Here is a 57671-nt window from a genome sequence, read left to right on the forward strand (position 1 = left end):
CTAAAAAAACCGTAGATGTAATGATTGAAAAAGCAGATGAATTAAACATCGCTGTAGAAACTTTAGGCAATGGCGCTACTGTTATTGACTGTGGTGTTAATGTAGATGGAAGTTTTAAAGCAGGAGAACTTTATACTAAAGTTTGTCTTGGTGGACTTGCAGATGTTGGAATTTCAATTCCTGGAGATTTATCTGAAAAATTCGCTCTTCCTTCAGTTAAAATTAAAACTGACTCACCTTCTATTTCAACCTTAGGTTCACAAAAAGCAGGTTGGTCTGTTTCTGTAGGAGATTTCTTTGCATTAGGTTCTGGTCCGGCTAGAGCAATTGCTTTAAAACCAGCAGAAACTTATGAAGAAATCGGATATGAAGACAAAGATGCTGATTTAGCAATCTTAACTTTAGAAGCTGATGTATTACCTGGTGATGAAGTTGCTCAATACATTGCTGATGAATGTGATGTTGATGTAAAAAATGTATACTTACTTGTAGCTCCTACTTCTTCTTTAGTCGGTTCTATTCAAATTTCCGGTAGGGTAGTTGAAAACGGAACCTACAAAATGTTAGAAGCTATTAAATTTGATGTAACTAAAGTAAAACATGCTGCAGGTATTGCTCCTATTGCACCTGTTGATCCGGATGGACTTAAAGCAATGGGTAAAACCAACGATGCAGTATTATTCGGTGGAAGAACCTACTACTATGTTGAATCTGATGAAGATGATGACATTGCGGATGTAGCTGCTAAATTACCATCTTCAGCAGCAGACGGATATGGTAAACCATTCTTTGATGTATTTAAAGAAGCTGAATTTGACTTCTATAAAATAGATAAAGGAATGTTTGCTCCTGCAGAAGTAGTAATCAATGATTTGACTACCGGTAAAATTTATAAAGAAGGATTTGTAAATGCAGATTTACTTAAAAAATCCTTTGGTGTAGATGAATAGATTTAATTCTATTCCTTTTTTTTCTATTTTTGAACTTATATTTAAATACTATGTAATATAAAATATAATATAACACAGTTAAATCGTGTTTTTATTTAAAAAAATATTACATAGGTGAAAATATGAGTTTGGGTGATGTATTATCAAAATCATTATCATATCCGCTTTCTGATTTAAAAAACTTTTTGATTGTCGGAATTTTTACAATGCTTGCAAGTTTAGCGACTGTTTGTGATGCAATATTTGGGCCTAACTCTGGAATTAGTTTTGTTGGAGCCATTATTGGTGTAATTTTTGCTTTAATTATTGCAGGTTATTCAATTACTGTTATCAAAAAAGCGATGAATCGTTCAAATGAAATTCCAAGTTTTGATTTTGTAAATAATTTTGTTGATGGTATCAAAGTATTAGTAATTGCTATTGTTTACTTATTTATTCCACTTATCATAACTTTTGCTCTTTTAATCATGTTTGGTCTTGTTGGGGCTGGATTCAATAACATTGCGGCTTCATTAGGAATTTGGTCATTTTTAGCAATAATTTTATTTATCCTATTTGGAATATTTGAAGTAATTGCTGAAGCAAGATTCGCTGAATCAGGCAGTATAGGTTATGCATTAAGCATTGGTCAAGTATTTGAAGATGTTAAAAGAATTGGAATAATAAAAATTATTTTATTCTTAATTATTTCAATTATTCTAATGTTTATTGTATCATTTATTATTGGATTATTAGCAATAATTCCAGTCATTGGTGTAATCATTGCTAATATTATTCTTGGTGGATACTTTACCTTATTCTATGGATATGCTATTGGTTTATTATATTTAGAATAGATACTTTCTATTCTTTTTCTTTATTTTTTTTAAATTTATATTTTCAAATTTTTTGTACATTTTAGTATTTATTAACTTTTTTTTAATAATCTTTTTAAATGATAATGGATATAATAATATTATTGGAGATGTATATTATGTCTGATTTAAAAGGTACAAAAACTGAGGCAAACTTACAAGCAGCTTTTGCTGGTGAGTCCCAAGCACATACTAAATATCAATACTTTGCTGCAAAAGCAAAAGAAGAAGGTTACGTTCAAATCCATGATATTTTCATGGAAACCTCTAAAAACGAAAGAGAACACGCTAAAATCTGGTATAAAATTTTACACGATGAAGAAATTCCAGATACAATAGCTAACCTTAATGCTGCAGCAGATGGTGAAAACGAAGAATGGACTTCAATGTATAAAGAATTCGCAGAAACAGCAAAAGAAGAAGGATTTGCAAAAATAGCATTCTTATTTGAAAAAGTTGGTGAAATCGAAAAAGAACATGAAGAAAGATACAGAACTTTACTCGCTAATGTAGAAGATGAATCTGTATTCAAAAAAGAAGATGAAATTGAATGGAAATGTGAAAACTGTGGATTCATTTTCAAAGGTTCACAAGCACCTGAAATGTGTCCAGTTTGCGGATATCCAAAAGCACACTTTGAAGAAAGAGCACAAAATTACAAATAATTTTACTCTTTTTACTTTTTTTAATTTTTTTATTTAATAATTTTTTTAAGGAGATTATATTATGGCAGATTTAAAAGGAACTAAAACTGAAGAAAATTTAAAAGCTGCACTTGCAGGTGAATCCCAAGCACGTGTAAAATATGAATTCTACGCATCTCAAGCTAAAAAAGACGGTTACGTTGAAATTAGAGATATTTTCCAGGAATCATCTGACAATGAAAAAGAACATGCAAAAATTTGGTTCAAATTATTGAATGGTGGAAAAGTACCTGATACTGAAACCAACCTTGCAGATGCAGCAGCAGGCGAACATGAAGAATGGACTTCAATGTACAAAGAGTTCGCTGAAACCGCTCGCGAAGAAGGTTTTGATGATATTGCAGATTTATTTGATGCAGCGGGTGCAACTGAAAAAGCACACGAAGACAGATACAATGCATTATCAGATAAAATCAAAGCGGGCAAAGTATTTAAAAAAGATGAAGAAATTGCATGGAAATGTAATAACTGCGGATACATCCATTATGGAACAGATGCTCCTGAAGTATGTCCGTTATGTGATCACCCACAGGCACACTTTAGAAAACAAGATACTAGTTACATCTAGATTCTTTTTTTTCTTTTTTTTGTTACCAAACACTCACCAAAACTTTTTATATCACAAAAAAGCCTTTTAATTTTACGGAGTTGATAAAATGACTAAATTAAAAGGTTCAAAAACTGAGAAAAATTTAATGACAGCACTTGAAGGCGAAGCATTTGCACATATGAAATATCAATATTATGCAAGCCAAGCCAAAAAGGACGGTTTTGTAGAAATTCAGGATATTTTTCTTGAAACTTCCGCTAATGAAAAGGAACATGGAAAAGTTTGGTTTAAACTGTTGCATGATGGTGTTCCGGACACATTGGCCAATCTGAAGGAATCTGTGGAAGTTGAAAAATATGAATGGTCAGACATGTACAAAAACTTTGCTGAAACCGCTCGAGAAGAAGGCTTTGCCGATATTGCTGAACTTTTTGAAAATACATCAACAATCGAAAAGACACATGAAGAGCGCTTTAAGACATTGGCAAAAAATATCCAAAAAGATAGGGTATTCAAAAAGTCAGGTGAGATTACATGGAAGTGTAACAACTGCGGATATCTGCATACTGCTAAAAATGCTCCTGAAGTTTGTCCGATGTGTGATCATCCTCAGGCACACTTCAGAAAACAGACAAAGGGTTATAAATAACCCTTTTATTTTTTTAGATAGCTATTTATTGTTCAAAAGTCAATATGTTATCAAGATGATATTATGATGGAAAATAACATATGTCTTTTAACTGATAGCTACAAAGTCACTCATCACTATTTTTATCCGAAGGGAACACAAAAGATTTATTCATACCTGGAAAGTAGAGTTGGTGCTGAATTTAACAGAACAATCTTTTATGGTCTGCAATATATCTTAAAGAAATATCTTGTTGGAAAGGTTGTCACTCAGGAAAAGATTGATGAAGCTGATGATTTGATTTCAAATCATATTGGTGAAGATATTTTCAATCGTGAGGGATGGCAGTACATTCTTGATGAACATGATGGAATGCTTCCAATTGAGATTAAAGCGGTCGCTGAAGGAACACCTGTAGATGTGAGCAATGTTCTGATGACTGTAGAAAATACTGATGATAAGTCATACTGGCTTCCAAATTATCTGGAATCATTATTGCTGCAGGTATGGTATCCGTCAACTGTTGCAACATTATCAGCTGAGGTCAGAAAGTTGGCCAATTTCTATCTGGATGTAACCGGATCTGCTAAGGATAATTTAGATTTCATGCTCCATGATTTCGGTTATAGGGGAGCAACTTCAACAGAATCCTCAATGTTGGCAGGTTCTGCTCATTTGCTTAATTTTTCAGGAACAGATACAATTCCTGCCTTAACAATCCCTGAAAACTATTATAATGATTCAAATTTATATGGATTTTCCGTTCAAGCCACTGAACATAGTGTAATGACTTCATTAGGTGAAGATGGTGAATTTAATCAAATCTTAAATGTTATAGATAATGCTAAAGAGGGAATATTGTCCATGGTCATTGATTCATACAATTACAGAAACTTTCTGACTGAAGCCGGCAAATCAGGCAGTGAATTGAATGAAGCCATTTTGAATTTCCTTGATTGTGAATCAAATAAGGTGGTGTTCAGGCCTGATAGTGGTGAACCGGTATCAACTACAATAGACTGTTTGAACCTGCTTTCAGAAGGTTTTGGAAGTCACTTAACAGATAAAGGATATAATGTATTTGACTTGAACATCGGTCTTTTATGGGGTGACGGCCTTGATTATCATAAAATCCGTGATATTCTTTTTGCAATGAAATCAAACGGTTGGGCGGCAGAAAACATAATATTCGGTATGGGTGGTGGACTTCACACTGCAGTCAATCGTGATACTCAAAGAAATGCTTTCAAATGTTCTGCACAGCTAAGGAATGGAGTCTGGCATGACATATTTAAGAATCCTCTTGATTCAAGTAAAAAATCCAAAACAGGAAGATTCAAGTTAATCAATGAAAATAACTCATTTAAGACAGTTCCTATAGATTGTGATGGAGAAAATTATCTGCAATGTGTATTTAAAAATGGTGAACTGTTGATTGATGAAAGTTTTGGAAATATTAAAGCCAGGGCTTTGAATTATTCCAATTCCTATAGATAAGTTACAGAGGTGCACGTCCAGTAATTACATGCTGGTGAGATTTTTGTTAAGTTGATTATTCCGATGATTTGCCATTGAGTCATCTTCATTGGATGTCTTCTGATGAAAAGCATACATTGTTGTTGAACATTTAAATGATGGCCTGAAATATATGACAGTTGTGTTAGAGTCTTAACAAATAATCTGTTATTTGATAAACAGCATTTTTATTTGAACAATTTCAGGAATTTGTCTATCAAAAGTAGTTTAAATAATTTTTCGATGATTTTAATTAGGATGAATGCTTAAAAGGGATGAATCAATTGGTTTGCCGTGTGATTTGTCCTATTCGTCAAGATTTGTAAAAGTTGCATTTATATGTACAAATTCACCATCACATATAGATGTAGTTGATAGTATTAGTCAGTTTTTTCATAACTTGTAATCAGTTGAACAGCAGAGGGTTGTACATATATTGAGAATCAGACTGTATGAATATGTGGATAAATTTCATAATATAATTAAAACTGTAAATTATATTATACAACTATAATAATTCTTAGATTTCTTGCATTGATTTGTTCAAGGAAAATCGTGTTTAAATGATTTGATTAATTTTAATTTGTTAAATGATGAACAAATCAATTAAATCAATTAATTTTTTTTAATTTTTTTAATATTTGATGAAATATAATATATCTCATTCATATATCAATTGTTATTTTATATGTCTGATTAATTTTTTTGTAATTTTTTATTACAAGTTGTTTAATAAATTATGGATATTTGCTTATTTTGTATTCATTTTGAAAATATATTTTTTAATAATGGTTATTTTTTACCCTTTTTCTTTAAAAAAAAGTAATATTTATATATTCTTAGAATTATAAATATATATGAATAATTTTATTATGCCTGTAATTTTATTCGATTTTATAAATTGACTGGACCAGGGGGTGAAAACGAAAAATGAAAGGCAAAAGGTTAATCGTGATAATGGCTATAGTTATTCTTATATTTACTATTCAGGCGTCTTGTGCGCTTGAAAATGATAATAACTTTAATTTAACACAAGCTACTGATGTAAAAAATATCAATGTTCAAACAGATGATGTAAAAGAAGAAATTACCCTCGCTAAGGATAACATTTCTAATGTGGCTAGCGTTAGCTCTCAAAAAGAAGTTTTAAGTGCTTCCAATGATAATAACAATCCACAGGATTCTAATTATACTGAAATTTTGGGAGTTTCTAACGATAATGATGTTTTAGGAAGGTATATTCATGTAACTGCTCCTACACTGAGTTCATTAAGATTAGCGATTTCTTCAGCTAATCCTGGGGACTGGATTTTCTTAGATGGTTTAACCTTTACTGGAGAAGTTGAACAAATTACTATTGATAAAAGACTTATTATTTGCGGAGGCAGTTCTCCGGATGATAATACAAGAGCTACATTAGATTTATCTCAAGTTCTTGTATCTGGTAAAAATAAGTTTCAAATTTCAAAGAATACTGTAGATTTCAGAGGTATTGACTTTGTAAATTTTTATTACCCTCCTAGTGGAAGTACAATCGGTAGAGCTCATTTAATGTCTGTTACAAGTTCAGTTACAATGACAAACTGTAATTTTATTAATAATACAGTATTCCAAAAATCCTATATTATTGAGTTTACAACTAATGCTTTTGGCAGTACTAGGATTGATAATTGTCAGTTTATAAATAATACTGCTTCTGTTATAGTTTCTGCCGGTAATTCCAGAATGACTTTCACTGCAAATAATAACAGGTTTATTAATAATTCCGGTACAATGAATAATGAAAATGAAACTAATTCATTAGGTTTATGTATTAAAGCTCAAATTGCGGGTTCAACTTTTGATAATAATATATTTATCAATAACACAAATGCTGTACACGGTGCGGCTTACTGTGTTAATGCTAGAAATGTTGTTATTACCAATAATCATATTGAAAACAATAAGGCATCTTATGGTGCGGGTATTGAATGTCATTTAGGTTATGTAACTGTAATAAATACAACTTTCATTAATAATGAAGCTTCAGGTTATCATATTCGTGATCCTCAAAGATCAGGTACTGGTGGTGCTATTGCATTTGTCGGACCTCGTAATTATTTGGAAAATTGTACATTCATTAATAACACTGCTGAAAATTATGGTGGTGCAATGGATATTCATTTTGGAAATGGTCAGGAGGCTCATTATACCACTGTTGTAAACAGTAAATTTGAAAATAATGTCGCTCAAAACCAGTTTGCAGGTGCAATTTATATTCAGGGTAATTACGCAACTATTGACAGATGTAACTTTACAAATAACTCAGCTCCAACCGGTGGTGCTATTCAGTTAATGGGTATGGGTGCCAATATAATTGATTCAAATTTCTATCAAAATGATGCAATTGTGGGTGGTGCATGTTATGTAGAAGGTAATCGTGCTACTGTTAGCAATTCTAAATTTGAAAATAACACTGCTACTCATGATTTAGGTAGTTTAATTAAAGATGATGCATCCAAAATCACTTCTGGTGGTGCAATGTATGTTAAAAGTAATGATGTTAGTATAATTGATAGTTCTTTTAATGATAATATTGCTTATGGTAATTTTTCCGATAATACTGGTTTAGGTGGTGCCTTATATATTCTAGGTCAAAATCCTTCATTCCATAACGATAACTTCACAAGCAATGATGCTATTCGTGGAGGTGCAGTTTATATTGAAGGTAGTAATATTGGCGCTAGTAAAATAAACCTTTATAACAATACCGCTATTGAAGGTGGTGCTGTTTATATTAATGGTAATAATATTGACCTTGATTATTTCAATGTAACCGGAAACAATGCTATTCAGGGTGGTGCTATTTATATTGAAGGTGAAAGGACAGATATAACAAATTCAATTTTTGAGGATAATCATGGTACTCGTAATATTGATTTAATTAAATCTGGTGCTGAAAGCCTACCTACTATGGGTGGTGCTATCTATATTGAAGGTAATTATGTAGATATTTATGATAATAATACCTTTAGACGTAATGTTGCTTTTGGTGCATATAATAATGGTGGTCTTGGTGGTGCTATTGCAGTAAATGGAAATAATACTAATATCTATGATGATAACTTTACTATGAATGAAGCTGTTAAAGGTGGTGCTATATATATTAGAGGTACTAATGCTACTGTTAAGGATATGTACTTCACCACAAATAATGCTATTCAAGGTGGTGCTGTATTCATTGAAGGTACTAATGCAAATATTACTAATAATACATTCTATGACAATAATGCTACACATAATTTAACATTCACTCTTACTGATGAACTATTGAAGTTATCTACTAAAGGTGGTGCAATTTCTGTTAGTGGGGATTATGCTAATATAGTTAACAATAACTTCACATATAATGCTGCTATAGGTCGAAATCCTACTGGTGGTCTTGGTGGTGCTATCGCTATTGATGGTTATCATACAACTATTTATGATAATATGTTTGATGATAATGAGGCTATTATAGGTGGTGCATTATATATCACAGGTACTAATACTACTATTGATTTAGTTAACTTTACTAATAATAATGCTATTCAGGGCGGTGCAGTATATGTTAAAGGACTTAATACAAATATTGTAAGATCTGAATTTAAGTGCAATAATGCAACACATAATTTAACTTATAGTTTAACTCCTGAGTTATTTTCATTACCAACTATTGGTGGTGCTATATCTATTGAAGGTAATAACACATTATTAAAAGATATTAATTTTAATAACAATACTGCTATCGGTATTCATTTAGATGGTGGTTATGGAGGTGCTGCTGCATTAAACGGTTATGATACTGAAATTATTAACGTAACTTTCGATGCAAACCAGGCAATTCGCGGTGGTGCTGTTTATGTTAATGGTACTGTTAACACTTTAAATGATACAGTCTTTACCAATAATGCTGCAATTCGCGGTGGTGCTGTATATAACAGTGCATCTCACACAACTATTCTGAATTCCAAATATGTAAATAATACTGCAACTCAAAACTTAAGATTCAACGTTAATGATGTATTATACAGTTTAACTACTATGGGTGGTGCTGTTGCAATTAGAGGATATTCAGTTAATGCAACAACATGTGAATTCATCAACAATACTGCTATTGGAATATTCGAAAATGGTGGTCTTGGTGGTGCGATTGCTGTTAATGGATCTGACAATTATATATTCAATTCCACATTTAAATTCAATGAAGCTGTTAAAGGTGGTGCTTTTTATCTGCTTGGTAATTCCACAACCATTTTAAATTCAAGCTTCTATGAAAATAATGCTATTAAAGGTGGAGCGGGATATATTGATGGAGAAAATAGCCACATTGAAAATTCAATATTCGATGACAACGATGCAAGACATGACTTAAGGTTTACATTATCAGATGTGTTAAAAGATACAGATACTGCTGGTGGTGCTATTTACATTATCGGAAACAATGTCAATGTGACTTCAAGTAATTTCACTGATAACGATGCAAAAGCATTTAATGAAAATGTAACTCGTGGAGGTGGAGCATTTTATATTGAAGGAAACAACGCAAACATTTCCAGTTCATACTTTGAAAATAACACTGCATTAAAAGGTGGAGCTGTATTCATCACAGGAAATCACACCCAATTCTACGATTCAAACTTCACTAAAAATTCTGTAACCAATTTCACAGTTATGGAAGGATTTGGAGGGGCAATCTATCTGGAAAATTCTCATAACAGTGATATTACCAGATGTATTTTTGACCAAAATACTGCTTCAATAAATGGTGGAGCTATCGACTGGCACGAAGGTGCTACTGACGGCCAAATTGTTGATTGTATCTTTACAAACAATACTGCGGGTGCAAATGCAGGTGCGGTATTCTGGTTTGGTGTTGGAGGGATTATTAAAGGTTCAAATTTCACAGAAAATAAAGCTAATGGTACTGTTAAATGTGTAATGGGCAACTTCGGAGACGGAGGAGCTATCATGTGGACAGGTTCCAACGGTACTGTGGATGACTGTAACTTTATTAATAATACTGCAAATCAACGTGGAGGTGCTGTATTCCTTAGAAGTGTAGAAGGTCGTGCACCATGTGATAACAATACATTTAAAAACTCTCACTTTGAAGATAACACAGCAGGAACCAATGGTGGTGCAATTGATTGGTATCAAGGAGCTACTAATGGAGCTATAGAAAATTCAACATTTGAACACAATGTTGCTAATAGATCTGCAGGTGCAGTATTCTGGAACGGTAATACTGGTAAAATTGTAAGTTCCAATTTCACCAATAACTATGTCACAGGTACAAATGTAAATCCTGATAACAATAATACTGGTAATGGTGGTGCAATCATGTGGTTAGGTTCTAACGGTCTTGTAGATGATTGTATCTTTGTAAATAATACTGCTCCTAGATTAGGAGGTGCAGTTTATTTGGAAGCTTCAAGTTTCGGAAGTGCTGAAAATACTACATTCAGTAATTCTTACTTCGAAAACAATGCTGCAGGTATTAACGGTGGTGCTATCAACTGGCATGAAGGTGCTAAAAACGGTAAAATTGTAGATTCAACATTTGTAAACAACACTGCAAAAGCTAATGGTGGTGCTGTGTTCTGGTTTGGTGATAATGGTAATATTACCGGTTCTGATTTCACTGATAACAAAGCGTTAGGATTAGTCAACGGAACTTACTTGGATTCCGGATGTGGTGGTGCTGTTATTTGGACTGGTTCCAATGGTACAGTTGATAACTGTAAGTTTATCAATAACTCTGCTGCTAAAAACGGAGGTGCAGTATACTTACGTAATTTAACTGAAAACGGTTGTGATAATACTACATTCAGTAATTCTCACTTTGAAAATAATACTGCTGGCCGTAACGGTGGTGCTATTGATTGGCATAATGGAGCTACCAACGGTAGAATTGAAAATTCCACTTTGGTCAACAATACTGCTCGTGCTAATGGTGGTGCTGTATACTGGTATGGTAATAATGGTAACATTATAGGTTCTAATTTCACTAATAATAAAGCGTTAGGTGAAGTCAACGGAACATTTAACATCAACACAGGTTGTGGTGGTGCTCTTATTTGGACTGGTTCCAATGGTACTGTAGATAATTGTAACTTTATCAACAATTCCGCTGCTCAAAACGGTGGTGCTGTATTTTTACGTGGAGTACTTTCAGACATTTGTGATAATACTACATTTAGTAATTCTCACTTTGAAAATAACACTGCAGGTATTAATGGTGGTGCTATTGATTGGCATGAAGGTGCTACTAACGGCAGAATTGACAATTCAACATTTGTAAACAATACTGCTCGTGCTAATGGTGGTGCTGTGTTCTGGTATGGTAATAATGGTACTATTGCAGGTTCCAATTTCACTGACAACAAAGCTTTAGGTACTGCAAAAGGTACTTATGGTCGTTCTGGTGATGGTGGTGCTGTTATTTGGACTGGTTCCAATGGTCTTGTAGATGACTGTAACTTTGCAAATAATAATGCTACAAATCGTGGTGGTGCTGTATTCCTAGATGCTATAAATAAAGGTGAGGGTGATAATACTACATTCAGTAATTCTCACTTTGAAAACAATGTAGCTGGAACAAATGGTGGTGCTATTGACTGGTATGAAGGTGCTACAAATGGTAAAATTGTAAATTCCACATTCGAAAACAACACTGCACACAGAGCGGGTGGTGCTGTATACTGGAATGGTTTAAATGGTACTATTGTAGGTTCTAACTTCACTAATAACAAAGCTACCGGTTTAAACAAAACTGCTGCCGGTAAAGGTGGTGCTGGTGGTGCTGTTATTTGGATTGGATCCAACGGTTTAGTGGATGATTGTATATTTGAAAACAACACTGCTGCTGAAAATGGTGGTGCTGTATTCTTACAAGAGTACAACAATCAATGTGATAATACCACATTCAAAAACTCTAAATTCATCAATAACACTGCTGCTAAGAATGGTGGTGCTATAGACTGGAATGAAGGAGCAACCAATGGATCAATTATCAATTCCACATTTGACAAAAATAATGCAACAAATGGAGGAGCTGTATCATGGTCAGGACATAATGGTAGAATTATAGATTCTAATTTCACCGACAATTATGCTTCTGAAAATGGTGGTGCTGTTCTTTGGTCAGGTATTAACGGTGAAATAGATAACTCAAGATTTGTTAACAACACAGCTAAAAACGGTGGTGCTATATATTTACAAAACTGTGAACATGGTGATAAGACTAATGTTACAATTAAAGATTCTTACTTTGAAAATAACTCAGCTGTTGATGGTGGTGCTATAAATTGGTATAAAGGTACTAACGCTACTATAGATAATACTGAATTTGTCGATAACTTTGCAAATCGTGGTGGAGCTGTATTTGTAAATGGTACAGATGGAACCATTAAAAATTCAAACTTCACAGCAAATGAAGCTATCTTAGGTGGTGCGGTATATGCTAATAATGAGAAATTGACCATTTCAGATTCCAATTTTGATGAAAATGCTGCTATTCAGGGTGGTGCTGCATTTATTGATGCTGCGAAAAATTTCATTAAATATTCAAACTTCACTATGAACAATGCTACATACACCTTAAGAAAAGTAAACACTACTGGAAACAATAATAAAACAAAAGGTGGAGCAGTATACATTAACGGAACTGGAACTGTTGTGGATAATTCAAAATTCTTAAATAACACTGCAGTTACTGAACGTGAATACAACAACGAAACCAATAATCCTTTATCTTCTGATGATGGATTTGGTGGTGCAATATATGTTGGTGCAGATAATGCACAAATAACCTCAAGTGAATTCAACGATAACAAAGCATGTAATGGATCAGCTTTATACAATGATGCAACTGGCACTCAATTAGATGGTGACAAATTCATCAAAAACCAAGCTTGGTCATATAATTTAGATGTAAACGCTACTCCAAACAGTACTTTCTATGGAAGTAACATTACTATTGAAATAGCAAACTACACTGGAGGAGATAACATCATAAACGGTATTTACAATGCTAAATCAGTTAATTCTATCACATTCAATAATGTGAATTATGTTATTAATGATGATGAAAGTAGTATAGGAATCACTGGTGAAACACATCCTGTTTCTGGTGTTGAAAACAGTAACAATGGTAAAGAATTATATCAAGATTCTCTTGAAAGATACCAGAATATTGTTTTGGAATTCATCAATAATGAAACTGGTAAAGTTGTACGTACTGTAACCATAAAAACTGATGCATATGGTAATTACACATTAAATGTAACCGGATTTGCACCAGGAAATTACACAGTTAAAGCATACCACCCAGAAGACAGGAACTATAAATATATTGGCGATGTAACTACATTTGAGATTTTACCTTATGTGGATATAAACATTACAAAAACAGTTGAAAGTTACTACACAATTGTTGGAAATAATGTGAAATTTACAGTTACTGTAAGTAATGCGGGTAATGCTTCAAATGCTTCTAACATAAAAGTCAAAGATATTATTCCTGCGGCTGCAAACTTGGAATTAGTAGAATCAACTGTAACAGATGGTACATTCAGTCAGGCAGATTGGTCATGGACTATAGATAAATTAGCTAACGGTACCAGTGAAACTTTAACTTTAGTATTTAAAACTACCACTTTAGGTAAATTTAATAATACTGTTAATGTAACTTGTGCTGAAGATGAATGGAATTATACCAATAACAATGCTTCTGTATTATTTGAAGTTGTAATGCTTAATTTAACCATTAACAAAACAGCTAATGTTGAAAGTATTTATGTGATGGAAAACGTTACATTCACAATCAATGTTACAAATAATGCAAAAGTAAATGCAACCAATGTTGTTGTAACTGACATTGTTCCAAAAGGTTTCGAATATGTCAAATCCAATGTGACTGGTTATAACAGTAAAACTGGTTTATTGATTATTGATGTTTTAAAACCTGGTGAGTCTTACCTGTTTACTATTACTCTTAAGGCTGTAACTAACGGTACCCTAACAAATTATGTCAATGTGACATGCAAGGAAAACAGTACTTTTAAAAAAGCAAATGCAAGTGTATATGTAATTCCTGTAGTTAATTTAACTGTTGTTAAAAACACTGACTTTGATGATTATATTGTAGGTGATACTGTCGTATTTACAATTACTGTAACCAACAATGGACCTTCAAATGCAACAAATATTCAAATTAAAGATATATTTGATAGTGAAGGTTTAGAATTGCTTGATGGTGATTTGGAACAAACTATTGCATTTTTAGAAAATGGTACATCCAAATCAGTTACTATTAAGGCAAATGTTACTAAACTCGGTGATTGGATTAATAAAGTTAATGTGACATGTGATCAAAATGACACAATCAAATCTGCAAATGTTACTGTACATGTTTACAATGTGGACCTTAGAATAAATAAGACAGCTAATGCAACTTATGTTCCTGTAAATGGTTTAATCAACTTCACAATAACTGTTAAAAATCACAGTGATAGGGATGCTCATAATGTTATTATTACAGATACATTAAATAGTGTATTCGAATTAATTCCGGGCAATTATAATGTCACTGGTTTAATAGAGGGTAATTTGGTTGTTGAAACCGTTGCTACATTGAAAGCTGGAGAATCTTATTCAATATGGTTTGTTGTAAGGGCAAAAACTAATGGAACCTATGTGAATACTGCTGGTGTTATCTGTAATGAGGAAAAAACACTTCAGCGTAATAGTGAAACAGTTGTCGTTTATCCTGTTGTTGACTTAAAAGTCAATAAGACTTCCAATGTCAAAGTAGGTGAAAACGTTACTGTAAGCAATGATGTTGTATTTACAATTAATGTAACAAATGATGGTATTTCAAGTGCTACTGGTGTTAAAATTACTGATGTTGTTCCTGAAGGATTTGAATTTGTAAGTTCAAGTGCTGATGATTATGATAACGAAACTGGTTTGTTAACTGTTGCTTTAATCAAACCTGGTGAATCATATGTATTTACAATTACATTAAAAGTCATTGCTAATGGTACTTTAACTAATACTGTTAATGTGACCTGCAATGAAAATAAAACACTCATAAGTAACAGTTCATCAATTAATGCTATTCCAGTCATATTAACTGTTAATAAAACTGCTAATGTAACTTTAGTTGGAAATAATACTCTTGTTAACTTTACAATTACTGTAAACAACACAGGTATTGCAAATGCAACTAATATAAATGTTACTGATGTTTTACCAAAAGGATTTGTATTTGTAAGTGCAAGTGCAGGTTACACAAATAAAACTCAAACAGTCAGTTGGATTATTGATAAGTTAAATGGCGGAAATGTAACTAAATTATGGATTGTTGCCAAATCAACTGCTGTAGGCAACTGGTCAAATGTTGTAAATGTAACTTGTAAAGAAAATAAAACTGTTGTCAGCGATAAATTCAATGTAACAATTGGATACACCAATATAACTGTTAATAAGACTGCTAATGTTACTGTGGTTGGTAATAATACTTTGGTTAAATTTACTATTATTGTAAACAACACAGGTATTGTGAATGCTACTGGTGTAACTGTTAAGGATGTATTGCCTAATGGATTTGTGTTTGTTAGTGCAAGTGCAGGTAATATTCCTGTTGGTCAGAAAGTTAGCTGGACTATTGATATGTTGGAAATTGGTAAACCTGTTGAATTCGTGATTGTTGCTAGGTCTAATGCTACTGGTAATTGGACTAATGTGGTGGATGTTAATTCTACTGAGAATGCGACAGTTGTTGATTCTAGTGTTACTGTTGATGTTCGTCCTGTTAGTTTAACTGTTAATAAGACTGCTAATGTTACTGTGGTTGGTAATAATACTTTGGTTAAATTTACTATTGTTGTAAATAATACGGGTGTTATGAACGCTACAAATGTTTCCATTAATGATGTATTGCCTGTTGGATTTGTGTTTGTTAGTGCAAGTGCTGGTAATACTACTGTTGGTCAGAAAGTTAGCTGGACTATTGATAAGTTAAATATAGGCGATGTTAAAGAATTCGTGATTGTTGCTAGGTCTAATGCTACTGGTAATTGGACTAATGTGGTGGATGTTAATTCTACTGAGAATGCGACAGTTGTTGATTCTAGTGTTACTGTTGATGTTCGTCCTGTTAGTTTAACTGTTAATAAGACTGCTAATGTTACTGTGGTTGGTAATAATACTTTGGTTAAATTTACTATTGTTGTAAATAATACGGGTGTTATGAACGCTACAAATGTTTCCATTAATGATGTATTGCCTGTTGGATTTGTGTTTGTTAGTGCAAGTGCTGGTAATACTACTGTTGGTCAGAAAGTTAGCTGGACTATTGATAAGTTCGATACAGGTGATGTTGAAACATTCTGGATAATCGCAAGAACTATTGCAACCAATACAACTACAAATGTTGTAACTGTAACATCTGCTGAAAATAAAACAAATGTGACAGGTAAAGCTGTTGTTGATATTGTTGAAATTAATGCAACACTCAATAAGACTGCTAATATTACTGTAATTGGTAATAATACTCTTGTCAACTTTACAATTGTTTTAAATCACACCAGCATTATAAATGCTACAAATGTAACAATTTGTGATGTTTTACCGAACGGATTTGTATTTGTCGATGCAATGGGTGATTATACTCAAACAGGCAAAGTAATCAAATGGCATTTCGACACAGTAAAATCAGGTCAGGTTATTAGACTTTGGATTACAGCAAGATCAAACTCTACTGGTAAATGGAATAATACAGTAAGCGTATCCAGTGATGAAAACATAAGCATTGCAACTACTAATGCTACTGTAAATGTTGTTTCAGTAAATGCAACTGTTAATAAGACTGCTAATGTTACTGTAATAGGTAATAATACTTTGGTTAAATTCACAATCAGTGTAAATTATACATCTATTGTAAATGCTACTAATGTGACAATTAAAGATGTTTTACCAAGTGGCTTCACATTTGTCGGAGCTTCAGACGGTCACACTCAAGTTGGTCAAAAAGTAGAATGGTATTTCGATACTTTAACTAAAGGATTCTACGAACTCTGGATTGTTGCAAGATCCAATGCTGTTGGTAAATGGAACAATACTGTTGTTGCATCATGCAATGAGAATAGTACATTTATTGGTGATAATGCTACCGTTGATGTATGTCCAGTAAACGCAACTATTAATAAGACTGCTAATGTTACTTTAATAGGTAACAATACTTTGGTTAAATTTACAATCAGTGTAAACTATACCTCTGTTGTAAACGCTACTAATGTAACAATCCGTGATGTTTTACCTAATGGATTTACATTTGTAAGTGCTACCGGAGATTATGACAGAAATGGTCAGGAAATTAAATGGCATTTCGATAATTTAACAAAAGGTTACTTCGAATTTGAAATTATCGCTAAATCTAATGCTACTGGTAATTGGAAAAATACTGTTACTGCATCATGTAATGAAAACAGTACAATAATTTGTGATAATGTCACTGTTGAAGTCGCTCCTGTAAATATAACAGTTATTAAAGATGTTGATGTCAAATCTGTTGATGTATTAGGTCTTGTTAACTTCACAATAACTGTAACTAACAATGGAAAAATAAATGTTACAAATGTATCATTTACTGATATAATGGACTTGTCTGTATTCGAAATTAAAGGTCATAACGGAACATTCAAACAAAATGGAAATGAACTTCTATTTGAAATCGGTTCCTTAAATGTTGGTGATACATACAAAGTTTGGATTCAAGCAAAAGCTTTAACAAACGGCACTTTCACCAATGTTGTTAACGTGACTTCTTTCGAAAATAAAACAGCGGGTTATGATAATGTTAGTGTAAAAGTGATTCCTATAGTTAATTTAACTGTTGTAAAAACTGTTAATGTTGAAAAAATAGGTTTAAATAATTATGTTGTATTTACAATCAATGTAACTAATAACGGACCATCAAATGCAACAAATGTTGAAATTAATGATGCTCTTCCAATCGGATTAGAATATTATGATTCCAATTTAACTGGTTATGTATACGGTGAAGAATATATCGTTCCATTAATATTGCCAGGTAAATCTTTCGCATTTACCATTACTGCATGGGCTATTGAAGAAGGTAACTTTACTAATAAAGTTTATGTTACCTGTGCTGAAAATGGCACTGTCAAGAAAGCTAATGCAAGTGTGGAAGTTGTTGTTGTCAATTTGACTGCCGTCAAATATCCGGATAATGCTGTTGTAGGAAATAACTCATTGGTAAACTTCACAATTGAAGTTAAAAACAATGATGTTCTTAATGCTACATACGTGTTTGTCTATGATATAATACCGGATGGTTTTGAATTTGTCAATGCAACTGAAGGTTACTATCATGTCGAAAACTTGGTATTCTGGGTGATTGAAAAATTAGTCAACGGATCAACTGATAAACTTTGGATTGTTTTAAAAACTACAAAAGTCGATAATTTAACTAACGAAGTGGAAATTTTCTATACTGAAAATTCCTATAAAGTTTATACAAACAGTACTCTAGAAGTAGTTCCTGTTAATTTAACAATCAATAAGACTGCTGGTGTAGATGAGATTTATTTAAATGATGAGATTACTTTCACAATAAACGTTACAAATAATGCTGTTGTTAATGCTACAAACGTAAATGTAATCGATGTTGTACCTTATGGATTTGAATTTGTCAAATCAAATGCAACAGGTTATGATAACAAAACTGGTTTATTGACAATTCCTGTCATTGAAGCGGGTAAATCATATCTATTCACAATTACTTTAAAAGCAATAACCAATGGTACTTTAACTAATTATGTTAATGTAACTTCCAGCGAAAACAATACTGTTGTAAATACTACAGCAAAAGTAAATGTCATTCCTGTGGTTAATTTGACTGTTGTTAAGACTGTTGATGTGGCTGAAGTTTATGTTAATGATGAGGTTACTTTTACTGTTAATGTGACTAATAATGGTCCGTCTAATGCTACTGGTGTTAAAATCACTGATGTTGTACCTGGTGGATTTGAGTTCGTTAGGGCTAGTGATAGTGGTTATGATAATGTTACTGGTTTGTTAACAGTTCCTGTTATTGAAGCTGGTGAATCTTTCGTATTTACTATTACTCTTAAAGCAATAACAAACGGTACTTTGACTAATGTGGTAAATGTAACATCTAAAGAGAACAGTACAGTTAAATGTAACAGCAGTTCAGTTAAAGTAATTCCTGTAGTTAATTTGACTGTTGAGAAAGTTGCTGATATGTATGATGCTTTAGTCGGTGATGAGATTACTTTCATTATTACTGTAACCAATAACGGTCCGTCTAATGCTACCAATATTAAAGTTATCGATATTCTCGATGAAGATGGATTTACTTTAGTAAGTGGTGATTTAGAAAGTGTTATTCCGTTCTTGGAAAGTGGTAAGTACGTAAGTATTGTCATTAAAGTTAATACAACTTCTAAAGGTTCATTCATGAATACTGTTAATGTAACATGTGATCAAAATGACACTATCAAGTCTGCAAACGCTACCGTGAATGTTTATATGACTGATATGAAGATTAATAAGTCTGCTGATGTTAATGTAACTGAAGTAAATGGTCTTGTAAACTTTACAATCGTTGTTAAAAATCATGGTACTACTGCGGCAACTAATGTTCACATTATTGATGATTTAGGTAGTGGATTTGAGTTTGTTAATGCTAGTGCAGGTTACACAAGAAATGGTCAAACTGTTGTTTGGAACGCTCCTAGTGTTGCCAGTGAAGGTTCATACTCTGTATGGATTGTAGCTCGTGCATTGACCAATGGTACATTAAGCAATATTGCTCATGTAAACTGCAGCGAAGAAAGTACTGTTAAAAACAGCACTTCAACTGTGGATGTAACTCCTGTGGTTAATTTGACTGTTGTTAAGACTGTTGATGTGGCTGAAGTTTATGTTAATGATGAGGTTACTTTTACTGTTAATGTGACTAATAATGGTCCGTCTAATGCTACTGGTGTTAAAATCACTGATGTTGTACCTGGTGGATTTGAGTTCGTTAGGGCTAGTGATAGTGGTTATGATAATGTTACTGGTTTGTTAACAGTTCCTGTTATTGAAGCTGGTGAATCTTTCGTATTTACTATTACTTTGAAAGCTGTAACTAATGGTACTTTATCCAATGTTGTTAATGTGACATCTGCTGAGAATGATACTGTTGTTAACTCTTCAATCAGTGTTAAAGTTGCTCCTGTGGTTAATTTGACTGTTGTTAAGACTGTTGATGTGGCTGAAGTTTATGTTAATGATGAGGTTACTTTTACTGTTAATGTGACTAATAATGGTCCGTCTAATGCTACTGGTGTTAAAATCACTGATGTTGTACCTGGTGGATTTGAGTTCGTTAGGGCTAGTGATAGTGGTTATGATAATGTTACTGGTTTGTTAACAGTTCCTGTTATTGAAGCTGGTGAATCTTTCGTATTTACTATTACTTTGAAAGCTGTAACTAATGGTACTTTATCCAATGTTGTTAATGTGACATCTGCTGAGAATGATACTGTTGTTAACTCTTCAATCAGTGTTAAAGTTGCTCCTGTGGTTAATTTGACTGTTGTTAAGACTGTTGATGTGGCTGAAGTTTATGTTAATGATGAGGTTACTTTTACTGTTAATGTGACTAATAATGGTCCGTCTAATGCTACTGGTGTTAAAATCACTGATGTTGTACCTGGTGGATTTGAGTTCGTTAGGGCTAGTGATAGTGGTTATGATAATGTTACTGGTTTGTTAACAGTTCCTGTTATTGAAGCTGGTGAATCTTTCGTATTTACTATTACTTTGAAAGCTGTAACTAATGGTACTTTATCCAATGTTGTTAATGTGACATCTGCTGAGAATGATACTGTTGTTAACTCTTCAATCAGTGTTAAAGTTGCTCCTGTCGTTAATTTGACAGTCGTTAAAGTTGCTGATATGGATGACGCTACTATAGGTGATGTGATTACATTCACTATTACAGTAACCAATAACGGTCCTTCTGATGCTACTAACATTAGAGTTATCGATATCTTGGATAAAGGTTTAACTTTAATCAGTGGTGATTTGGAAACTGTTATTCCGTTCCTGGCAAGTGGTAATTCTACTGCTGTTGTTGTTAAAGTTAGAACTACTGCTAAAGGAGATTACATGAACTGTGTAAATGTATCTTGTGATGAAAACGACACAATTAAATCTGCAAACGCTTCTGTCCATGTTTACAATACTGATATGAAGATTATTAAGACTGCTAACGTCACTTCCGTTGATGTAAATGGTCTCGTTAACTTCACAATCATTGTAAAAAATCATGGCCGATTCAATGCAACCAATATTCATGTTACTGATGAATTGAGTGGTGCATTTGAGTTTGTTAATGCTAGTGCAGGTTACACAAGAAATGGTCAAACTGTTGTTTGGAACGCTCCTAGTGTTGCCAGTGAAGGTTCATACTCTGTATGGATTGTAGCTCGTGCATTGACCAATGGTACATTAAGCAATATTGCTCATGTAAACTGCAGCGAAGAAAGTACTGTTAAAAACAGCACTTCAACTGTGGATGTAACTCCTGTGGTTAATTTGACTGTTGTTAAGACTGTTGATGTGGCTGAAGTTTATGTTAATGATGAGGTTACTTTTACTGTTAATGTGACTAATAATGGTCCGTCTAATGCTACTGGTGTTAAAATCACTGATGTTGTACCTGGTGGATTTGAGTTCGTTAGGGCTAGTGATAGTGGTTATGATAATGTTACTGGTTTGTTAACAGTTCCTGTTATTGAAGCTGGTGAATCTTTCGTATTTACTATTACTCTTAAAGCAATAACCAATGGTACTTTATCCAATGTTGTTAATGTGACATCTGCTGAGAACGATACTGCCGTAACTTCCACAATTAGTGTAAATGTAACTCCTGTGGTTAACTTGACTGTTGAGAAGGTTGCAAGCACTGATGATGCATTAGTTGGTGATGAAATTACTTTCACAATTACTGTAACCAATAACGGTCCTTCAAATGCTACAAATGTCAAAGTCATTGATATCTTAGATAAAGAAGGATTTGACTTGATTAGTGGTGATTTGGAAACTGTTATTCCAGTTCTTGAAAGTGGCAAGTCTGCAACTATTGTTGTAAAAGTTAAAACAATCGCTAAAGGTTCATTCATGAATGCTGTTAATGTAACATGTGATCAAAATGACACTGTCAAATCTGCAAACGCTACCGTGAATGTTTATATGACTGATATGAAGATTATTAAGACTGCTAATGTCACTTCCGTTGATGTAAATGGTCTTGTAAACTTTACAATCGTTGTTAAAAATCATGGTACTACTGCGGCAACTAATGTTCACATTATTGATGATTTAGGTAGTGGATTTGAGTTTGTTAATGCTAGTGCAGGTTACACAAGAAATGGTCAAACTGTTGTTTGGAACGCTCCTAGTGTTGCCAGTGAAGGTTCATACTCTGTATGGATTGTAGCTCGTGCATTGACCAATGGTACATTAAGCAATATTGCTCATGTAAACTGCAGCGAAGAAAGTACTGTTAAAAACAGCACTTCAACTGTAGATGTAACTCCTGTAGTAAACTTAACTGTTGAAAAAACTGCAAACGTTGAAAATATCACAATAGGTAGTGAAGTGACCTTCACAATTAATGTAACCAATCATGGTCCTTCCAAGGCTACAAATGTTGTTGTGGAAGATATATTACCGAATGGTTTCGAATTAATTAGTGGAGATGTTAAAACTATTATAGATGTATTGCAAAATGGTGAATCTAAAATAATTACAATTAAAGTTAAAGCTACATCAACCGGTAATCTTACCAATGTGGTTTCCGTTTACTCAAACGAAAACACAACTATGGTTAAATCAAATGTTACCGTCAGAGTAAATAATCCTAAATTATCTACTAGCCAAACTCCAGGCGATGAGTTTGTATACTCAGGTAACCAGACTACATTCACAATAAAAGTAACCAATGAAGGTGATGTTCCTCTTACAGGTATCTTTATTAATGATAAAATCCCTGAAGGTTTAGTTTATGACCACTTCATCGGCCCTAATTGGACTTATGATGGAAACAGATTCCATTACAGTGGTTCTTTAGACGTTGGTGAAACTGTTGAATTAACAATCGTCGTAAATGCGACTGAAAGCGGAAAATTCACTAATATTGCTTCTGTAGGTTCCGATCAGACTGGTACTTCAACTTCAAATGCTAGTGTAATTGTTTACACTCCTGCATTAAAAGTACGTGAGATTTCAAACAATCCAACTGCTTTAGTTGGTCAAAGTGTCAGTTTCACTGTAGTTGTTACTAATATTGGTGACTGTGAACTTACTGGTATTTACACTGTAAATAACTTCCCAGACGGTTTGGTATACACTGGTTACACTGGAGACAGTTGGGATAAATTGACTAGCGGACTTTTAGGTGCTCCAGTCGGTGGCTGGATACAAGACGGAAACAAATTTGTTTACTTAGGTACATTAAAACCTGGTGAATCAGCTAACTACACTTTATACTTCGATACCACAAGAGTTGGTGTATTTACTCCTGAAGTATTGGCAAGTTCTGATTTAACCAGTAATGATTACTCCAACAACACTACTGTTGTTGTAGAACCTAAATTAGAAGTAAAACAGGTAATTGATAAATCATATATTCACGTTGGTGAAAAAGTTACTGTAACTATTACTGTAACAAATGCTGGCGGATGTGTCTTAGGCGATGTTTATGTAATTGAAAAAGTTCCTGAAGGATTAAAATTCAACAGTTACTCAGGTAACGGCTGGACCAAATCAGGTGATAAATTCACATACTCTGGTGAATTGGGTATAGGTGAAAGTGCAAGCTTCACTATTACATTCGATTCTATAAAAGAAGGTAATGTGATAAATACTATTGTTGCTGGATCCAACATGACTGAAGAAATTGATAATCATGTTGATGTTGAAATTGTCAATAAGACAAAACCAGCTCCGAAACCTACTCCAAAACCTAAACCTAAGCCGGAACCAAAACCGGTACCAAAACCTGTTCATCCTGTAAACAATACAACTGGTAAACACATTAATGCTATTAGCGAACCTGTAACAATGCATGCTACTGGTAATCCAATAATCCTGTTATTATTGGTACTTATGGCTATTATACCGTTAAGAAGATTTAAACACTAAAATTAAAATTTTCGGGAGTTTCCATACTCCCTCTACTATTTTTTTTAAATATTTTTTACATTTTGGAAAATTTCTTTCTTTTTATGCTACTACTTTTTATATTATAAATTCAATAAATAACAATAATCTATACATTTTACCAATTTTATGTGGTTAAATTGTTAAAAAGGAGGAAATAGCTTGAAGAAACTTAAAATATTAATGTTATTGTCAATATTATGTTTATTGATAATAATTCCAACATCATTTGCAGCGGAAAATGAGACAATCCTTGCAGAAGATGTTTCAATTCAAAATACATCAATCGCAAGTGAGGATACAGATACTTTAGCTTCAGATATTTATTTTGATGCGGGTGTTGAAAAGGACGGTGATGGATCATGGAGTAATCCGTATAAAAATCTGAAAATAGAATATATTAAAGAGAATTCTATTGTTTATTTGTCTGATGGGGAATACAAATTAAATGAATTGCTCGAAAAAAAGAATTTAACAATAATCGGGTCAAATCCTTCAAAAACAATCATTAAAAATTTTGGAATTGAAACTTCCGGGTATCTGTGTTTAAAAAATCTTACTTTAATAAACTGTGAAGTGTCTACTACAGGCACTTTAAAGGCTGTTAATTCAATCTTTAACAATCCTACTCGGGGTTATAATGCTATTTATTCTTCAACTTCTTCATCCTCCACAACTATTGATAACTGTACATTTTCAAATGAATATCGCCTAAGCCAGGGCGGTGCAATTAAGTTAATAGATGGAAATTTAACCATAACCAATTCTCAGTTCAATGGTAACTACGCATCTGAAGGTGGGGCAATATATGTTGACAAGGGTACTCTATTAATCAGGAACTCCCAATTCATTTCAAACTATGCAGATAAATTTGGCGGTTCCATATGTGCGAAAAATAATGCAAATTTAACAATTACTCAAACCAGTATCCTTAACGGATACTCAATTGATGATGCTGGCGGAGCAATATATTTGAAAAATTCAAATTTGGAATCAGATTACCTTGAAATTACTAATTGCACATCCACTTTCGGTGGAGCAATTGTTTCTTTAAGTTCAAGTCTGAAATTAAACAATTTTGTCTCAAAGAATAACAGAGCAAAATATAATGGGGGTTCTATTTACATAATGTACAACACATTCTATTTAGAAGATTCCACATTCGAATCAAACTATGCACAAAACGGTGGAGCCATTTTTGTTGATGAGGTGTATGACTTTATTGCTTCAGGTAACAAATTCATGTCCAATGAAGCGTCAAATACAGGTGGTGCGGTTTATTCCGTGATTGGTGAAGACTACATACCTATTTCAGTTATTGATTCTGCATTTGAAAACACATTCATAAACAACAAAGCATTGTTTGAACCTGATGCATATGAAGCAAATCTTCCGGAATTATTTGTAAGTGATGGAAACTACATTTTAGTTAAGTTGAACACATCCTATGATGGAAATCTTCCTTCAAGTTATGATTTAAGAACTTTCGGTCAGGTATCACCAGTTAAAAATCAGGGCAGTGGCGGAAACTGTTGGGCATTCAATACAATAGCTGCTTTGGAATCCTGCATTTTAAAGGCAACCGGAAAAACCTATGATTTGTCAGAAGAAAACATGAAAAACCTGATGTATAAGTTTTCAGATTATGGATGGGCAATGGAACCTAATATAGGAGGATATGATAAGATGAGTGTTTCATACCTTACAGCTTGGTTAGGTCCTATCAATGAAACTGATGACCCTTATGATCCTAATTCAGAATTGTCCTCATTATTTAAAAGCTTTTTCCATGTGCAGAATGTTGTTTATTTAACCCGTACAAATTACACTGAAAACGATGAAATCAAAAGAGCCATAATGGATTATGGTGCAGTTGCAACCAGCATCTACTGGAGCAGCACATATCTTGGTAAGGACAGAAAAAGTTATTATTGTCCTAATGAATTAGGCGGAAACCATGCGATAACCATCGTCGGATGGGATGATAATTATTCCAAAGAGAATTTTGCAAAAGTTGTCAATAACAAACCGCTTCCTCCTGGTGATGGTGCCTGGATTATTAAAAACAGTTGGGGTACAGACAACAGCGGAGACAAAGGATTTTACTATGTTTCATATTATGACAAGCACTGTGCACAGTTGAACAAACCTGAATCAACTTACACATTCATTTTAAATGATACTATTAAATTTGATAAGAATTACCAATATGACATTCCGGGTAAATCAGATTATTTCTTCAACAAAACCTATGAAGTCTGGTATAAAAATATTTTCAAAGCTACTGATGATGAATATTTGGCGGCTGTTTCTACTTACTTCAATAAGCAGTGCAATTGGGAATTTTACATTTATGTCAATAATGTTTCAAAGGCATTCAAGTATGGTTCTGCAGGATCCAGCTATAAAACAATCAATTTGGATGAGATAATTCCGCTTAAAGTGGGGGATATCTTTGAAATAGTATTTAAGATTTCAGGCGATAGTGATGTTTCAGTTCCTATTTCCGAGTCAGTTTCATTTATGAGGGAGTTCTACAGGGAAAATATTTCCTTTGTAAGTTATGACGGTAAAACATGGCATGACTTATGTAATTTGGATTGGACTTATCCTAACCACACTTATTCCGGTCAGGTGGCTTGCATTAAGGCGTTCACTTTCCTCAATGAAATAAGGACAGTCATTAACTTGACAGTTGAACATGTTGAAGATAACAAGGTTGATATTGTAGCAAGGATAACTGATGAATTCGGCAATGCAATTGAAAATGGCAGTGTGATTTTTACTGTTGACAATAAGGATTATTCAACAAATATTACAGATGGTAAAGCTGCATTATCAAATATTTTACTTAAAACAGGAATAAATGAATTCACTGTTAAATTCAGCAAAACTGGTTATGCCGATTCCATTAAATCCATCAATGTTGCAAGTTCATTAATCAGCACTTCACTGACTTTGAATTTTTCATCATCTAAACATAATCCATTAACCATTGATGCAATCGTAAAAGATAACGACGGTAATATGGTTAAATCAGGTGAGGTTGTTTTCAATGTGGGAGATGAAAGCTTTTCTGTGGATGTTGTAAATGGTGTTGCCAGTCTGACTCATGTTTTCAGGACAATGGGAATAAATAATGTCTCAGCGTCATACTCTGATTTGTACTGTTATAACTCATCTTCATGTGAAGAGTCAGTCACCATTCATGCTGTTGACTCTACAATATCATTAAACGTAAACGGCAAGAATAATCCTATTACTATAACTGCTAATGTCTGTGATGATAGGGGCATGGCCGTAGAAAGCGGTGTAGTGACCTTTATTTTGAATGGTGTCAGTTATGATGTAGATGTTGAGGGAGGTATTGCGAGTTTGGATCATGTTTTCACCAGCTTCGGCAGACAGGAGATAAAAGCAAGCTATTTCGATAGTTCCTATTATTATACTTCATGTTCCACTAAGGATTATTTTGATGTTTCACTTAAAAAAACAGTTGTTGAGTTAAATGTGGAATCAGGAAATGTTGTGAATCCGGTCAATATAATATGTACAGTTAAGGATTCAGATGGCAAATTGGTTGAGAGCGGTGAAGTTACATTCAATATAGGCAATGAAATTAAGACTATGGCATTGACTGACGGAAAAGCTGATTTGAGTTATGTATTTGAAAAAATGGGAATCAATGAGATTTCAGTTAACTATAAGGACAGCTATTACTATGATGTTTCAAGCAAAGTGATTTCATTGAATGTCACTAAAAGTAAAATTGATTTAAACGTAAATGTTTTGCAGAAAAATGATGATTATAAAGTCACAGTTGACCTTTCACAACCTATAAATGAATCTGTTGTCATCTATGTAAATGAAGAGCATAATACTGTCAAATCAGTCAACGGTCGGGCTATTTTATATTTGAATGACTTATTGCCTGGCAGCTATAAAGTCAATGCAAGTGTAAACAGTAGTGCTTACTGTTCCGATGTTGAAGAGGTAACTTTCAAAGTAAATGAGATTCCTACAGTCATTTCCTGCGGTGATGTCTTTTATTATAATTCAACAATTTCATGCCTTGTCACATTAAAGGATAATAAAGGCAATTTTGTGTCAGATTGCTTTATCTCTGCAAGTATAAATGGAAAGACATATAAACTGAAAACCAATGCTCAGGGTGTTGCATTTTTCAAATTTAATTTGGATGTGGGTGAATATTCTATTTCTATTTTATTTAATGGCACTTCCAGATATGTTAAATCCAGTTTGGATAAGAATATTACTGTTAAATCCACTATATTACTGCCAGCCACTAGCAGATACACTTACAATTCATACTATAAAGCTACTTTGTATGATGAAGACGGCAAACCTTTGGATAATGAAAATGTTCTCGTCACTGTCAAAAAGGATTATGATGTTGTCACTGATGCAAAAGGTCTATTGTCATTCAAAATAGATTTAACCAGAGGAAATTATCTCATTAAGGTTACCAATCTCCTCACTGGTGAGGAAAAAACCCAATCCATCAGTGTTGTTAACCGTTTGGTTGCAGGAGGATTGGCAATGTATTTCGGTACCGGCAAGTATTATAAGGTTAGGGCATATGACGATAACGGAAATGTTGCAAAGGGTGTTAAGGTAGCTATCAACTTCAACGGCAAGATTTTTTATAGATACACAGATTCCAACGGTTATGCATCCTTAAAAATTTCTGCAAAGGTGGGCACTTATACTGTAACTTCAACATATAAGAATTTCAAGGTTTCAAGCAAAGTCATTGTCAAACCAAGATTGATAACAAAGAATATGATTGTTAAAAAATCAGGAACATTCAGCTATGCCGTCAAACTTTTAAGCACTTCCGGTAAGGTCTTAAAATATCAGAAGATAGTTGTCAAGTTCAAGGGCAAAACATATTCCGCCAGAACTTCCACTTATGGAATTGCAATATTCAAAATTAAGGTTAATTCAAAAATAGGCAGTTTCTATCTAACTACAAGTTATGGCAGTTTGAGAAACATTAATAAGATAACAATTAAATAAGGTTAATACCTTATTTATTTGCTTTAATTAAATTACGAGCTGCTTTTAGGTCTGTATTGTAAATGTGGCCTGATGTGGAGTGATAATGAACTCCACCAAAGTTTAGTTTTTCACCAACAATTTCCTTGTTTACTTCTTCTTTCATTTTTAATCCAAGGTATGCTATGAAGAACATGTTTGAGTAGAATGCGCCAAAGATATCGTTGCTTCTGAAAATGCAGTGGATAGTCAATTCGTTGTCACGAACAATGCATTGCAGGAACTGGAGGCATGGTATATCTTCCCTGTCTGCATCAAGTTGAGGATCGATTGTAACTGCCACTGCTCTGTTTGAACCTGTTGCGGTTAAAATTCTTTGTTTCATGGTATTGAATTGGTCAACGTCAAAATGAGCATAGATACGATTTGGGTAAGTGTATACGAATCCCTGGTCATCAGGATTTTCAGCTGATTTCACATATTCGTATAATGCATCACTTTTGATTGGACAGCCTTCCATGTCGAATTTTCCGGATTTGATGTCATTCAACAGCATGTCAGGTGTGTAGTGTTGGTATTTGGCTCTGAATTTCAAGTTAAACGGATCGTCGATTATATAAAAATTCCCAAGACTTTCGATTAAATGGTGATTTGAGTCTTTGTAAGTTTCTTTTCCTTGTTTTAAGATTTTATCAACAAAATCAAGATAACATTCATTAATTGTTAACATTTTTACAGCTCCTTTAATTGGTTAAATTTTTATTGGCTATGGTATAAATAATTTCTATTATTGATGAAAAATTAATTAGTTATGCTGATTCATCTACATTAATGAGTTTTAAAATATGTTTTTTAATATTTGAGTTATTTATTTTAAAAATAATTTTAATTATTTTGATGGTCGTTGTTAGAAAATGATTTTAATTAATCATATTTTCAATTAAATTACCATCAATTTCGCTTCCATATTTGATAAAAAAATGAGATTTAAGAAATAATGTTGGATATCATTTCAAATAGTTCTTTTGTCTTGTCTGTTGAGGTATGTTCGGAAATATCTTCTGGAATTTCATATACTAAAGTAGGATAACCTGCCTGGGCTATGGGCTTTGATACTAAAACAGCTGATGTTGATTTGTATGTTTCATTGCCGGTTACAGGATAATAATTGAAATCACTTGTGTCTGCAATTTTTTCAGCAAGTTTGACTGAAGCATTGTCCATTTCAGGTGTTGCAACATAAAATCCTTCGCCATAGGTCGGGTTGTGGGAATGGCTGATTATTACTGCATCAGCATCAGAAGAGGTTACGTCAGGATTCACGTAGTCATGAACAAGGCTTTCTCCGTTTGCCCTTCCGATTTCATAGTCGTCAGGATGGTCTGTTACAGTTACCTTGTAGTGAATAATTTTAACATTATTGTTTCCGAATTGCTTTGCAGCTTCAATTTCAGGGCCTATTGACAGTTTTTCTCTTGGATGAATTCCTGTGATTAATGCAATGCTTGTATTCGCACTTTCATTCCCGGAAATGCCTTTTTCAACAGTGCCTATGCTTGTATTTCCCAATGTTGTGTATTCGATATTGTTGTAATTTTGGGTAAGTTCATAAGCTATTAATCCTCCAACAGCAAAAAGAAGTGCAATGACAATAATGATTTTTGTGTTTTTAAGCAAATTTTCACCTTTAAGTGATATTTGGTTGTTTTGTTAAATATTTTTTTAGGTGAAAATCTTTTTGAATAAGACTAGTATCACTAGTCCTATTCATCAAGGGAGTTAATTCACAAACGAATATAGTTTTTTTCTGAGTTTCTACATGACATTTTTTGTAAAGATCTGAGGATGAATCTTTACAATTTAGTATTGATTGACATCTTATATATCATTTTTCTTATTTTTAAGGTCAATTTTTAGCTTATATTATTTTTTATGAGGTGATGTCAATTATATTGTGATATTAGGTTATTTTATACATAATTTTTTAATTTTGTGGCAATAATTGGAATATAATGAAAATTTGATTTTAAATTTAAAAATTAATTTAAGGAAATAAAAATCCAAATAAAGAATAATAATGCATTTATACTTGAGATAACTATATATTTATTCGATTAAATTTAATCGATTGTCTATAGATAGTTTATTCATGATTTTTGGAAATCTTAAATGTCAGGAGATTTTTAATTGAAGGAAACTGAAATATATCATCTTAATGATAAGACAATAAAATATTTGGCATTGGTTCAATCTAAACGTCAGCATCAATATTTGGGGTTGCCGGGTAACTTTAAAATTAGATTGCCTCAGGAAATTGTTTTTCCGAATTTTGAAATTGGTAGGGTGGATGAATGCTATTTGACTGATGAAAACATGTTAATTATTCTTGAGGAGGAAAGTGGTGATATAACAGAAAATGTTTTAAAAAAATTTGCAAAATATGTCATTTTTGAAAGCTATAGATATTATAAATTGCTATATCTTGTTGCAGTGTGTCATAAGAACCCAAAAAATGAATTTGAATTATATGAATATGCCCCTTCCATGTTCATTAAGGTTTTCTATCATTACTTCAGTCAGGATGAAATTTGGTGTAAATATGAAAATGTTATAATTAAAGTTAAACAAAAAGAGAAATTAACTGAAATGGAATCACTGGACATAGTTTTTGTTTCCAAATTCATTTCAAAAAGATATGCACCCTCAGTAATAGAAAATCTAATTGAAATTTTTCAACGATGCGCTGATTGATGATATGATGCTGAAGATGGATATTGGGGTTATTCTTGGCGGAATGGTATTGAAACATGTAAAAGATATCAGAAAACAAAATAGATTATTGGGATAGTTGAATATGGTGGAATATGAAAATGAACTCCAAGTATTGGTTTATGATGAATTTGGAGATGTAATTGTTAAAAAAGATGAAGAAATTGAAGCAAAAAATAGGGAATTGGGTCAAAAGAATAAAGAGATTGATGAACTAATCAAATCGAATAAGGAGTATAAGGATAAAATTAAACAGTTAAATGACATGGATGATTTGTCTGAGGAAGCCAAAAAAATTATCAGCTCTTTAATGTAACTTAAGTATTTATCACCTATTTTTTTAATTATTTTCAAATTGAATATTTTTCTATTTTTTAATTAATTTCTTATTTTAAATTTAATAATAGTCAGTATAATCCTAAAAAATTGAATTTTTTAAGATAGTTTTAAATATCTTGTTATAGATAGTTATAAATACTTAAATTGTTTTAAGTGTAAATTCAAAAAGATGTGTGAAAAATATGACAAATGAAGACTTTGCAAAAAAGATAAAAGACATTAGAGCTAGACAGGACATGTCTATTGAAGATTTATCCGAGAGAAGTGGAGTAAAACTTGAAGTTTTACAAGCTATGGAAGACGGTGAAGTTATACCTTCCCTTACCCCATTGACCAAAATGGCAAGGGCACTTGGCGTCAGATTAGGTACATTTTTAGATGACACTCCTGAACTTGGTCCTGTGGTCACAAGAGGCGGAAAAACTGAAAACTCACTATATTTCTCAGGCAGAGAAGACGTGACAAATGCAACCAACCTTGAATTCCACTCATTAGGTGCGGGAAAAATAGACAGAAACATAGACCCATTTTTAATCGACATTGAATTTGAAGAAGGGGAAAAGGAATTGTCTTCCCATGAAGGTGAAGAATTCATTTATGTTTTAGATGGGGAAATTGAAGTAATCTACGGTAAGGACACTTTCACAATCGGTGAAGGGGACACAATATTTTATGACTCAGCAGTTCCTCACCATTTACACGCAAGCGGTGAAAAACCGGCTAAGATTTTAGCTGTGCTTTACACTCCATACTGAGGTTGATAAAATGAGTAAAATAACTTTCAAGCCAAAAACTGATAGATTTTACACAGCAGATTTGGATTTAAACTTAAACACATTGCAATTGGAATTGCATTTATGATTTGCATTTTGGTTTAGTTATTTTATTATTTAATTGATTAGAGGTGAAAGTATGTCTGAACTATTTACAGAATTACCATTAGGAAAATTTTTCGAATCAATGGTTGAAAAGCAACCAGATCATGAATTTATCGTTTATCCGGATAGAAACTTAAGGTTTACCTATAAAGAATTTGATGAAAGAGTAGACAATCTAGCAAAAGGAATGCTGGCTATTGGAATTGAAAAAGGAGATCATGTAGGAATATGGGCTAAGAATGTGCCAGAATGGCTTACCTACATGTTTGCAACAGCAAAAATTGGAGCCACAATCGTAACTGTCAACACAGCTTACCAGTCACATGAGCTTGAATATGTTTTAAGACAGTCAGACATGAAAGCATTGGCAATGACCGACGCATTCAGGGACACCAGTTATTTTGACATAATAAATGAATTGGTTCCTGAGCTCAAAACATGTGCAAGAGGGCATTTGGTGGCTGAAAAGTTCCCACACCTGAAATTTATTTTCCATGTGGGTCAGGAAAAGCATCGCGGAATGTATAACACCAATGAATTATTATTGCTTGGTATGAACTATGATGATGACGAATACCAGAAGGTAAAGGATGCAGTTACACAGCATGATGTCATCAATATGCAGTACACTTCAGGAACTGAAGGATTCCCTAAGGGAGTAATGTTGACTTCACGTAACATTGTAAATGACGGTTACTACATTGGTGAAAACATGAACTATACTGAAAAGGACAGATTACTTCTTCAGGTGCCTCTTTTCCACTGTTTCGGAACTGTGCTTGGTGTAATGGCTGTCATTACTCACGGTTCTACAATGGTTGTCCTTGAGGAGTATGACCCTCTTTTAGCTATTTCATCCATTCAAAAGGAAAAGTGCACTTCCATTTATGGGGTGCCTACAATGTTTATAGGCATGATGAACCATCCTATGTTTGAGATGTTTGACATGAGCTCACTGCGTACAGGTATCATGGCAGGTTCAACATGTCCTGTCGAGACAATGAAGGATGCAATCGAAAAGATGAATATGAAGGAAATCACCAGTGTATATGGGCTTACAGAAGCGGCACCTGGTTTTACACAGACTAATGCTGCTGATTCGTTTGAGAAAAAAATCAATACTGTGGGAAGAAAGTTCCCTAACATTGAAGTTAAGATTGTTGATCCTGAAACTGGCGAGGAAGTTGGCGTTGGAGAAACTGGAGAAATCATGTGCAGAGGTTTTAATGTAATGAAAGGATATTACAACATGCCCGAAAAGACAGCTGAAACCATCGAACCTGACGGATGGCTTCACTCAGGAGACCTTGCAACAGTTGATGAGGACGGATATTACTCCATTGTTGGCCGTATCAAGGACATGATTATCAGAGGTGGGGAAAACATTTATCCACGTGAAATTGAAGAGTTCTTATTTACCAATGATTGCGTTCAGGATGTTCAGGTTGCAGGAATTCCTGATGAAAAGTACGGTGAGATTGTAGGAGCATTCATCATCAAGGAAGATGGATTTGATGATGTTACAGAAGCCGACATTCGTGATTTCTGTATAGGTTCAATTGCCCGTTATAAGGTGCCTAAATATGTATTTTTCGTAGATGAATTCCCTCTTACTACCAGTGGTAAAATCCAAAAGTACAAGTTAGGTGACTTAGGTCTTAAACTGCTGGACGAAAGACGTGAAAGGGGAGAGTTGTAACTCACTCTCTTTTATACTTTTTTTTTATCATTATCAGCTGTAAAACTTATTTTGGTTGATGGCAATTTTGGTCATACTATTTATTCATGCTCAAATTTCTACTAATTTACATCAAAAAAATTTGCTTTTAATCTTAAATCCATTTTATTTTAAATTTTCATTTTTTCTAGTTCGGCAATTTTTTACGAGTTTTTTTTATTTACACATTATTGCTTTTGGTGTGTAAAATTGTTTTTATTTTAAACTGGCTATTTTTTATACTTGTTTTTATATATGTATGTTTATGAAATATTTTATTTTTATATAAATTATTATTTGCACTTAAAATATTGTTATGAGTTATTTGAAAAGTTATTTATATTATTAAATTGAAATAATAGTTTGTTGGGCTCAATAAATGATTGATAGGTGATAACTTGGATGAAAAATTGACATTTGATGAGAAATTTTCTGCCCTAAACAGTTATTTTAAAATTAATTCCTATAGTGAAGTCTATGATTTTATAAAAAACAATGAATCAATTTTTTTCTTAATCGATGAAATAAAACCCTTTCTGGAAAAATATTTTTCTAATTGTGAATACTGTTTGGATATTATTCATGATCCTGAAATAATGGATTTTAATTATTTGGAGTTAATGATTAATGTATCTCGAGAACGATTTTATAATGGGGTTCAGGAGGATATTGAAATAATTAGAAGTCAGATAAGACCTTTTAGAAGAAAATTTAATATTTTTTTAGAATTTGCAATTAGTTATGGGGTGAAATATGTTTGATTTTTCAAGATTTTTAGATGTTGGAGATGTTTTGGCTCAAGTGGATGATGAAGCATATGTAAGGTCTGCTATAGGTAGATATTATTATGCTATTTTTTGCAGTGTACGTGTATATCTTGTAGAGATAATGAATGAAAATGAATTTAATGATAACTATAATGTTCATCAAAGAATTTATAATCGTTTAGTTAAATCAGGAAATAATACGGAATCGTCTGTTAGTGAAAAACTCAATGACTTGAGGAAAAATAGAAATGAAGCAGATTATGATTGGAAAAATAATGATTTTCAATATTTTAAAGATAAATTAGATCAAAGTAAAAAAGAATCAAAATTTGCAATTGAACAGGTTGAATCACTTAAGAAATCCCCTCCATTTGAATTCTAGAAATATTTTTTTTTTTAATTTGAACATTCATTGCTTTTGGTGTGTAAAATTGTTTTTATTTTAAATTGACTATTTTTTATACTTTTTTTCATATGTAACGAAACATTTATATATGACTTAAAACTTAGAATTAACTGCAAACAAAATTTTAGATATAAGTTAACCACACCATTATATCGAAGTAATTTGACTCTATACGAATTTATCAATTTAGGGAGTTGATAATAATGCCACAAGAATTAACACATGCTGCTGGAAGTGCAGTGTTCTAATCATGTTTACAGGTTGTTTAATCGTGCATTTAACATAATCAAACTCATGTTCATTTATTTCACCTTTTCCGATTAAACAACTGTTATCTATTTTGTACGTTGATAAGTAGCTGTTTAACTATCCTTGTATTTTACATTATATCATCGTTTAACTCCTATTCAACTTTAAGTTAGACAGCTACTGACTTTTCTAAAGAATGGAGGATAATCGTGATACCAATTTTAGAGAATTCGTATGCTTGAAGCATATTTTAAAAAATCATTCTGATGTCCTTATATGCAGTAACAGCGCTTCATGGCGTAACGGCCATGGAAGTCGGATATCTGCAATCAAGGATTTAAGTTATCTGAGAAATTTCTACCATTATGTCCGCCATATGGACTATAAACCATTATCATTGAGGAATAAATATGAACGTATCTGTAAAAATTAATTTAAATGTATCTAAGACTGTTGAAAATGCTGTTGCTGGAAATGATGATTTTCATTTCTATGTTGATGAGCTCACATCCGACAATTTCATGCCAACCTATGAAGGTAAAGCAGATGAAAAATATGCTTTTGAAAGCATGGATGATGAGTTTTTTGAATTTTTGGAAAGAAAAATCCATGGTGACGGCATCTATATCAGGCTGATTCTTGCAGCTGGTGAAAATACTCCGGAAGGAGCGGTATTTGAACTTGAATGCGGAGAGAAGAGAAAAACTTTCATCACGGATGAGGCAAATGTCATGGTTTTTGATTTTGCCGATTTTGGGATAAAGGTTGTCAATGATTGCGTGACTTTGGGAACTACGGTAGATGGAGGATGTGGCCAGACACCCTATTTTGCAGAGTTCGGATCAGATAAAGGCAACCGGCAGTATTTGTCATTGGATAATCCTTTAAATAAATTCATTATGAATTTGTTGAAGGAAATGATTGTTTTGGATGAATGATAATTCATCAATTGATTTTTAGAGGTTACATGAGGGTTTGTTTAGCTAAGTTTACAAGTGAAATCACAGATTTTTTAACAGATGAGACATTAAGAGCAATAGACTACGGAGTCCTGGACTTGCATAATGTTGAAAATAGGGAGCTTAGGGAGGTTCTCTATTTTTTAGAAGAACTTTTGACGGCTGAACTGGAACTGAATTATCTGGAAAATTGCACAGGAATATTTAGGGTTTCAAAAAAAGGCAATTTATGGTATTACAGACAGGAAAAACATATTATTGAAGCTGATTCATTGGCTGAACTTGAACGGAAGGTAACCTATGAAAACAGAATATGGTATGTTTTTGATGAGGATTTGGCTAATGCGGGAGGTACATTATTTTGAAGGATTTACTTTTTATGATTGGATACTTGGCAATATGCCTTGCATTTGGAAGCATTTTAATTTAAGGAGGTAATAATGAATTTATTTGATTTAGGAGCAATTGACAGGCTTGTTAAAAGAAACACAAATCTTTTGACAGCCTTTAAAGTTATTGATGAAGTTGAAAGTGAAGAGGTAGTTAAAAACATTCAGGATAATGTCTGCCGTTTGAATGCAGACAAGATAATGATTCATGATAATGTTTTGGATATTGTCTCCTGTGACGGAACAATTCCAATTTTATATTATTTTGCACACAGATATTCAAATAGCGAGTTAAAGAAAATTTTTAGGGAAATTAAAGAGTTTTGCCAAAAAGAAAAAATTGTATTGATATATTAGAGGTAACTATGAAAATTTGTCCGAACTGTGCCAAAAAGCTAAATGAAAGATTTGAATACTGCAATGCCTGCGGATCCAAACTTGACGGGGAGTTTGCAGGCGATTTCAGAACTGACATAAGGAATCTGTTTAAAAATGAAGACGGTTATTATTATATCTATCCCGTTTGTGGGATTCAGCAGATAATCCGCTCCTGTGACATTGATGAGATTAGGGCGAAGGTAATGGAAAGAAAGTTTCCTTGGCCTTCAGCCAAAAAAGGAAATGGAAGGCGAAAGATCAACTCAGAAATGATTCACAAAAGCGATTTTTTAAAGATAAGCGAACAAAACTCTCAGGTAATCAATAGAGGATTCAATTATTCCGAATTTAAAAAATCTCAAAGGGCAAAAGTGACCATTCAAAAATCTGATACTATAGATAAAGTTGCTGAAACTCCTCAAATACCTAAATTAGTTCCTGATGAAGAGCTTCCAAGACAGTTCGGTGTCATAGGACTGTTTAGGGAAAAATATGGTGGTCTGGATCAGTGGGCATTCAAGAATAATGAAACACCTTATGCAATCCGCAATCCTCGCCTGGATGATTTGAAAAGGGAGGTCATCTCAAGAGAATGTCACTGGGAGGTTATTGATGAGGCATTGGAAAGCGAAGCATATAATCTCGACACTCAGCTGTTTGATAGACGGCAGGCGGAAATCCTTGAAAAGCGCACAGAACGAAGAGTATCACTGGAAGATAAGATTAAGCTTAAAAAGGAAATGGGTGCCAAAAGAGCTCCGGCATACATGGATATGGATAAAATCAGATGGTAGATGTTTATTCTGACCGGCCATGTTTTTTTTTCATTTCCTATTTTTCATGACCGGTCGGTTTTTTATATTTTTTTGAGGTGTTTGAATGGGCGATTCCAAGGTATTGATTTTTAAGGATAGTGAAGAATTTTTAAAAGTCATCGAAAAACTACAAAAAGCATATTTGGAAAGCGAGGAAAACTAAACCTTTTTATTTTATTTTTTACATATATTAACTTAATATGATTAATGAAGTTATTCTTTCAAGATTGGATGAACTTATTGGAGAATTTGACACTCCCTTTTTCAAATATCTTCTTTATTCCTATGATTTGACTCTTCGGGACTGTGAACTTGTCATTTCAAAACTTAAAAGCGATATTTCAGATGGAATAGTGTCAAGTGATGATAATCTTGTTGAAGTTGTTGAAGAGTATTTCAGGGGAATGTGCCTTGAAACAGAAAAAAGAGGCAAAATGGAGTATCTGGCTTCATTAATCAATGATAAAAGCGATTTTTACAGGAAGTTTCTGGCTAAATATGATGTGTCCTCAAAGGATATTGATGTGATTTATACAAAGATTGAAACCCGAATTGCAGAGGATAACATCAGTGATTATGAAATCAAGCGTAGCCTTGAGTATTATTTTTCAAATGCAGTCAAACAGGATTCATATATCAGAAGCCTTGAGATGATTGTGGGCAGAAATTACGATGCTCTGACAGTCACCAGGATAAAAAGGGAATATCCCAATATCTATATTGCAGACATTATCAGTATCGCCAATGAATTGTACGGTGAAATTCTCGACGGAAAAAATTTCAAAAGCATCAAAAACGCTTTTTTTGATAAGGTAATGCGTAAATCTGAAGCCAAAAAGGCAGAAGCCATTTCCAAATGGGACAGTCTGGTTTTGGGAAATGGTGATTCATTCAACAAATTGCTTGAAACCAAGAAATTGACAATTGATGATGGTGAGGCAATCAAAAGGGATGTCAGATCAAAGATTTTAAACGGACTGCTATGTGCAGACAGAATTGACGGTGCATTTTTAACCAGACTATGCATCAATTACAGTAGTGAGTAGAATGAGAGTCAACAGTGTTTTTTCTTTTCTTGAAACTAAATTCCATGATTTGTATGATTTGTGCATCATGATGGAGAAACTGATTGTCCTGAAAAAATATCGGATGGCAATTGGTGTTGGAAAGGTTATTCTTGATTTGTTCTGCAAAAAAACCGCCCAGCAACTGGTTTTCACAATTGATGTCTTCAATGATTTTGACCTTCATTTCACTCTTGCGGATGCCCGTGATGTTCACTCACAAATCTATGAGATAATCTATGAAAACTATTTCAATCCTCGAGAAGAATTTTTGAAAGTGTATTATGATTTCGATTTGGATTATCTCGGAAGCAATGTCACAATTACCAATGATGAACTGTTTTTATTTTTGAATAATCTGAAGGCCGATACAATTTCTCCAAAGGTATTGGGAAGAAGCGGCGATGATATGCTGTTTCTGGAGGATTTTTCATCTGAAGAAAGGAAAGTTGCTCTTGAGATGGTTAAAAACAATCTTAACAGATTCATTCGCGAAGATGTTTTAACGCTCAATCTGGTGGACCGTGAAGGAAATGACATAACACGCGGAATAAACTTTGAAGCTCAGATAAAACAGGATTACTGCCGCATCAAGGAGATTCCTCCGGAAATTGAACTGGATGACTATCAGATAGGTGCAGTGGAATATGACGGAGACAAACCCTTGGTGATTAATGCAGGTCCGGGTGCCGGTAAAACCAGTGTTATAATCGAAAGGGTTCTGCACCTGCTTAAAACAGCAAAGCCATCTTCAATTCTTGTCATCACATTCACCAACAAGGCTGCCGACGAGCTCAGGGAGAGATTCAAGAAGGATACCAAGCTGGAACTGAGTGTCATTAATCAGATGAGGATAAGTACTATCCACAGCTATTGCAGGTCAGTTCTTTCCGATTTTTCCCAGATTCCATATAATCTTTTAAAAAGAGATTCTGAAAGGAATCTGTTTTTCAACAAGCACAAGGATGAGCTCGGATTTGTAGGTGAGGCATTTCTTAGAAGCTTTGAGTCATCCCATGCCCTGAAAAAATATGAGGAGTATGCGCTTTTTGAAGTGGATACCGAATCGCTGCAGGAATATGTCGACAGGAATTTCAGCATAAGCGATGAGTATAGGGAATGGATCAGGGAGTATTTCTCAAACAATGCTCAATACCCTTCCAAAAAGGAGATAAAATATCGGGGTTTTGATGAGGATCTGTACAATGCCCGTTTTCGCCAGATTGTCAAATCATATCCTGATTGGATTGATTTGATGGAAAGGGAGCATGTCTGTGATCAAAACTATCTGCTCATAAAAGCATTGGAACTTTTAAGTGTTGAGGATAATCTGAAGCGTGTAGAGTATAGGAATATTCTAATAGATGAGTTTCAGGACACCGACGCAATTCAGATGCAGATATTCAAAAAGCTTCGCTCAATAGCTGACACTTTCACGGTTGTAGGTGATGCAGACCAGAGCATATATTCATTCAGGGGAGCCAATCCGAAATTCTTCACTGATTACGCCAATTCGGATGAATTTGAAAACAGGATACTGGTGAACAACTATCGCTCAAGCTCCGACATTGTGGAATTCAATGAAAGATATATAGAATCCAAAAGGCAGACCCAAAAAAATCTTAAGGCAAGCAATTCCCATAAGATGCCAGTATATCTGCTTGAAAACCGTGATGATATGGAGGAATACCGTTCCATTGCATTTGTCATCAAAAATCTGATGCTCAACCATAAGATTGAAAGATATAGTGATGTTGCGGTTCTCTTCAGGTCACACAGGGACAAGAAGGAGATTCTTGACGTATTTGACAGGGAAGGAATCCCGTATTATCTTAAGGGAATTGATGATTTGATTTATCAGGATGAGGCGAAGGCTGTTCTGGCATTGTTCTGGTATATTCTGCCTTTTAATCCGACACTTATTGCAAGATACGGTGATGGCGGCCATTGGATAAACCTGCTTTCATTTACGGACAGATACTACAAATCATCAAAGATATTCAATCTGAGCTATTCCACAATCCAGATTCTTGAAGAGATAGAATTCAAATATCATCAGAATGTCGTAAGCTATACCCGAAATTATGATTCTTTGAACGGCAGAAATGATTCAAGTTCATTTATGGATGTTATTCGCGATTATTCGGATAGCGTTTTGGATGACATATTCAAAAAAACCAACAAAATTGACATTTCATCACTGACACGGGAAGAGCTAAAGGGAATAGGAATATCTGATGAACATGACCTTGACTTCTTTTGCAGTCTCAACGATTTGAAGTCCGTTCTGTTCAATCAGGACATAGATATCAACAAAAAGCCGACATCTCTTCAGGTTTTCTACAGGCTTTTGAATGCAACAGGATATCTTGAGGAACTCTCGTCCAGGAGTGATTTTGAGGCAAGAAAGGCATCTCTTAACCTTGCGCTAATATCCGGCATAATCTCAGACTATGAGAACATCATGGGAAAGCATGATATAATTGGCCTTTTCAACTATCTTCATCGTTCGCTCAAGTATTACAGCTGTCCTATCAATGAATATGAAGACAACTCAAACAAGGTCCATATAATGACCGTTCACAAGGCAAAGGGTCTCGAATATCCTGTTGTCATCACTGCTTCACTTAAGGAAAACAAGTTTCCGATAGTATTCAGAAACACCAAAAGCGAGGATTATGAACGCCCGACCTATCCGACTCCCAACAGGTTTCTTAAATACAAGATGTCTGAAGATGATGAAATCAGTGCTCTTAACCATGAGGAGGAGCGCATAGTTTATGTTGCAAACACCCGTGCGGAGGAACTGCTCATATTGTCATGCGTTCAGTCCAGAATAAATTATCCTCTTCCTGATGTTTTGATGAATTTTGAAAAGGAATATGGTCAGATTGAAAGGCTTGAACCTGATGACACAGAAAAACTGAAAAAGGTGACTTCCCACATGCACAGGGAGTCAAACCTGTTCAGACAGATTGAATTTGAAAATGTGTTGGATGACTATCTTTACTGTCCATTGAAGTACAATCTTGAAAACAACCTGAACTATCAAAACCCAAGAAACATCAACAAGTTCATCAACTCCAAGCTTCAGGTTCTTTTGAATGCTATCCACAATCCAAAGCTTGACAGGGATTGGAGCCGGGAGGAAATTCATAATCTTGTTAATGAGGTCATAAAGTCTTATGGCTTTGCATCAAAAAGCATGAAAAATAATTTGAAGGAGCTGTTTGATCATATTGCCGACTATTGGCTGGACTATGGAAGGTCATATGATATTGTCGAGTACAGCTATCCGGTGACACTTGAAATTGACGGCTATGATGTCAATGGAATAATCGATTTGATAGTTAAGGAAAATGATACTTCAGTAAATCTTATTCATTTCATTAGGTCTAGAGATGATATCAGAAACTATCATTATTTCTACATGGAAACTTTATTCTATTATGCATATGCACTTCTCGAAAATGATGACTTTGAGATAAATTCCCTGATACTTCATGTTCTTGACGAAAACAAGCAGTACGAAATTGGCTTCGACAAGTCAAACAGGTTTATCTACCACTATCTCTCAGCAGTTATAAGCCATATTGAAAGGGAGGACTATCCAAGGCATGAGATAAATTGCAGGAACTGCGAATTCAGCGGAGTTACCTGTATGTTTGAAAGCAGGTTTGACTAAAAATATTTATTTAAATTCATCCAAAAGTAGTAGTGATGAAATTAAAGATTGAAGAGAACAGTGACATGATTAGATTCGCCCTCGGGGATGTCACAACAGGATGGATGAAACGGGATGACACATTTGTTCAAAGAATAAGTGAGGATAACCTCAACAGATTTTACAGAGATAAGCATATTGCCCGTGAAATCGAAATCAAAAATATTCTGGATGATGGAATTAAACTTTTAAACAGCAAAAGATTTAAAAAGGCAATTGACTGCTTTGATAAGGTTCTTTTTTATGATGAAAAACATTTTGAAGCACTGATGCTAAAATCCCAGGCATTGTTCGGTCAGGGACATTTTGTAAAATCCTTCAGATTTTATAAGAGGGCTGTCAGGTGTGGTGCAGATGAGGATGTGGAATATCGAAAGACTCTTTTGAAAAAATCAGGAGAGGAAAGGGGTGATTTTCCAAAAATCAAAAGAAACATCTATGCCGGTGATGAGGCAGTAGCCAAGGGAGATTTTAAAGCGGCATTGGACTTTTATGATAAGGCTCTGGTCAATCCTTCAAGATTCAAGAACAAGATTCTCTATAAGCTATTGAATAAAAAGGCGTTTATTCTGATTAGGCTTGAGAGATTTGATGGGGCTTTGGCAAGTTTTGACGTGTCGATTAAGGTTCATGAAAATGACATGGCGTATTATGGACGAGGTTTCTGTGAATATAAGCTTGGTTTTGACTGTGAAAATAGTCTTATTATGGCCAAAAACATCAGCAAAAAATATATTCTTCAAAAAGCCCAAATTTTTAATAAGCTTAAAATCTATGAAAAGGCTCTTGAAAGCTTTAACCTATTTTTGGATAATTATTTTGTCATTGATTTAAAGTTCAAAAGAGCAATTGAAGGAAAATGTGAGGCTCTTGATAATTTGGGTTTGGACAGTTCATTTGAAAAGGATATTTTACTTGAGCTTTCATCTTTGAAGTGACAAAATATTTATTAACATCTTATTAACTAATATTTTAATAGGGAATAATTATTAGGTAGTGTTATTATCGATGATGAAACATTGAAAAAATTCGCTCGTGTAAACATTTCTTCTTATCGGCTAAAAACTGTTAAATCTCTTAAGGATGATGTTAAAACTCCAACTGAAATTGCAAAGTCAACAGGTATCAGAAGAAATCACATGTCAAATGTATTGAGGGATTTGAAGGAAACTGGTATTGTTGAATGCATTAATGAAGAGGTAAAGCGCGGAAGGCTTTACAGGCTCACTCCTGTCGGAGAAGAAATTGCAGACAATCTTGACGATTGAAAAATTAAGATAATGGATTAATCTTTGAATTTAATCCATTTAGGTTTTATTTTGTTTATTTTATTTAGGATTTCCTTATTGACGTTAAGTTTTTGATTAAAAAGTTGTTGTTTTTTAGTTTTAATGATTTTGTTTTGCAAATTATATTAAAAATCCGAATTCATTTGGCTGTTTTTTTTTTAAATCTGTGTATGATTTTTTCGGTTAATTGTGAGTGATAGTATTTAAAACATTAAAAATATAATGTATAATCATGAGGTTTTCAGGGTTTTTGAATGTGTATCAGTTGGATGATATGAGTTGGGAATATCAGTTTGGCGACAAATCACTTAAGGCAAATACATTAAAGGAACTTGAAGTTCTGGTGAGTTTATATGGTCTTAAATGGTCAAGGTTGGATGATGCTTTGGCAAGAGAATCATTGAAAAGGGATAATCTTAACAGAACGGGTTTTTTAAATGTTTATCTTAAAGAAAGTCCGAGGGGATATGTCTGGTGCTATCGGGGAAGCAGTCTGTCTTCTTCAAGCCTTGAGGTCTTAAAGAAAAATGTCCTCAGGGAAGGCCTTGAGTGGAAGGTGACTGATGATGATCTGGCCAACAGGTCATTTGCCATGGACTTGAAGAAATTCGGTGAACTGCTTTTTTAGGTGATTTATATGGATGAACTGATGAATGATTTGATTGAGTTTCAGCGCAAAAGGGACTGGAAGAAGTTTCACACTCCTGAAAATTTGGCAAAATCAATTTCAATAGAATCCGGTGAGCTTCTGGAACATTTTCAATGGGGAAAGGAATATGACAAGCTGGAAGTTGCAGATGAGCTTGCGGATGTCCTGATATACTGTCTGTATATGGTGGATGTATTTGATTTTGACTTTGAAGAGATTATCCGAAACAAGATGGCAAAAAATGCAGTAAAGTATCCTGAAAAAATAGAATAGTTTTTTTATAATAAATTGTGGAATGACTAGTTTAATCGTTTTATTTTAGTTTTTTTAGTAATTCAGGATTATCCATACATTTTATTTAATATTCCGCTTCAGTTATGCTTTTTCGGACCGAGTTTTTCATCACCGCAAAATTTATTAACTACTTTAACACAATATATTATTATAGAATAGTTAATTTTAACATCTGAATTACTTGTTTTGTCGAACTTTTTTTTAATTTTTTTGTTTTCGCTGGTGATATTTTGAAAAAATACTGCGATAAAGGTAAATATGCAGCCCCAAGATGGCTTGTTTATCCTGAACTTTCTGCCTGGACAATAGGATGGAGAATGGGTTATGGTGAAAATTATGCTCTTAATGAGCCATGGTATGGTGATGAGTATGATGAACTGTTTCCGGAGCCTCAAAACTGGTTGTTTGATCCTAGAAAATATGATATTCCACTTCCTCGTTTAGGATATCTTTGGGAGGATAAATTTGAGCCAAAATACTCTGAAATCGGTGATGATAAGGCAATCGTGAATGATTTCATTGAATTGGCCGATGAAAAGGAATTCCGCCACAATACTTTTCGCCTGAAGTCAATCGAACATGCAATCCTCATGTGTGAATACGGATATTATTATCAGGATACCAACTCTGACATTACTTATGAGGAGTTGAAAGAAGGTTTTGAAAAGCCTGAATTTAAAGGAAAGCTATGGGAAAAATTCAAATACACAGTTTGCCTGAATGCCTCATACTATCTGTTTATGCAGGATGAGGATTTAAAAAAGAAACTTCTAGAAACAGCAAACAAGTCCCTGGTCTATATGTCTGATAATGAGTGGGGTGGTAAGACTAACCTGTTCGGATTTGCACTGATGGAGCTTAGGGATGAAATTCGCAGACTGTTCAAAAATGAGGATTTAATCGATTGGGAATATACGGAATATCTGAAAAATAAGAATCCTTATGAGGATGATGAACCTCCACAAAGAAATTCTGAAGACCCTCAGTCACCTGAATATAAGGTAATCGAATCGGTCCTTTTTGACTCACAAAAATATGTACGTGACGTAAATCTTGATGAAAAATTGGCTGAAAAATATGAAATCGGCCAGATTATAACCGAAAGGGCTTTTGTCGATGCATCCCCAAAAATAGGAGGCATGATGACTACCCACAGGTATCTGATAATATCTCAGTGGATGATGGATCTGTCAAGATTTGAGGAAGGCACATCATGGGGTTTGCACACCGTAAAATTGAACTCCAAATTCAAGGTCATTGATATCTATGAAATTGACGGAAAGACTCAGATTGTATTGGTTCATCTTCCGGACGGTTTTGAGTACCTATTTGAAAATACCATAAGTCTTGAAAAGAAATTTGTCAAAAAACTCAGGTCTGAATTCGCTAAGACTGTCAAAATGGATGTCATTGATGATTTGGCAGATGATGAATGGCTTAAAAGATGCAAATTTCCGATCGGAATGGATGATGATGGCAATTTCTTTTAATTCATTAAAAAAGAAAAAATTGGGAGTTTTTAAACTCCGCTTGCAGTTGAAATAGTTATATTTTCACTATATAATGGTGTTGTTGATTTTGCTGAATCGACTACCACTATTTCAGCTTTTACAGGTTGCTTTTGATCAAAGTAATGTCCATTGAACTTGTATGTTTTTCCGCTGTCCGGATTCAGTTCATTCCAGGCAATTCCAGAGTAAAGAATTTTATCCTGATTGTCATAGAAATTAACTGTCACTTCCAGATAATCGAAATTTGTACCTACATTGATATCTCCTGAAACTTCTCCACTGTAGTATCCGTAACCGTCATCTTTAATGTCCTGTGTAATGTTTCCAATTGCTATTGAATTTTCAGCATTCATCTGGTGTAATGCTCCTCCGGCAATTAAAAATCCGAATATCAGCACAACGGTTAAAATAGGAATAAGCCATAATTTTTTGTTGTGTGCATAATAACCCTTTAAAAAAAGTACTACAATTGCTGTTATAATGAATAATACTGTTGATATTTCTCCAAATCTGGCAATGAACATAAAGATTAATGCACCGGTTGCAATAAATTCGACTGCAGCTATTAAAGGTTCATCAAATTTTTCCATTAATATGATTCCAACTAGACCTCCTACGATACCGATTCCCATTGCGGTTAGAATGTTGTCCCAGCCCATCAGCATTGGAGTGCCCAATCCTTCAGCAACAGAAACAACAATACCTATTATTGCAAGAATTAAAGGTAATTTTTTCAATTTTTCATTTTTGTTTTTGACCTCGGCGGCAGTTTCCTGATTTTCGTCTGTTGGATTTTCATTTAGATTAAATCCGCAGGCGTCGCAGAATTCAGCTTTGTCGTCAAGTTCTTTTCCACATTTTCTACAATATTGAACCATTTTTTCCCTCCGATTAATTATTTGTATTATAATAACATATACTTTGTTATTAACTTAATTTAAAATAAAAACTAAGTTGTTATTATAATTTCATTGGCCTTTACTACGGATATTTGGTGAAAATTAAATGTAGGAATGCATTCATTTGTTGGTTTTGAATGAATTAATTGCATTTGAGGTTTGTGGCTTTATTTTTCATGACATAATTGATAACGATTAAATATTGTGTTAAATATATATTCAATCAGTTATTAAAATTGGTGGTGTTATGGAAAATAAAAATATTATAATTATCCTTCTGGTTGTTATAGTTATTCTTGTGGCGATGATTGGAATAACAGTATTGCACCCATTTGATACAAAGGAACCGACAAAAGTCAGAGTAATCAGCAACAAAACTTTGATTGAAGGGGAAAGTTTATTGGTTAAACTGTCTGATTTGAACAACACTCCTATTTCAAAGCAGGTTTTAAATGTTACTATAACTAACAGTAAAGGCAAAGTTATCGTTGATGACGTTGTCAAGACAAATTCAAAAGGTTTAGCCAAACTTAATATGAATCTGAAGAAAGGTAATTACATTGTCAATGTCACATATGATGGAAATAACAACTACACAGGAAACAACACGACTCAAAAACTAACTGTGAAAGAGGAAGAAAAGGTTGTTGTGGAGGAAACACCGTCATCCACTTTTGATGCAACTTATGTTGAAAGGACTGAGAATGGTTTTAAGTATGGATACAAAGATGGAAGATATGGATTTTGGACTCCATCAGGGAATTTCATTGAGGATAAAAGCCGTGCATTGAGAGGCGAAGATCCTGTTGAACCTTTCATGAGAGATGGGGATTTCTATTCTCAGCTGTAATTTTGAAGAATATGGAAAACTTGTAGTTTTATTGAATTCGTAATATGTATGAGGCGATATAAATGGGAATATGTCCTAGATGCGGGTCATGGGTTGATGAGGGAGAGCCATATTGTCCCGAATGCTGTTATGACGGCGACGATGGAAACGGTATTTCTGATACCGATTCAAATAAGATAGTAATAAACGGCTATGAATATGACATTGAAAATGTTGAAGATGCATTGGATGCGATGGGTCATGATTTGGATGACCTAAAAATGGGATTTGTCGATGAATATGAGCTTGAAGAAATTCTTGATGACATGTGATTAGATGTTTAACTGCTGTTACTGGTAATTTGCATCAGGTTAAATGAAATATTAATGTTCTTTTAAGAAAATAATTTATATTCGCCAAATTATACTATTCATTATGAAAGCAACTGAATTACTTGACGAAATCAGACAAAACCTTAAGGATTACCCTATAGAATATCTTAGAAATAAGGTTACTGATGACAGATATAAGGATCCTCTGACCAAAAAACTTGCCAAATACAATTCCGAGACATGGGATGAAATATTTTCTTTGGATATCGATGAGGACTACGACATCAGGGATAGTGTGGTTGAAAACATAAAAAATGACATTGACTTTTATTTCGATACATATGCCGGAGGCGATGAGGAAACCAGGGAATTTACAAAATACATCTCCCTATACCTCGCATTGATGGCCAAAAGGCCTTTGCATCCTTTCGGTGACAATCCTCAAAAAGATGAGGTCTTTTTTGAAAACGGCGAATACAAATGCAAAACCCGAATAATGAGTATCAGGGATGAAAACTCCCTGTGCAGATACTGTGTCTGCAAGAATGCAGGATATTCCTTTGGATTTTAGGAGGTTTTCAGATGTCTGGGGAATGCCTTGAAATGTTCAGTGACCTTTCAAAAATGATTTCGGATGAAAAATCCCTAACCGGAAATTCAGTCATTGGCATATTGAAGAGATATTCCTCTAAGATATCAGTTTTTGACATGATGGATTTCACATCTCAGGTGATTGAGGAGAACAGATACGTTCAGGAAGGATACAGGCAGGACAGCCAGAAGTCTTATATCGAAGCCTTTCTGCTGCGGGCAAAGGACATTTCAAATGATGTCGATGATTATCCCGATTGTGTCAATAGAACGGATTTGGAAAAGGCGATTTCAACTTTGAAATCAAATCATGCAAAGTACGGCACTGACTCAAGGACATCTTTGATTTTTTATATTGCATCTCTTTATTCAACCTTTGTTTTAAAGGAGCCGATTCATCCTGTGGGCACTCTGTTTCCAGGATCTCTCAGGGTTGTAAATGAAAACGGCAGGTTTTCATGTCCTGTACGTGATGCCAATATAGATACACCAAATGCCGTGTGCAACATATGCCTTGCCGGGCAGCTGGATTTTTAGGATTTCATTGCAGAGGCTATTTTTCTATCTTGGTAATGCAAATATATTGAAGAAATTTGGGAGTTGTTTTAAGGTTAATTGATGTTCATTTTTAATCAAAAGAGGGTTGGATATTATGAAAAGACAAAACAGGATTTTGATTGGACTGCTGGCGGTTTTTATTGTCGGCATGACTTTAGGTATTGCATTTGCAGAACCTGTTGATGCCAAATCATTCAGAAGTTCAAACGGTTATACTTGGGAAATAAAGAACAGCACATGGGATGCCATGAAAAAGAATGCAAAAGAGAAATACAATCATATGAGGGAAATCGGAAGCAGCATGCCAGGATATTCGAATAGTGTAAATGTCACTGTTGAAAAGAATGGCATCAAATATGAAGGCATAGCGATGGCCGTTCAAAATGACAATCGTCTCAGATGTGAGGTTAGGGGTGCTCTTCCAAACGGAGAATACCTTACCGATGACTCAAAGACTTAATATTGCATTTGAATTCAGTCAATCAGATTGTCAATTTTATCGAATAGTTCATGATAGTTTTCAAAAAGGGTTTTTAGTTCATCATCACTTTTTGACATAAAATCAATCTTGAGCTTTTCATCCTTTTTAGATATTTTTGCCTGTTGTGTGCTTTTTTTGGATGAATCAAGAATCAGTGATTCGATTTCACGGTATGCATCTTCCATCAGGTTATATCTTCGGTTATGGTTTAAAAGGTCCATCGCATGAATTAGTCCATTGTCAGGCATGTCAAGGCAGGTTGAGAGTCTGATTTTGACTGTCATATAATATGGGGCCTCTATCTTGTCACGGCGAAGCACGATTGTGATTTTTGTTATCACGTGATCGTCACTGCAGTTTTCATTAATGTATCTAATCAGCTGGAACTGCTTGATATTAGCATTGGTGTTCATGAAATTCATGTTGATATATTGTTTTTTTAATGATTTAATTTTAATGATGTCTCTACTGGTGAGGTTGAGATATTTTTAAATATTCTGGTGCTGTTTTTTGAAGTAATTACATACTTTTAATGTTATAAGAGTCTTGCGATATTGAACTGTATTTCTGCATATCTGTCCAGATAACAAATGTATTCCGCCTTGCATTCATTTGAAATTCTGTCCTTCACATCGGATGCTTTTGAGGTAAGTTCAAATTTGGTATAATCCCTGTTTGCAACATAGCCTATTTTTTCATCCCATGCATAGACTGCAATCGCATCGCTGTCAAATTCGTTATCCGGTTCCCTGACAAGTCTTAAGGTCATGCCTGGTGTAAGATCTATATTAGTTTTATAGAAATTTCTTCCTGTAACTGTAATGAGTTCCTCTTTAGGATATCTTTTAACTGTTTTGAGATTTTTCTGATAGGTTTTTTCATAATTGATGTAAAATTCAATAGATTCTTTTAATTTGAAATATCTTTCAATCTTTTCCTTGCTGTTTTTCCAGGGATGTGAGGCTATGGCTTTTGTGCAGAGTTGCATTGCCTTTTCCAGTTTGGCCGATCCGTCGGGTAATTTCTTTGACTCTTCAAACATCTGGTATGCCCAGCTATAAAGCATTCTTATCTTGTTGTCTTTAACAGTATTATTGGAGGATATCCTTAGAGATTCATCATAGCATCTTTCAGATTCCTCATATCTTTTTAGGGACTCTAGGATGATTGCTTTCCTGTTCCAGTCATTCGGATTCATATTATCCAAATCCAGTGCCAGATTGATGTATTCGAGAGCTTCCTCTTCCTTATAATCCATATAAAGTTCCCATGCCTTTTTGGAATACAATCTCCTTTGGGTATCATTCTGATTGATTGGGTTTTCATCGTCATCCTCTTCATCATCGTATCCATGACCCCAGTTTTGCGCATCCATCCATCCGTCGGTGGTTCCGTCAACAGGGTCTCCAATTTTCCATTCTCTTCCCATTAAATCATCTCCCCCAGTAATCATTGCATTAGTCTTTTTTTAAAATGAAACAGATGCTCTGCATATGCTGTGTCTCATGGGAATTTGAGCTATTTGGACAGATCGGCAGGTTATCCGCTCCATTTTATTGTAATAATTATTTTGTTTTGATTGGATATAGTTTTTATCTTTTTGCTTAGAAATGGCGGAATTTCCATAATTGCCCAGGATGCGGTCAAGTGCTTTTTTCAAAAATTTTAAAAACAAACAGATATAACATATTAATAAGCAAAAATCGCTGAAGGTTTAATTCCATCTAAATAGCGGTTTTAATGAACTTTTGCTGCTTTCAGTGTATGAAAGTTAAGACTTAATGGGGAATAGATTATGATTACTGATGAGGAAAAGGCTAAAATTAAAGCGGAAATTGTTGAAAAGGTAAACTCAGTTCTGGAGAAAAACAACGAATCATTTAGAATGGATCAGGTAAATGTCCTAAATAAAAATGAAAGCGTTAAATTCATGGGAAATTACAGGGTTTATGACAGGAAAAATTACGGTTCCGTTTCAGGTGAAATCAACAAATTCCTTAAGAAATACGGTGATGTTGAGATTAAATCTAAAAAAATCAGGGACAGCGGCATGAAATTCACTGCTGTCAGCTTTAATTTCGAGCTGTAACGATTTTGTAGTTAATATTCTAATGTTTTAAATGGAAGGTTGGCTGTTTAGCAATCTTTCATTTTCTGATTATCTTATTTTTTTCGAGCTGCTGCTCATATACTTCCTTAACTTGTTTAATATTTCAACTTTTAGTTTGGATAATCAATAACTTTTTTAATTTTAAAGCGTTTTTGTGTATTCTCATGAAGTCACACTTCACTGTATTTTTTATAAAAAAATTTGAAAAATTAACTATTGAAAAAATATAATGTGTTTAATCAAAAAATAGTTAAATGGTGTTGTTCTAGGGAATTTGTAGCTTGTTATTTTCTTTAGTTTTTGTTCAAATAACTAAAAAGTTATGGAAATAATGAAAAAGGCAATATGACTGCCAAACTAATGCCAGAAATCAATCCAAATCAGATATTGTTTTTGAGTTAGATAGACTTAAAGATGAAATTGATTTCATAGATATCGTTTTCATATTCAGCAATTGGATTTTGGAAAAAATTACTTTTACCATGACAGTCAAAATTATATTAAGTTAAAATTGGAGGTAATTTTCATGCTATTTGTACAGTATCCTAAATGTTCAACCTGCAGAAAGGCGAAAAACTGGTTGGAGGAACATGACATTGAATTTGAATCAAGACATATTGTAGAGGACAATCCGACAGCTGAAGAAATCGAACAATGGTGGAAAAAATCCGATTTGCCTTTGAAAAGATTTTTCAATACCAGTGGTCAGGTCTATAGAAAATTGGGACTTAAGGATAAACTTCCGGACATGTCTGAAGCGGAACAGTTTGAAATATTGTCAACAGACGGAATGCTTGTTAAACGTCCTATTGTTGTCGGCGATGACTTTGTCCTTGTAGGATTCAAGATTAAGGAATGGGAAGAGAAACTGTTATGATTCTATTTAATGGATAAAATAACATTTTTTCTAAAAATTCCAGTTTAATTTTGAAATATCTAATTAATTTTCTTTTTTTGTTGGTAATGGCACATATTCATTCATTTTGCTGTTTTTCATGGATATAGTCGGGAATGCCATTGTCTCTTATCGGGGTTTCACTCACTTTTTGTTCAATATTTTTTACATGAAAGGAAAAGCTTTCTAAAAAGCTTTATATGAGGATATTAATAAAAATCTTATCATAGGATTGCAGTCTCTTTGAAAATCATTATTAAAACGTGTTATTTTCAAAAGAGATGAATTCCTTAATTGATAAAGGGAGATTAAAATGAATATTAAAAAAATATTGGCAATAACAATTATTGCATTGGCACTTTTCAGCTGTCTTGGTGCAGTCAGCGCAGGATGGTTTGACTTTTTAGGCGGAGACAAGCATCTTATTGCGGAAGATTCACAGGTCACAGTTCCGGGAAACTATACAGTCGATGACAAGGGGATTCTTGCATCCAGCGATACCATAAACATGACCTTCTCAGTTTTTAAAAACTCAGATGACAAATTCGAAACAAAGTTCTTCAATGCAGTTAAAAGCGACGGAAAGAGTGCAGGATATGAAAACATCACAAACAAGACTGTAAACGGATACACCATCCATGAATTTGCAGCTAATCCTAAAAATCTCAAAAATCTGACTGCTGAAACACAAGTTGAAGGAAGCGATGAGGCATGGATCACATTCCCTCCTGAAATCGCAGCACCTTTCGACAATCCTGTCGACCACTTCAGATCAGTCACATACCTTAAGGACGGAAAGGAAGTTAAATTAGTTATCTTCACTGGCAATGCAACTGTGGACCTGTACAGTTCCGAAATTAACGGAATAATTGACAGTATTGCTCCTGTTGAGAACAAATAGTTTTAAGGGATTCCAAATCCCTTTCATTTTTTTTATCATGTCGAAGTTTTTGACATTGAATGTTTCCTCTCATTTGTGATATAAAAATATTTATCTATGATTTTTAACATACTACTATCAGTGATTTCATTTTCAGCTTTTTTTGAAAATGGATTTTAAAGAGGTTAGGACAATGGATATATTCGGCAGAGAGGTTGACATTAAACATTTTTTTTATGTGCAGCTATTGCCTGCTCTGGTAATCATTGACCTTCTTCTGATTACCGTTTCAATCATCTTTCAAATTCCGAATTATGTATTGGCGTCTATTCAGCACTTTGACTTAGTTATCTGTATACTCCTTCTGGCGGAATATTTTTTAAATCTGATTGCGGCACCGTCAAAAAAGGATTATATATTTAATCTGGAAAACATAGTGGGACTGATTGCTTCACTGCCTTTGGAGTTTATAGTGCCTTTGTTTTTACCTTCAAATTTACCGGTTACATCTTTGAGGTATTTAAGACTTTTAAAGATAATCACAGTATTGAACACTTCCAGATTCGATAACATTAAAGATTTATTCAGAAAGACAGGATTCGATAAGGTTGCGATTTTGATATGTCTCACCATAGCGATCTTCTGGATATTGTTCTGCATATTCAGTACAAGTTACGGACCCTTTGACGATCTTTATTTTGTCATAGTCACCCTCACCACTGTCGGATATGGGGACATAACACCTAAGACCTATAACGAAAAGGTACTGTCAATGATTCTGATTCTTATTGGAATAATTGTGTTTTCCACAATCACAGCTACAATAACAACCTTTTTCACTGACCGCATTCTTGACGATGATGATGACGACGTTGTCAAAGACCTTACCAAGGTCATTGATGAGAAATCAGATAATATCATGGCGGAACTGGAATCCGTCCGCAGTGAAAACAGGCAATTGAGGTCTGAAATAAATGAACTGAAAGAGACAATTGACAACATGAAGAAATGATTTGAATTAACTTTTTTTGATTATTTTTTGGGAATTAATCTATATCTGATTGTGTTTCATATCACTGATTTTTATAATTGTATTATTTTACTTTGATGATTATGTGTTTATTTGACTCATTTTGGTAACAACTATTGGAATATTTGAAGAGTTTGTTGATTATTATGGTATTTGTTTTTGTGGACGAAAGTGTTAATATGTAAATTGTGTATAAATAGTATCACTCGGCATTTTTTCGGAGGAAAATGAAATGGAAAACAGAAACATAATCATAATACTTCTTTTGGTGATAATTATCCTTTTAGTAGGAATAGGATTTTCGTTTTTACAAATAAACGATAACAGCAAGACAAATGTTGAAACTACTCAGATAGAGAATAATACTGTGGAGCAGTCTTCAAGTTCTCCCGATACAATAAAAGTGAAATTGACTGAATTTGACACAAAGGTCAGCAAAACTGTTGGTGAATACAGAGTCGTGGCAGAAAAATGGGAAGGAGCATCTGTAGGAGGATTTGGTGTTTGGCTATATAAAAATGGCGAACTTGTTGATAAGGATTCATATATGTCCCGAGCATATTTCTGTATGGATGGAGAATGGAAATGGAGTGAATGGGGCAACGGTCAAGGTGCAAACTATCACAAGTATCCTGTAAGTAATGGTGTTGAGATTCAGGAGATTGAAGTTAAGTTTTAAGGTAAACGGATGATTTTTTTTAGGTGAACTTTCACCTGTTCCATTTTTTTTAATATTCAAAATATCTTTCGCTAAGCTCCATTTTCTTTAAATCCAAATCGTAAACTCTCTTTTTGGAACCGGCTTTGAAAACGACACTCAAGTCAAGATCATCCTTCATTTCAAAATTGTCTGAGGCGAATGTGAAATCGGTGACATATCCTCCCCTGCATTCAATGAACTCCATGCCTGTCTTTCTAATCACTTCATTAAATCGGGGATTTCGCAGGAGTCTGTCGTAGTTGTGGGTGGTGTAGCAGTCAGTAAAAATCCGTTCGGTTTCAATGTCAGTGGAGTACTCGAAGCTGTCTGTTGTGCTAATATATTCGTTTTTGCGTGTAAAAATGAAGAGGTATTCATTAACCCAGTTTTCCACCTCAAAACTTTTTACATCAGGTGCATTTAAAAATGACAGCAGCTTTTTTCTAAGGATGGATTTTTGCATAGGTGAGGTGTTCATGAATAATACTGTTGCGTCAATTTTTTCCTCATCGCTTGGTTGCTTTTCATAGTTTGGGGATTTGAAAGCATCTCTTTTTTCACTTACAAGATATGGCAGTTCGTTTTCGTCTTCTCTGAATCTTTCATCCATGTTATCGCCTGTGATGTTTATAATATTCAAATTATTATTTTAAATAAATGAGTCT

General features: G+C 33.9%; 44 protein-coding genes. 37 read left to right on the forward strand and 7 right to left on the reverse strand.

Translation table 11 applies throughout. From position 1 onward, the window contains the following. From mch to Q0P94_RS03575, 9 genes are all read left to right on the forward strand, one after another. Window positions 1–950, forward strand: a 950-nt coding sequence (gene mch / locus Q0P94_RS03540) for a methenyltetrahydromethanopterin cyclohydrolase (protein ID WP_295113869.1), incomplete at its 5' end; no start/stop codon positions are given. A gap of 122 nt (window positions 951–1072) precedes the next feature. Beyond that, entirely contained in the window at window positions 1073–1786 is a 714-nt protein-coding gene (locus Q0P94_RS03545; protein WP_295113871.1) for a DUF4013 domain-containing protein, read from the forward strand. Window positions 1787–1923: 137 nt separating this feature from the next. After that, window positions 1924–2469 carry a rubrerythrin gene (gene rbr, locus Q0P94_RS03550; protein WP_295113873.1) on the forward strand — a complete coding sequence of 182 codons (546 nt, stop codon included), beginning with the start codon at window positions 1924–1926 and terminating at the stop codon, window positions 2467–2469. 61 nt (window positions 2470–2530) lie between these two features. Then, a complete protein-coding gene (rbr, locus tag Q0P94_RS03555; protein ID WP_295113875.1) occupies window positions 2531–3076 on the forward strand; it encodes a rubrerythrin in 546 nt (181 codons plus the stop codon). 88 nt (window positions 3077–3164) lie between these two features. Then, window positions 3165–3707, forward strand: a complete 543-nt coding sequence (gene rbr, locus Q0P94_RS03560) for a rubrerythrin (protein WP_295113876.1) — start codon at window positions 3165–3167, stop codon at window positions 3705–3707. A 63-nt stretch (window positions 3708–3770) separates the two neighbouring features. Further along, on the forward strand, window positions 3771–5183 hold the full coding sequence (locus tag Q0P94_RS03565; protein ID WP_295113877.1) for a nicotinate phosphoribosyltransferase: 1413 nt from the start codon (window positions 3771–3773) through the stop codon (window positions 5181–5183). Between the two features lie 280 nt (window positions 5184–5463). Continuing rightward, window positions 5464–5607, forward strand: a complete 144-nt coding sequence (locus Q0P94_RS10505) for a linear amide C-N hydrolase (protein WP_367270198.1) — start codon at window positions 5464–5466, stop codon at window positions 5605–5607. A gap of 524 nt (window positions 5608–6131) precedes the next feature. Then, window positions 6132–24467 (forward strand): CARDB domain-containing protein, encoded by an 18336-nt coding sequence (locus tag Q0P94_RS03570; protein ID WP_295113878.1) that lies wholly within the window; start codon window positions 6132–6134, stop codon window positions 24465–24467. Window positions 24468–24647: 180 nt separating this feature from the next. Beyond that, entirely contained in the window at window positions 24648–29525 is a 4878-nt protein-coding gene (locus tag Q0P94_RS03575; RefSeq protein WP_295113879.1) for a C1 family peptidase, read from the forward strand. A gap of 10 nt (window positions 29526–29535) precedes the next feature. On the opposite strand, the gene Q0P94_RS03580 is transcribed toward Q0P94_RS03575, so the two are convergent. Continuing rightward, window positions 29536–30234, reverse strand: coding sequence for a thymidylate synthase (locus Q0P94_RS03580; RefSeq protein WP_295113880.1), 699 nt, complete (start codon window positions 30232–30234; stop codon window positions 29536–29538). 257 nt (window positions 30235–30491) lie between these two features. Further along, a complete protein-coding gene (locus Q0P94_RS03585; RefSeq protein ID WP_295113882.1) occupies window positions 30492–31181 on the reverse strand; it encodes a hypothetical protein in 690 nt (229 codons plus the stop codon). Window positions 31182–31691: 510 nt separating this feature from the next. Between Q0P94_RS03585 and Q0P94_RS03590 the strand changes: the two genes are divergently transcribed. The 18 genes from Q0P94_RS03590 (at window position 31692) to Q0P94_RS03675 (ending at window position 47680) form a co-directional block, all read left to right on the forward strand. Further along, the gene (locus tag Q0P94_RS03590; protein ID WP_295113884.1) at window positions 31692–32255 is read left to right on the forward strand and encodes a hypothetical protein; all 564 of its coding nucleotides are present in this window, start codon (window positions 31692–31694) and stop codon (window positions 32253–32255) included. A gap of 103 nt (window positions 32256–32358) precedes the next feature. Beyond that, window positions 32359–32589: a hypothetical protein gene (locus Q0P94_RS03595; protein ID WP_295113886.1), complete on the forward strand. Its 231-nt coding sequence runs from the start codon at window positions 32359–32361 to the stop codon at window positions 32587–32589. Window positions 32590–32794: 205 nt separating this feature from the next. Beyond that, on the forward strand, window positions 32795–33367 hold the full coding sequence (locus Q0P94_RS03600) for an XRE family transcriptional regulator (RefSeq protein ID WP_295113888.1): 573 nt from the start codon (window positions 32795–32797) through the stop codon (window positions 33365–33367). Window positions 33368–33524: 157 nt separating this feature from the next. After that, on the forward strand, window positions 33525–35189 hold the full coding sequence (locus Q0P94_RS03605) for an AMP-binding protein (protein ID WP_295113890.1): 1665 nt from the start codon (window positions 33525–33527) through the stop codon (window positions 35187–35189). 416 nt (window positions 35190–35605) lie between these two features. Then, the gene (locus Q0P94_RS03610) at window positions 35606–35968 is read left to right on the forward strand and encodes a hypothetical protein (protein ID WP_295113892.1); all 363 of its coding nucleotides are present in this window, start codon (window positions 35606–35608) and stop codon (window positions 35966–35968) included. Further along, window positions 35961–36356 (forward strand): hypothetical protein, encoded by a 396-nt coding sequence (locus tag Q0P94_RS03615; protein ID WP_295113894.1) that lies wholly within the window; start codon window positions 35961–35963, stop codon window positions 36354–36356. Before Q0P94_RS03610 ends, Q0P94_RS03615 begins: the two co-directional genes overlap by 8 nt. A 469-nt stretch (window positions 36357–36825) precedes the next feature. Then, window positions 36826–37062 (forward strand): hypothetical protein, encoded by a 237-nt coding sequence (locus tag Q0P94_RS03620; RefSeq protein ID WP_295113896.1) that lies wholly within the window; start codon window positions 36826–36828, stop codon window positions 37060–37062. Next, window positions 37040–37567 (forward strand): hypothetical protein, encoded by a 528-nt coding sequence (locus Q0P94_RS03625; protein WP_295113898.1) that lies wholly within the window; start codon window positions 37040–37042, stop codon window positions 37565–37567. The genes Q0P94_RS03620 and Q0P94_RS03625 overlap by 23 nt, the downstream gene beginning before the upstream one ends. A gap of 29 nt (window positions 37568–37596) precedes the next feature. Then, window positions 37597–37953 (forward strand): hypothetical protein, encoded by a 357-nt coding sequence (locus Q0P94_RS03630; RefSeq protein ID WP_295113900.1) that lies wholly within the window; start codon window positions 37597–37599, stop codon window positions 37951–37953. Window positions 37954–38028: 75 nt separating this feature from the next. Beyond that, window positions 38029–38334, forward strand: coding sequence for a hypothetical protein (locus Q0P94_RS03635; protein ID WP_295113902.1), 306 nt, complete (start codon window positions 38029–38031; stop codon window positions 38332–38334). A gap of 8 nt (window positions 38335–38342) precedes the next feature. Next, a complete protein-coding gene (locus Q0P94_RS03640) occupies window positions 38343–39149 on the forward strand; it encodes a zinc ribbon domain-containing protein (protein ID WP_295113904.1) in 807 nt (268 codons plus the stop codon). A 221-nt stretch (window positions 39150–39370) separates the two neighbouring features. After that, complete coding sequence (locus tag Q0P94_RS03645) at window positions 39371–40216, forward strand: hypothetical protein (protein WP_295113906.1); 846 nt, start codon at window positions 39371–39373, stop codon at window positions 40214–40216. Between the two features lies 1 nt (window position 40217). Beyond that, window positions 40218–43919, forward strand: a complete 3702-nt coding sequence (locus tag Q0P94_RS03650) for an ATP-dependent DNA helicase (RefSeq protein ID WP_295113908.1) — start codon at window positions 40218–40220, stop codon at window positions 43917–43919. Window positions 43920–43954: 35 nt separating this feature from the next. Beyond that, window positions 43955–44896, forward strand: a complete 942-nt coding sequence (locus tag Q0P94_RS03655; RefSeq protein WP_295113910.1) for a tetratricopeptide repeat protein — start codon at window positions 43955–43957, stop codon at window positions 44894–44896. A gap of 81 nt (window positions 44897–44977) precedes the next feature. Then, complete coding sequence (locus Q0P94_RS03660) at window positions 44978–45226, forward strand: winged helix-turn-helix domain-containing protein (RefSeq protein WP_295113913.1); 249 nt, start codon at window positions 44978–44980, stop codon at window positions 45224–45226. A gap of 253 nt (window positions 45227–45479) precedes the next feature. Then, entirely contained in the window at window positions 45480–45875 is a 396-nt protein-coding gene (locus Q0P94_RS03665; protein ID WP_295113915.1) for a hypothetical protein, read from the forward strand. A 9-nt stretch (window positions 45876–45884) separates the two neighbouring features. Then, a complete protein-coding gene (locus Q0P94_RS03670) occupies window positions 45885–46169 on the forward strand; it encodes a nucleotide pyrophosphohydrolase (protein WP_295113916.1) in 285 nt (94 codons plus the stop codon). Between the two features lie 251 nt (window positions 46170–46420). After that, window positions 46421–47680, forward strand: a complete 1260-nt coding sequence (locus Q0P94_RS03675; RefSeq protein WP_295113917.1) for an NADAR domain-containing protein — start codon at window positions 46421–46423, stop codon at window positions 47678–47680. A gap of 29 nt (window positions 47681–47709) precedes the next feature. Here the strand turns inward: Q0P94_RS03675 and Q0P94_RS03680 are convergent, their stop codons facing one another. After that, complete coding sequence (locus Q0P94_RS03680; protein ID WP_295113919.1) at window positions 47710–48579, reverse strand: zinc-ribbon domain-containing protein; 870 nt, start codon at window positions 48577–48579, stop codon at window positions 47710–47712. 268 nt (window positions 48580–48847) lie between these two features. Between Q0P94_RS03680 and Q0P94_RS03685 the strand changes: the two genes are divergently transcribed. The 5 genes from Q0P94_RS03685 (at window position 48848) to Q0P94_RS03705 (ending at window position 51370) form a co-directional block, all read left to right on the forward strand. Continuing rightward, window positions 48848–49450, forward strand: a complete 603-nt coding sequence (locus tag Q0P94_RS03685; protein WP_295113921.1) for a hypothetical protein — start codon at window positions 48848–48850, stop codon at window positions 49448–49450. A 62-nt stretch (window positions 49451–49512) separates the two neighbouring features. After that, a complete protein-coding gene (locus tag Q0P94_RS03690; RefSeq protein WP_295113923.1) occupies window positions 49513–49761 on the forward strand; it encodes a hypothetical protein in 249 nt (82 codons plus the stop codon). A gap of 103 nt (window positions 49762–49864) precedes the next feature. Further along, a complete protein-coding gene (locus tag Q0P94_RS03695; RefSeq protein WP_295113925.1) occupies window positions 49865–50332 on the forward strand; it encodes a DUF2115 family protein in 468 nt (155 codons plus the stop codon). Between the two features lie 11 nt (window positions 50333–50343). Next, entirely contained in the window at window positions 50344–50889 is a 546-nt protein-coding gene (locus tag Q0P94_RS03700) for a DUF2115 family protein (protein WP_295113927.1), read from the forward strand. A gap of 115 nt (window positions 50890–51004) precedes the next feature. Beyond that, entirely contained in the window at window positions 51005–51370 is a 366-nt protein-coding gene (locus tag Q0P94_RS03705; protein ID WP_295113929.1) for a hypothetical protein, read from the forward strand. Window positions 51371–51384: 14 nt separating this feature from the next. On the opposite strand, the gene Q0P94_RS03710 is transcribed toward Q0P94_RS03705, so the two are convergent. From Q0P94_RS03710 to Q0P94_RS03720, 3 genes are all read right to left on the reverse strand, one after another. Next, window positions 51385–51804: a hypothetical protein gene (locus Q0P94_RS03710; protein WP_295113932.1), complete on the reverse strand. Its 420-nt coding sequence runs from the start codon at window positions 51802–51804 to the stop codon at window positions 51385–51387. Window positions 51805–51926: 122 nt separating this feature from the next. Beyond that, window positions 51927–52820, reverse strand: a complete 894-nt coding sequence (locus tag Q0P94_RS03715) for an HIRAN domain-containing protein (RefSeq protein ID WP_295113934.1) — start codon at window positions 52818–52820, stop codon at window positions 51927–51929. Window positions 52821–52859: 39 nt separating this feature from the next. After that, window positions 52860–53051: a hypothetical protein gene (locus Q0P94_RS03720; RefSeq protein WP_295113936.1), complete on the reverse strand. Its 192-nt coding sequence runs from the start codon at window positions 53049–53051 to the stop codon at window positions 52860–52862. Between the two features lie 135 nt (window positions 53052–53186). Here Q0P94_RS03720 and Q0P94_RS03725 point away from each other — a divergent pair, with 135 nt between their 5' ends. From Q0P94_RS03725 to Q0P94_RS03745, 5 genes are all read left to right on the forward strand, one after another. After that, a complete protein-coding gene (locus Q0P94_RS03725; protein ID WP_295113938.1) occupies window positions 53187–53480 on the forward strand; it encodes a hypothetical protein in 294 nt (97 codons plus the stop codon). Between the two features lie 547 nt (window positions 53481–54027). Then, complete coding sequence (locus tag Q0P94_RS03730; RefSeq protein WP_295113939.1) at window positions 54028–54378, forward strand: arsenate reductase family protein; 351 nt, start codon at window positions 54028–54030, stop codon at window positions 54376–54378. Window positions 54379–54709: 331 nt separating this feature from the next. Then, window positions 54710–55297 carry a hypothetical protein gene (locus Q0P94_RS03735; protein WP_295113941.1) on the forward strand — a complete coding sequence of 196 codons (588 nt, stop codon included), beginning with the start codon at window positions 54710–54712 and terminating at the stop codon, window positions 55295–55297. Between the two features lie 148 nt (window positions 55298–55445). Next, window positions 55446–56288, forward strand: coding sequence for an ion channel (locus Q0P94_RS03740; protein ID WP_295113943.1), 843 nt, complete (start codon window positions 55446–55448; stop codon window positions 56286–56288). 250 nt (window positions 56289–56538) lie between these two features. Further along, a complete protein-coding gene (locus Q0P94_RS03745; protein WP_295113945.1) occupies window positions 56539–56985 on the forward strand; it encodes a hypothetical protein in 447 nt (148 codons plus the stop codon). A gap of 49 nt (window positions 56986–57034) precedes the next feature. Here the strand turns inward: Q0P94_RS03745 and Q0P94_RS03750 are convergent, their stop codons facing one another. Then, window positions 57035–57616, reverse strand: a complete 582-nt coding sequence (locus tag Q0P94_RS03750; RefSeq protein ID WP_295113947.1) for a hypothetical protein — start codon at window positions 57614–57616, stop codon at window positions 57035–57037. Between the last annotated feature and the right edge of the window lie 55 nt (window positions 57617–57671).

It is taken from the genome of uncultured Methanobrevibacter sp., from assembly GCF_946184425.1.
GTDB lineage: Archaea > Methanobacteriota > Methanobacteria > Methanobacteriales > Methanobacteriaceae > Methanocatella.

Coding starts and splice junctions, on each gene's coding strand:
- Q0P94_RS03615 (WP_295113894.1), top strand. CDS start 35,961: ATGTTTGATTTTTCAAGATTTTTAGATGTTGGAGATGTTTTGGCTCAA.
- Q0P94_RS03735 (WP_295113941.1), top strand. CDS start 54,710: ATGAATATTAAAAAAATATTGGCAATAACAATTATTGCATTGGCACTT.
- Q0P94_RS03620 (WP_295113896.1), top strand. CDS start 36,826: ATGGAGGATAATCGTGATACCAATTTTAGAGAATTCGTATGCTTGAAG.
- Q0P94_RS03695 (WP_295113925.1), top strand. CDS start 49,865: ATGAAAGCAACTGAATTACTTGACGAAATCAGACAAAACCTTAAGGAT.
- Q0P94_RS03725 (WP_295113938.1), top strand. CDS start 53,187: ATGATTACTGATGAGGAAAAGGCTAAAATTAAAGCGGAAATTGTTGAA.
- Q0P94_RS03710 (WP_295113932.1), bottom strand. CDS start 51,804: ATGAACACCAATGCTAATATCAAGCAGTTCCAGCTGATTAGATACATT.
- rbr (WP_295113876.1), top strand. CDS start 3,165: ATGACTAAATTAAAAGGTTCAAAAACTGAGAAAAATTTAATGACAGCA.
- Q0P94_RS03625 (WP_295113898.1), top strand. CDS start 37,040: ATGAACGTATCTGTAAAAATTAATTTAAATGTATCTAAGACTGTTGAA.
- Q0P94_RS03685 (WP_295113921.1), top strand. CDS start 48,848: ATGGAAAATAAAAATATTATAATTATCCTTCTGGTTGTTATAGTTATT.
- Q0P94_RS03705 (WP_295113929.1), top strand. CDS start 51,005: ATGAAAAGACAAAACAGGATTTTGATTGGACTGCTGGCGGTTTTTATT.
- Q0P94_RS03730 (WP_295113939.1), top strand. CDS start 54,028: ATGCTATTTGTACAGTATCCTAAATGTTCAACCTGCAGAAAGGCGAAA.
- Q0P94_RS03570 (WP_295113878.1), top strand. CDS start 6,132: ATGAAAGGCAAAAGGTTAATCGTGATAATGGCTATAGTTATTCTTATA.
- Q0P94_RS03545 (WP_295113871.1), top strand. CDS start 1,073: ATGAGTTTGGGTGATGTATTATCAAAATCATTATCATATCCGCTTTCT.
- Q0P94_RS03650 (WP_295113908.1), top strand. CDS start 40,218: ATGAGAGTCAACAGTGTTTTTTCTTTTCTTGAAACTAAATTCCATGAT.
- Q0P94_RS03700 (WP_295113927.1), top strand. CDS start 50,344: ATGTCTGGGGAATGCCTTGAAATGTTCAGTGACCTTTCAAAAATGATT.
- Q0P94_RS03595 (WP_295113886.1), top strand. CDS start 32,359: ATGGTGGAATATGAAAATGAACTCCAAGTATTGGTTTATGATGAATTT.
- Q0P94_RS03635 (WP_295113902.1), top strand. CDS start 38,029: ATGAATTTATTTGATTTAGGAGCAATTGACAGGCTTGTTAAAAGAAAC.
- Q0P94_RS03665 (WP_295113915.1), top strand. CDS start 45,480: ATGAGGTTTTCAGGGTTTTTGAATGTGTATCAGTTGGATGATATGAGT.
- Q0P94_RS03655 (WP_295113910.1), top strand. CDS start 43,955: ATGAAATTAAAGATTGAAGAGAACAGTGACATGATTAGATTCGCCCTC.
- Q0P94_RS03680 (WP_295113919.1), bottom strand. CDS start 48,579: ATGGTTCAATATTGTAGAAAATGTGGAAAAGAACTTGACGACAAAGCT.
- Q0P94_RS10505 (WP_367270198.1), top strand. CDS start 5,464: ATGCTTAAAAGGGATGAATCAATTGGTTTGCCGTGTGATTTGTCCTAT.
- Q0P94_RS03605 (WP_295113890.1), top strand. CDS start 33,525: ATGTCTGAACTATTTACAGAATTACCATTAGGAAAATTTTTCGAATCA.
- Q0P94_RS03690 (WP_295113923.1), top strand. CDS start 49,513: ATGGGAATATGTCCTAGATGCGGGTCATGGGTTGATGAGGGAGAGCCA.
- Q0P94_RS03580 (WP_295113880.1), bottom strand. CDS start 30,234: ATGTTAACAATTAATGAATGTTATCTTGATTTTGTTGATAAAATCTTA.
- Q0P94_RS03715 (WP_295113934.1), bottom strand. CDS start 52,820: ATGGGAAGAGAATGGAAAATTGGAGACCCTGTTGACGGAACCACCGAC.
- Q0P94_RS03565 (WP_295113877.1), top strand. CDS start 3,771: ATGATGGAAAATAACATATGTCTTTTAACTGATAGCTACAAAGTCACT.
- Q0P94_RS03740 (WP_295113943.1), top strand. CDS start 55,446: ATGGATTTTAAAGAGGTTAGGACAATGGATATATTCGGCAGAGAGGTT.
- rbr (WP_295113873.1), top strand. CDS start 1,924: ATGTCTGATTTAAAAGGTACAAAAACTGAGGCAAACTTACAAGCAGCT.
- Q0P94_RS03745 (WP_295113945.1), top strand. CDS start 56,539: ATGGAAAACAGAAACATAATCATAATACTTCTTTTGGTGATAATTATC.
- Q0P94_RS03600 (WP_295113888.1), top strand. CDS start 32,795: ATGACAAATGAAGACTTTGCAAAAAAGATAAAAGACATTAGAGCTAGA.
- Q0P94_RS03750 (WP_295113947.1), bottom strand. CDS start 57,616: ATGGATGAAAGATTCAGAGAAGACGAAAACGAACTGCCATATCTTGTA.
- Q0P94_RS03630 (WP_295113900.1), top strand. CDS start 37,597: ATGAGGGTTTGTTTAGCTAAGTTTACAAGTGAAATCACAGATTTTTTA.
- rbr (WP_295113875.1), top strand. CDS start 2,531: ATGGCAGATTTAAAAGGAACTAAAACTGAAGAAAATTTAAAAGCTGCA.
- Q0P94_RS03645 (WP_295113906.1), top strand. CDS start 39,371: ATGATTAATGAAGTTATTCTTTCAAGATTGGATGAACTTATTGGAGAA.
- Q0P94_RS03640 (WP_295113904.1), top strand. CDS start 38,343: ATGAAAATTTGTCCGAACTGTGCCAAAAAGCTAAATGAAAGATTTGAA.
- Q0P94_RS03670 (WP_295113916.1), top strand. CDS start 45,885: ATGGATGAACTGATGAATGATTTGATTGAGTTTCAGCGCAAAAGGGAC.